The sequence below is a fragment of the Bradyrhizobium sp. Kon56 genome, assembly GCF_055807635.1.
Genome location: NZ_JBVVOU010000024.1, coordinates 1 through 56,709, shown reverse-complemented (window position 1 = coordinate 56,709; position 56,709 = coordinate 1). Strand labels below are relative to the sequence as shown.

Genomic DNA, 56,709 nt, shown 5'->3' with positions numbered 1-56,709 from the left:
TGAACCGGCGCCTCCGGAGGCGACACCAGCAGGCTCCCCATTTGCAGCGAGCTCGCCATCATGCGATGCGTGTTCAGCACGCCCTTTGGCAGGCCGGTCGAACCGGAGGTGAAGAGAATTTTTGCAACGGCGTCGCTGGGGATTGCACCCGACGCACGCGTGAATCCTTCACGGTCCGTTCGATCCGTCAGGACCCGGAAGGGCGTCGTCTCCGGCGCGCCATCGACGCTGATCCAGGTCGAGTCTGCCAATTCGGGAATGGAACGGGCCGCGGAAAAGTCGCGTCCACTCTGAACGAAAACGAAGTTCGGACGCAGCACCTGCGCGATGTCCTTGAGGCGCGCAAGGCCGCCGGGCATCAGCGTGTAGTTCGGCGATATAGGCGCCAGAATGACACCTATCGACATCGCCGCAAAGGAGATCACCGCGTTCTCGATGGAGTTGCCCGAAAGCACGGCCAGCCTGTCAGCCGGCTTTGCGCCCATGTCCATCAGACTCTGGCCGACCGCCTGGACCTGCGACCATGCTTCGCCATAGGTGATCTCGTCCCATCCCCCTTTGGCATTGCGCTGTGCGAGGAATATTCGCTGCGGAGCCGCGGCTGCCCAGCGCGGCAGAAAATCGGTGACGCGCCAGTCACATGGCCCCAATTCGAGCGGCGACCTCAATATGAGCGTGCCGTCGGTCCGGCGCTCGACGGAGAGCTCCCTTGGCGCAAACGTCAATGGCTTCGTCGACATCGAAAACGATCTCCTGAATTGCCGCGGATGGATAGAACGGGCTGCGCCAAGCGTCACTCGGACCTGGCGTCCAGGACGTCTCCGAACGCTTGCCACGTCGTGCCGGTCCAGCGCTGCAGCCGCATCTGCGTCCAGATCATGTTCTCGGTCTCGCTGGTGTTGACCTTGATCCCGGGCAGCACAGTCGGAACGACGACGTCTTTCAGGTTCTTCGCCTGCGCCAGGATATTCTTCCGCGACAGATCATCACCGCATTGCTTGAGGATTTGCTCGAGCAGGACGCCTTGCTGATAGCCGGTCAGATAGCTGCCGTTGGTGATATCGGCGCCCTGCAGATACTTGTCGAAAAATGCCCGGTAAGCCCGCATGCCCGGATCGTCCTTCCATGTCTCGTCCAGGACATCCTTGTTGGTCGTGCCGACCATCACGCCGACCGATTTGTCGAGCCCGGCCGGTGCAAGCGTGCCTCCGACCGATCCGGACGGGAAATTGATGATCACGGTCGCCTTCCAGCCGATCACCGAAGCTTGCCGGATGGCTTGCGCCGCGAACTTCGGCGTCCCGGCGATCACCAAGGCCTCGGCACCCGAGCTCTTCAGATTGGTAATCTGCGAATCAATCGTCGGTTCAGTGACCTCGTAGGAAGCACTGACGACCTTGCGGTCGAAATCCTTGCCGAGAAACGCCTTGAAGGCAGCGAGGTAATCTTTGCCGAGATCGTCGTTCTGATAGAGGATGGCATACTTGGCGTTCGGTAGCGTTCTCGTCAGGTATTTGGCGTAGATTTTTCCTTCGGTGTCGTAGCTGACAAGACCCGTGGTGATCAGCGGGTAATTGGCGACGTCCGTGAACTTGGACGAGCCGCTGACGATGGCGACACTCGGTACCCCTTTGGCCCTAAGGTATTTTGCAGTGGCTGAGATGCCGGGGGTTCCGAGCTGGCCGAACATGAACGACACTTCGTCGCTCTCAACGAGCTTGCGGACGTGCTCCACCGCTTTGGGAGGACTATATCCGTCGTCATAGGCGATGTAGTTGATCTTGCGTCCTTTGACGCCGCCGCGGTCGTTCAACGCCTGAACGTAGGCCATGAGCCCCTTGCCCACGAGACCGATCGATGATGCCGGTCCGCTGAAGGGAAAAACCCCGCCAATCTTGATTTCGGTAGCAGAGATTCCCGGCTCGTCGGCGGCGAATGCGGGACCACTCAGGAATAGAGCCAGAGCCGCGACGATCTTCCATCTCACCAGCATTGCGTCCTCCCAAACTTGCACCCCTTCTCGAGTGTGCGGCTTTGTTTTGTTGCGCCGGTGGCGGCTCGTCGCGCCCTTTGCGAAGAGGCATCGCGCAGAACAGGTCCAGCCGTAAATCCGGCACGTCGCGGCCGTTGCGTTCGGCCATCTCGTGCGCAGCCTACAGTTCTTTTTTTGAACTCGTCAAGCGATTAGATGCTCACGTGCCGTGACTTGGACGACAGGCCCCGTCCTCGTACTTGGAAATAATTTGGTCTAAATCCTGCGTATAAGGCCGCGTTTTCGGCTGTTCTAGGACAGGATCGCTGGCGCATTTCCATGCTGCTGCGCACATTCTTTTTTTGAACTATAAGGCCGCCGCGAGACCACGCAGTGCCTGGCTTATCTAGCCAGGCACCCACGGCGCAGCAGGGATAGATTTCGCCGAGCCCTACTCGGCGGCGATTGCTGTTCGCAATTCTGCATCCTTCGCCGAACGCTCATAGAGCTCGTCCGGGGCTGGCTTGATGCGAACCAGGCCACATAAAGCGCAGGAAGGAACAGCAGGATCAGGACCTTGCCAACTGCCGTGCCGCCAATCAGCGTATAGGCCATCGATCCCCAGAACACGGAATGCGTCAGAGGAATGAAGGCCAGCACGGCGGCAAGTGCGGTCAGGATCACCGGCCTGGTGCGTTGCACGGTGGCTTCGATGACGGCGTGATAGTCATCGAGGCCGGCAGCACGATTCTCCTTGATCTGTTCGGTCAGGATCAGGGTATTGCGCATCAGGATGCCTGCCAGTCCGATCAGGCCAAGAATGGCGTTGAACCCGAACGCAGGATGATGAAGACAGGGTAACGGCCCGTTCGCGAACGGCGATCGCGGAAAGATTAAGGTTCATCTGCTAACTTACAATTGGCTGGGCGGCAGCTTCCTTGAGGCCAGCTGCCGCTTGGGCGTCAAGCCCGCGCGCGGCTTCCTGTGAATCTTGAAATTCCTCGAGGGCATGGACTCTGCCCCACCGCAGGGTGAACACGTGGAGACCGCGGTTGACGTACGAGCCGTCGCCATCGAGCAGCGTTGCGGTGCCGTCCCATTCGACAAACACGGTGGTGTTCCAGGGCCAGCCCTTCACCCAGACGTTGTTGACCCTGATATGGAGCGTGGGCAGGACGCGTCCGAGCCGCTCGAACCAGCGGCGCAGGGCCGCTTTGTCGTGGCGCTCCCCGCCCAACGCGTGATGGCCGGAAACACGGTGATGGATGTGCGGCGCGACCGCCTTCACCGCTTCATCCCAGCGATGGTTGTTGACATGGTCGAAGGTCTTTCGGATTTCCTGCTCGACGATGTAGCTGTACATGTGCTTCTCCAGCGGCTGGGGCGGAACGATTGAGACTCTTCAGTTGCTCCGGCTTTCAGCGGCGGTCCTGACACGAGCGCCCTCCTGCAGGAGGTGAGCGCCGAGCGAAACAATTGGATCACCAGAATTCAAGCCGGAGATCACGGCGGTTTCGTCGGTCACCCGAACAAGCTTGATCGGCCGAAAGCGTACGCTTGAGGTGGCGCTGTCGAGGATCCAAACTCCGGTCTTGCGGCCATCATCGAGCACTGCTCGGAGCGGCACCTGAACTTGCGGCTCGCTCGTTTGGCTCGGTAGCCGAATGGTCACCGTCGCGCCAAGTGGTGCGGCCGCGGCTTCACCGTCCAGGACATACCGGGCTTCATAGGTTCGGGTCTGGGCATCGGCGGCGTCGGACAATTGCCGCAAACGCGCCGTATAGCGCCACCCTTCGGCTACTCCGTACACGCTGGCCTCGGCCACGGAGTCGATTGCCGGCCGGATCGTTTCAGGGAGCGCGACCACCGCCTCGCGAGGACCGGCCTTGGCAATCCGAACAACCGTCTGGCCGGCCGAAACGACCTGCCCGGGCTCGCCAAGCGTTTCGACCACCGTTCCGTCCGCGTCCGCGACCAGGATCGAGTACGTCGCCTCGTTCTCGGCAACCCGTGCATCGGCTTCAGCGCTCGCAAGCTGCGCCTCGGCCGTATCCAGCGCGGCCTTGGCTTGCTCGTAGCGCTGTCGGGAAGCCCAGCCGTTGCTCACCAACTTGGCGTATCGCGGTTCGTCCGCTTCGGTCTGCACGACGGACGCGCGCGCGGCAGCAACGGCGTTGCGCTTCGCCGTGACCGCAAGACGAAGGTCGGTTTCGTCGATCCGCATCAGCGGCTGACCGGCTTTGACCTGCTCACCGGTATTCACAAGCCGCTCCACGATCTTGCCGGGAACGCGAAAACCGAGGCTGCTCTGCACCCGCGCCCCGATCCGGTCACCCGCGCCCGCGGCCGCGATCCTGACGATCGGGGCTTCTTGCCTCGGATCGCTCACGGCCGAGGCCGCCGGCGCGCGAAGCGTAACGAATGCGGCCACCGCGCATCCCGCGATCAGGACGCTCCCCAGCACGATCATCTGTCGCTTTTTCATAACGTGGCCTCATGCCAGATAGATTGCGTTCGAGCTCTATACCGGATAATAGATGTCGAACGCAATCTAAAATGGGGAGACCAATGATGCGAGTGAGTCGCATTCAGGCTGAGGAAAACCGGCAAAACGTCATCAATGTCGCAAGCCGCCTGTTTCGGTCGCGGGGATTTGACGGCATCGGCCTCAAGGACCTGATGGAAGCTGCCGGGCTGACCCAAGGCGCATTCTACAAGCAGTTTGAGTCAAAGGAGGACCTGGCCGCGCAGGCGTCGACGCGCGCGCTGGAGAGCGCCACGCTGCGATGGTCGACCGCCATCGCCGCGGCCCCTGAGGATCCCCTCGGGGCGGTGATGGGGTTCTATCTCAGCACGGATCATCGCGACGAAAAGATGGACGGTTGCCCGATCGTGGCGCTCGGCTCGGATGTGGCCAGACAGAGCAGCGAGGTGAAAGCGTCGTTCGAAGGCGGGATCAAAGCGCATATCGAAATCCTCAGCCGCCTGATTGCCGAAACGAGCGACGAGGAATCCAGGAGCAAAGCCATGGCCATTCTTTCGACGATGGTCGGAGCGTTGACACTCTCACGCGTCGTCAACGATCCCGATCTCGCTCAGGCCTTTCTGGAAACGGCGTCGCGACAGATTCGCGACACTGTCGCCGCTTGAAGATCGGTGCTTGATAACTCACAGGGAGAACGCAAATGCGCAAAGCAGGGATACACAATTTTCCGGCGATCGACCGTGTCGTTTACGGCAAAGCTGCGTCTGAGGCCTTGAACGATGAAGCGGTGCGGCTGGATGCCAAGCGCGTCTTCCTGATCGTCAGCCGCACCTTGAATACCAAGACCGACGAGATCGAGAAGATCCGGCGTGCGCTCGGCGAAAGACATGTCGCGACCTTCGATGGAATTGCAGAGCACACCACGCGCAAGCAAGCTGCCGAGGTTGCCCGTCAAGCCAAAGACGCCGGAGCCGACCTGGTGGTCGCCGTCGGGGGAGGCTCGGCGATCGATCTCGCCAAGATCGTCATCATGGCGATGGAACATGACATCCGTGACGAAGCGGGTTTCGATCCATTTCCCATGGGCCCGGGCGTCACCGTCTCTCCGTTCCGATCGCCAAAGGTTCGACAGATCGCGGTGCCATCCACGCTGAACGGCGGCGAATACAATGCAGCAGCGCTCGTCACCGATGAACGCAGCAGGCTGAAGCAGATCTTCTTCCATTCTCTGATGATGCCGGTGGCGATCATTCTCGACCCTGCCCTTACCGTCCATACGCCCTCGAAGCTCTGGATGGGATCGGGAACGCGCTCGATGGACCACGGCATCGAAGCATTGTGCTCACCCGCCGGCACGCCGCTTAGCGACGAGGTGGTCCTGGCCGGCATCCGCACGCTTCGGGAGGGAATGCAACGGACCTTGCAGCAACCCGATGATCTGGAGGCGCGTCGACTGTCTCAATATGGCGCGTGGCTCGCCGCTTTCGGCCTCCAGGCGCGGGTCCCGATGGGAGCCAGTCACGGCATCGGCCACGTGCTTGGCGGGACCTTCGGCGTACCACACTATTATTGCACACCGGTCATCATGCCGAGCCTACTTCGCTACAACAAGGCGTTCACAGAGGATGCGCAAACGCGCTTAGCAGCGGCTCTTGGCGAGCCGGGCATGGAAGCGGCAGCCGCCTTCGCAGAATTCACCAGGAGACTTGGACTACCCGGTCGCCTTGCCGACGTCGGGATCGGCGAAGACAAGTTCGAGCAGATCAGCAAGATTGCGATCAATCATCGCTTCGTGCAGGCCAATCCGCGGCCTTTTAAAAGCGAAGCCGACATCGTCGATCTGTTGCGAATGGCCGCCTAGCCAAATCCGAATGAACTGATACTTGCCCAAATTGACGTGCGGGAGAATCCAGCCATGACATCAGCTCCGCGCCCACGCCGGCAAGTAGGGCCGGCGACGCGCCGGCAACCGTCTATCAACTGTTCATGCAGGAGAGCGCGGATGCTGCCCGCTGGCATGAACATCCACGGTGGAGAAAGCCGTAAAGACAAGGAGGCGATCCCTTGCTCAACCTGTCACATGACTTCGACGCAAGTAAACGAACCGGCTCCCGCTCCGCCCCGCGCCGGCATCGACTGGCAACTCGCTCCCGTTGACTTCATCCGGTTCGGAAAAAGCGGCGCCGAGATCTGCGCGCAAATGAAGGATCCCAAGCGCAATGGCGGCCGCGATGCCGCCGGGCTGGTCGAACATCTGCGCCATGACGCTTCGTTGAACGGCTTCATTCCGCACGGCTGAGCGCCCGGCACAGGTCGGACGACGCCACCAGGCAGCTTCGAGAATCGTGTCAAGGACGTCGCCTTATGGGGGACGGCCTGACAACCTTGTCCGAATTGATTAGATTCGTTTTGCCGCATGCGAAGGCTGGATACGAACATATGACCGGCATGATCTGTGGACTTGAGACGGCCGTCGCGCCGCGCGCACGGGCGCCATAGCTGAGCAGCAACGCGTTGAGTCCGATCAGATCAGGCTCGACCTGCCGCGGCTGAGAATGTCGCCTGCGCCTTTGTCGCCGACGATCCTGCCGTGTTCGTACACCACCCGGCCACGGGCGATCGTCGTTACCGGCCATCCGGTGACGTCGAACCCTTCCCATGGCGTGTAGTCCGAACCGTGATGCAGATCGGCCTGCCGAATAGGCTTCTTCAATTTGGGATCCCAGAGCACGATATCCGCATCGAAGCCGACGCCGATCGAGCCCTTGCGCGGATAGAGGCCGTAGATGCGCGCATGGTTGGTCGCGGTCAGCTCGACGAATTTTTGCAGGCTGATCCGTCCCTTCGACACGCCTTCGGAGAACAGAATCGGCAGCCGGGTCTCGACACCTGGAATGCCGTTCGGCACCCAGCGGAACGAGGTGCGGCCGTTCGGCGTCAGCTTGCCCCTGGGATCGTCGTAACGGAACGGGCAGTGATCGGACGAGAAAGTCTGGAACACGCCCGTGGTGATGCCTTCCCAGATCGCCTGCTGGCTTTCCGCGTCGCGCGGCGGCGGCGAGCAGACATATTTCGCGCCTGACATGTCCATGTTCAGACCCTTCATGTCGTCAGCCGTCAGCGTAATGTATTGCGGGCAGGTCTCGGCATGAACAGGCAATCCGCGCTGCTGAGCCCAGCGCACCTGCTCCATCGCCTCGCGCCCGGAGACGTGCACGATCATGATGGGAACGCCGATCACCTCGGCATGACTGATGGCGCGATGCGTGGCTTCGCGCTCGACCGCCTGTGGCCGCGACACGCCGTGATAATAGGGCGCGATATGGCCCTCGCGTTCCAGCTTGGAGGTCAGGAAACGGATGGCGTCGTAACCCTCGCAATGGACCATCACCAGCGCCTCCTCGCGGCGCGCGACCTCGAAGACCTCGAGCAGCTGCTTGTCACTGAGCACGAGGTCGTCATAGGTCATGAACACCTTGAACGAGGTGTAGCCGTCCTTGACCAGGGCCGGCAGCTCCTGCCCGAGCACGACCGCGGTCGGATCGGAGATGATGAGATGGAACGCCGTGTCGATATAGCACTCGCCTTCGGCAAGCTTGCGGTAGTTCTCGACGCAGGTCCGCAGCGACGTGCCCTTCTGCTGCAGCGCGAACGGCAGCACCATGGTGTTGCCGCCGGCGGCTGCCGAACGGGTCGCTGAGGCGAAGTCGTCGGCCATCACCACGTCGGGGCCGGAGGCCTGCGAGATGTGGACATGGCTGTCGATCCCGCCCGGCAGGGCCAGCAGCCCGGTCGCGTCGATCTCGCGCGCTGCGCCTTCGAGATGATCAGCAATGCTGACGATGCGGCCGTCGCGAATGCCGATATCGGCGCGGAACTCGTCGCTGGCCGTCACGATGGTGCCGCCGCGAATAGCAAGATCGAGCTGCGTCACAGGAGTCTCCATCACTTGATGACCGTCGATGTCTGGAAGATCCGCCCCCAGTCGGCAAGAGCCCCGGCATCGCCGCCGGCGAGCTCCAGGGTTCGCCACAGCGTGACCGCTACCGAATCGACCACCGCGACATTCAATTCCCGTTCGAGCGAAGCCGCCAGCGCGGCGCCGTCGAGGTTGGTGCAGAGGATGACGACAGCATCGGCGCCGTCAGCCGCCACAGCGCGGATCATGCCAGCAATCGTCGCAGGCGCGACCTCGCCGAAAGAGAAATTGTCGCGCAGTCCGAGGTGCCGCTCCGCGTGCGGGGCGATCCCCTCCTCGGCCCAGACGTGACCGATCCGCCGCTGCACGTCGTCGGTATAGGGCGAGACCAGGCCGACACGTTTGGCGCCGAGCGCGCGAGCGGCATCGATGCAGGCGAGCGTGGAGGTCGTCGCCGGCACGCCGGTGCGCACCGTGATTGCCTCGCAAAGGCTCCGGTCTCTGCCGATGCCGAGCCAGCTTGCGGACGTACCGTTCCAGGCGATGGCATCGACCTTCGCATCGGCCAGCAGGTCCGCCGCAGGCAGCATCACCGAGGCGTCGAACTGGTTCAGCGCGGCGGCGTCGAGTGCGATCTCGGTGACGCGGAAACGCGAGAAATGCGCGGTGACATCGGCCACGCCGGCGAGCATCGCACTGGTGACGGGCTCCAGCACCGAATTGGAGGACGGCGTGATCATGCCGAGGCGTTTGCGCACAATTGACATCGATCGCAGTCGCTCCGTTGCGGCGAAAGCGCTCCTCCGCTTCCTCAAAAGGATCATCCGCGTCCGCATCGGTCCACGCAACCCGCAATCTGCATGCTGCATACAATTTATTCGATATGCACGTGTTTTGAGCCACATACGTCTTCTACTTGGGCACCTCACGTGAAGGAAATTAGCTACGATCGCACGTCAGCAGGAAGGCCGGCGTGCCGCAAAAATCCGAACCCAACCCGGGCCGAAAGTCGCCCAAACTCAAACGGATGGGCCTGCATGAGCGCGCCGCCGCGCGGATGCGGACGATGATCATTCGCGGCGAGCTGCCGCCGGGATCGCAGACCCAGGAAACCAGGCTGTCGAAGGAGCTGGGCGTATCGCGCACTCCGCTGCGCGAGGCGATGAAAGTGCTCGCGGCCGAGGGATTGATTGAGCTCCGCCCCAACCGCAGCCCGCGCATCGCCGACCTCGCCGTCGACGGCATCTCGGAATTGTTCGAGGCGCTGGCCGGCATCGAGCGGCTGGCCGCCGAGCTCGCCGCCGAGCGCGCCACCGAGCGCGATCTCGCCCGCCTGCGCACGCTTCAGACCCGCATGGAAGGTCATCATCGCAACGGCAAGCTCGACGAGTACTTCGCCATCAACGGCGAGATCCACGACACCATCGTCCGCATGGCGCGCAACACGCCGCTGCGCGAGGCGCACGTGACGCTAATCTCCCGCGCCGAGCGCGCGCGTTACCTCGCGCTCGGCGCCGACCGGCGCTGGAGCAATTCGGTCGACGAGCACGCCGGCGTCCTTGCCGCGCTCGAGGCGCGCGATAGCGAAACCGCAGGACGCCTGCTCGGCGCCCATGTTCGGCGCACCGGCACGGCGCTGCTCGAAGTCATCGCGGCCTCTCAAGCCAAGCAGACGGCGGCGCAATCATGAAGCTGCTGCTGCTCAACCCGAACACCAGCACCGCAGTCACCCAGTTGATGACGGATGTCGGGCAGCGCGCGGCTGCGCCCGGGACCGAGCTGATCCCCTGCACCGCGACCCGCGGCGTGCCCTATATCTCGACACGCACCGAGGCACAGATCGGCGGTGCCATTGCGCTGGAGATGCTGGCCGGGCAGCATCGCAAGGTCGACGCCGCGATCATCGCCGCCTTCGGCGACCCCGGCCTGTTCGCCGCGCGCGAAACCTTCGACATTCCCGTGGTCGGCATGGCGGAAGCGGCGATGCTGACCGCCTGCATGGCCGGACGGCGTTTCGCCATCGTCACCTTCGCCCAGGCGCTCGGCCCCTGGTACGAGGAATGCGTCCGCGCCCACGGGCTGTGGGAGCGCTGCGCCGGCATCCGCATGCTCGATACGCCGTTCCAGGCGATCTCCGAGGTCGGCACCGAGAAGGAGGATGTGCTGGTCGATCTCGCCAGGCGCGCGATCGTGGAGGACGACGCGGACGTCTTGATTTTTGCAGGTGCGCCGCTCTCGGGCCTCGCCGAGCGCGTGGCCGACCGGATCCCCGTCCCAGTCGTCGATCAAGTCATCGCGTCGGTGAAGCAGGCCGAGGCCCTGGTCGCGCTTCGCCTGCGCAAGGCAACCGCAGGCACGTACCGCCGGCCCGCCGCCAAACCCACCCTTGGTCTTGCCGATGCGCTCGCCGCCCGGCTCGAGCATCGCGATAACTAGGGGAGCTGCGGCCAGCGATGCGAAAAACCAAGCTTGTTCTCAATCGTACGGCCGAAGGCAAACAGGCGGGATTCGCATCCCGGCGGTGCAATGATCTGGATACCGAACGGCAGCTCGTTCTCCGCTCGGGGGGCCGGCAGGGTCAGCACCGGGAAACCGACCAGCGACACGATGAAGGTGACGGCGAGATAATCGATCGGCGTCTCCAGCGCCGCGCCATCGATCGTGGTGACGTCGCTGATCTCATTCGGCCAGGGCAAAACGGACGCCGCCGGCGCTACCAGGAAATCGGCGCGGCTGAACAGCTCGCGAAAGCTGCGATAGATCGCGGTGCGGCGACGCTCGGCATTGAGATAGTCCTCCGCGGAGAGCTTTGCGCCCGCCTCGATATTCCAGATCACGGTGGGCGTCAGCTCGGCGCGGCGCGACTTCAGCAGCTCGCCATAGCCGTTGGCGATGTGCGCGGCGCGCAGCGTCCGAAATGCCTCGATCGCACCGCCGCAATCGGGCGCGGACGGCACCACATCGGCCACGGCTCCGAGCGCCTCGCAGGCCGCGGCGAAACGTGCACGGACATCGCGCGCGACGGCCGCGATCCCGAAATCGGGCGTCGCTGCGATCCGGGGACGCACTGCAACCGGCCGATCCTCATTGACGACACCGATCGAGAGTGGGTCGTGCACATCGCCTCCCCCACAGATCGACAGCGCAAGCTCGAGATCGTCGACGCCGCGGGCGAGAAAACCGTGGGTGGCGAGCATGTCCCAGCCGAGGGAGCGATGCGGCGCCGGGATGCGACCGGGCGTCGGCCGGATCGAGGCGACGTCGCAAAAACTTGCGGGCGTGCGCACGGAGCCACCGAAATCGGTGCCATGGGCCAACGGCACCATGCCGGCCGCGACCGCAACCGCGGAGCCACCGGAAGATCCACCCGAAGTCAGTACCGGATCGAACGGATTGCGCGTCGGCCCGCACAATTTGTTGGTACAGACCGCGCCGAAGCCGAATTCGGGTGTGTTGGTCTTTCCCAGAATGATCGCGCCAGCGCGCCGCAATCGCGCGACCACGAGATCGTCTTCGGCCGGAATATGATCGCGGAACAGAGCCGATCCGTACGTGGTCGCAACCCCCGCAGTGTCGGTGAGGTCCTTGATCCCTATGGGCACCCCATGCAGCGGGCCGACCCGCGTTGGCGCGGCGTCGCAGATATCAGCGGCACGGCGGGCCCCCTCCGCATCGACAGTCACGAAGGCCGCCAATTGGCTATCAAGACTCGCGATCCGCGCCAGATGCGCCTCGACCGCGTCGCGCGAGGAGAGTTCGCCCTTCGCGAGGGCGCGTGCGAGGGCCGTGGCAGTGAGGTCGCAAACCGATCGATCCGACGTCATCACCCCACCATGCCAAACCTCGCGGCGAAAAGCGACCGGTGCGGGCATGAGACTTGCTTTCTACTCCGGGGCAACGGGAGGCAACACCATGGCTGAAGCGCAAGGCGGCCGATCGCTCGTGGTCGACGCCGTCACCCACCGCTATCCGAGCGGCGCGCTCGCGGTCGAGAACATCAATCTCAACATCAAAGGGGGCGAGATCATCGCCCTGCTCGGCCCCTCCGGCTGCGGCAAGACTACCCTGCTGCGCATCATCGCCGGCTTCATCGCGCAGACGCAGGGGCGGATCATCATCGGCGACGACATCGTCGACGCGCTACCGCCGAACCGCCGCGCGGTCGGCATCGTGTTCCAGAACTACGCACTATTCCCCCATCTCAGCATCAGCGAGAACGTCGCTTATGGGCTTGCCGCGCGCGGGATCGACAAGGCGACCCGCCAGCGCGAAGCACAGCGCTTGCTGGATCTGGTGCAGCTGCCGACCATGTCGGAACGGTTGCCACGGCAGCTCTCCGGCGGCCAGCAGCAGCGCGTCGCGCTGGCCCGCGCGCTCGCGATCAAGCCGTCAATCCTGTTGCTCGACGAGCCCTTTGCCGCGCTCGACAAGAATCTGCGGCTCGACATGCAGATCGAGGTCAAGCGGCTCCAGCGCGTCTCCGGCATCACCACGCTGATCGTGACCCACGACCAGGAAGAAGCGCTGTCGATGGCCGACCGCGTCGCCGTCCTGAGCCACGGCAAGCTCGAGCAGTTCGGGTCGCCGTCGGACGTCTACGACCGGCCGCAGACCCTGTTCGTCAACACGTTCGTCGGCGCCAGCAACCGCATGCCCGGCGTGGTCGTCTCGGCAGACCGCACGGCCGCAAAAGTCCGCCTCGATGCCGGCGCGGAAATCATTGCGCGTCCCGCCGGCGGCGCTCTCACCGAGGGCGGCCGCGTCACCGTGTGCATACGCCCCGAGCATCTGCAATTCGTTGGCGACGAGACCGGCTTTGCCGGCGTGGTCGGCATGTCGCTGCCGTTAGGAGCCACCGTCGTCCACGAGGTCACCACCGCGGACGGCTCCGGCGTCAAGATCTCCCAGGCGCGCATCGGCGAGACGCGCACCCTGGAGAGCGGCGCCGCGGTGCGCCTCGCGCCGCTCGCCCCGTCGCTCGCAAACGCTTTTCCTGCAACGCTTTGAATTCAGTTTTTGTCCAGAGGGAGTTCGACCATGATCATGAACCGCCGAAGCCTGATGACGACCGCACTCACACTCGGCGCCATGAAGGCGTTTCCCGGACTGAGCTACGCCCAGGCCCGCCCGCTGGTGTTTGCGACCTTCACCGGAAGCTGGGAGGAGGCGCACAAGGCCGTGCTGGTGCCGGCCTTTCGCAAGGCGAACGCCGATGCCGCGATGGTGCTCGACCCCATGCTCTCGGTCGACCAGATCGCCAAGGTGAACGCCGCCAAGGCCAATCCGCCGATTGACGTCATGCTGCACGATCCCGGCCCGGCCCTGGTCGCAATCGGCCAGGATCTGGTCGAGCCATACCCCGTCGAGAAGAGCGCCTATTACAAGGACCTGATCGCCGAGGCCCAGGAGCCGATGGGCCCTGCCCCCTTCTTTCAGGTCGTCGGCCTCACCTACAATCCGGAAGCCGTCAAGACGCCGCCGACCTCCTGGGCCGATCTGTGGAAGCCCGAGTTCAAGGGCCGCGTTGGCATCACCAACCTTAACTCGACGCTCGGCACCGGCTGGCTGGTCGAGATCGCCAAGATGCGCGGCGGTTCGGAAGCCAATGTCGATCCCGGCTTCAAGGCGATCGAGGAGCTGAAGCCCAACCTCGCCGCGGTCGCCGCCAATCCCGGCGCGCTCGCCACCCTGTTCCAGCAGGGCCAGATCGATATCTCGCCCGGCAATTTCAACGCCATCCAGATCCTGAAAGCGCGCGGCGTGCCGGTCGAGTTCGTGGCCCCGAAGGAAGGTGCCATCGCCTTCAAGACCACGATCCACATCGTCAAGAACTCGCCCAACCGCGAGCTCGCCTTCAAGCTGATCGAGGCGTCGTTGACCCCGGAAGTGCAGACCACGCTGATGAACCCGCCCTACCTGATCGTGCCGACCAATTCCAAGGTGGCGATGGGCGGCGAGATCGCGCGCGTGCTCGCCAAGGACACGGCCGAGCTGAAGCAGAAATTCGTGTTCCAGGACTGGAAGAAGATCAACGAGCAGCGCTCGGCCTGGATCGAGCGTTTCAACCGCGAGATCAAGATCTAGAGCTTCAAGGACTCATGATGGGCACAGCACCGGCATCACGAGACGTCACGTCCTACGGGATGGGATTGGCAGCGCCGCTGGCGCTGTTCTTCCTAGTGTTCTTAGTGGCGCCGCTGCTGCAATTACTGTGGCTCTCGTTGCACAACGACACGGCCGCGCTCCATTGGGGACTCGGCCAGTATCTGCACTTCCTCACCGATCCCTTCAGCCTCAGCGTGCTCGGCTCGACGCTGCTGCTTGGGGCCGAGGTGACGGCCGTCTGCCTCGTGCTCGGCTTTCCCATCGCCTGGCTTTACCAGCGGGTCGGGCCGCGGCTTCAGACCATCATCATCCTGATCGTGCTGCTGCCGCTTTTGACCAGCGTCGTGGTCCGTACCTTCGCCTGGATCGTCATCCTGGGCCGCCAGGGCATCATCAACGCGACGCTGCAATCGCTCGGCATCATCGAGACGCCCCTGAAACTGCTCTACACCCAGTTCGGCGTCGTCCTCGCGCTGGCGCAGGTGCAGATGCCGCTGATGACGCTGCCGCTGATCACCGCGCTCGGCCGGATCGATTCCAATCTCGACGACGCCTCCTGCTCGCTCGGCGCTGGAAGCTGGCGCACGTTCTTCCGGATCGTGCTGCCGCTGTCGCTGCCCGGCGTGATCGCCGGCTGCACGCTGACCTATGCCGCCGCGATCACGGCCTTCATCACCCAGTCGCTGATCGGCGGCGGACAGATGCTGTTCATGCCGATGTATCTTTACCAGCAGGCTTCGACCCTGCAGAACTGGCCGTTTGCCTCCGCAATCTCGATCATCTTTTTGCTCGCGGTGCTCGCGGTCGTCTCCGTCTTCACCACGCTCGGCCGCCTGTCGCGCGGCTATGGAGGTGCGTGATGAGCGGGCGCAAGCGCACCCTGGAGGCGTTCAGTTTCGAGCTGGTCATGAGCCTGATCGCCGCGATTGCGCTGATCATCATCATCGCGCCGTCGCTGGTGGTGCTGATCGTCTCGTTCACCAGCGGCTTCTCGCTGCGTTTTCCGCCGCCGGGCTATTCGCTGCGCTGGTACGCCGAATTGTGGAACGCCTGGCAGCTGCACTTCGCAGCCAAGAACAGCCTCATCGTGGCACTGTGGGCGACGGGCCTGTCCGTGGTGCTCGGCGTTGCCGCCGCGCTCGCGATCTCGCGCTCACCGACGCTGTCGGCGCGGCTGCTCGATTCCCTCTTCATGTCGCCGCTGGTTCTGCCGGCGCTGGCCTTTGGCCTTGCCGCGTTGATGCTGTTCTCGCTGGTCGGCCTGCCGGTGTCGCCGTTGACGCTGGTAATCGGCCACACCGTGGTCTGCGTGCCCTATGTCGTGCGCAATACGATTGCGGCGCTTGCCCAGCTGGAGCCGACCCTGCTGGAGAGCTCGGCCGTGCTGGGCGCCGGCCGCATCTACACGTTCCGGCGCATCGTGCTGCCGCTGATCCGGCCGGGCATCATCGCGGGCGCCTTCATCGCCTTCATGTCGTCCTTCGACAACGTGCCGGTGTCGCTGTTCCTGCGTGATGCCGCCACCGACATGCTGCCGATCCGGATGTGGCAGGACCTCGAGGGCAAGCTCGACGTCACCATCGCCGCGCTGTCGGGCGTGCTGATCATTGCAACCGTCGCGTTGGTCGCGATTATGGAGCGCGTCACGGGGTTATCGCGGCGGCTGACCAACTGATCAGGCGCCGCGGAACAGCGAATAGCCCCAGCGCGTGAATTTCAGCGGCAGGTGAAAATGCTCGTCAACATTCTTGATGCGAAAGCGGAACGGCGTCACCGTGAGAAACCCGTCGCGCTCGCCAAAGAACTCGCCGAGATGAAACAGGACCTCATACTCGCCCGCCGTCACGCCCGCCCCCTGCGCAACGGGATGATCGAGCACGCCGTTGACACCAAGCCGTCCGTCGGCGACGCGCAGCGAGTCCGGATCGATCCGCCAGATCTCGACGCGCAGACCCTGCGCCGGGCGTCCGCTCGCCACATCGACCGCGTGAATGGAAATGCCACCTGCCACAATGTTCCCCCCGAGAGCGCTGCACCATGGTAGACGCAAACACGGCCGTTCGACCAGCGCCCGCATTGCTGCCCGCGCTTGGCGCCACGACCTCATTGCAGGCGCTGGTGGCTCTGGCTCTGTTCGCGCCGGGCGTGGTGGCACCGCGCGCCCATATCGAGGTCTGGCAGCTCTCGATGTTCTCCTGCGCCGTGTTCGCGGTCGGCATTCCCGCCTCGTTCTGGGGCGGCGGCTTCATCGCCCGCCTGGGCTCGATGCGGATCGCGAGCCTCTGCGCGGCGGCGATCATCGCCAGCATGGCGCTGGCTTCGCTCGGCTCGACGGCGGCCCTGCTCGCAGCCGGCCTCTGTCTTGGCCTCGCCTTCGGACCGGAGACGCCCGCAAGCGCGGTGCTGCTGGCGCGGCTCGTGACGGCCGAGCGGCGCGCGTTCGTGTTCTCGGTTCGCCAGACCGGAAACCAGATCGGCGCCGTCTGCGGCTCGCTGGTTCTGCCCGCGATCGCAATCTCGCTCGGGCCCGCCTGGTGCTATGCCGCCGTGGGCGCCTGTGCGCTGCTGGCGATAGCGTGGTTCGAGCGCCTGCGGCCCGCCTACGCCGTCAAGGTCGTGCCACTGCCGGAGCTTAGCCTTCGCACGCGGCTGGCACTGGTGATCGCGGACCGGCGCATCGCAATGCTGGCGCTGGCCTCGATGCCCTTCAGCGCGATGCAGGTGTCGCTCAATACGGTCTTCGTCACGCTCGGCACCCGCGAGCTCGGCCTCAGCCATGTCGAGGCCGGCATGGCGCTTGCCTGCGCCCAGGCCGGCGGCCTGATCGGCCGGCTCGGCTGGGGCTTCGTCGCAACGCGCCTCAATGCCTCGCGCGGAGTTCTCGTCGTCATCGGCCTCGGTATGACGTTCTGCGCCGCGCTGCTGGGTCTCGATGGCGTATCGCTCGGGCGGACCGGCCAGTTCGCGATTGCAACTCTGTTCGGCCTGACGGCCTCCGGGTGGAACGGTGTCTTCGTCGCCGAGATCGCACGCCTCGCCCCGCAGGACAGGATTGGCGAAACCACCGGCGCGGTGCTGACCGCATCCTACGCCGGCCTCTTGGCAGCACCGGCGCTGGTGTCCTTCCTGGACAGCGCAGCCAGTCTCGGTGCCGCCTTCTTCGCCTTGGCTTGCCTCGCCCTCTGCGGCACATTGGCACTGGTCTGGGGAGGCCATGACAAAGGGAAGAAGTAGCGCGTGCGAGATTGCGGCCGACGTCTCCGCCGGACGAACGAGTGCGGTCGAGACCGCCAAGGCCGCGCTTGCGCGCATCGAGGCCGCCAAGGCGCTGAACGCAGTGGTGACGACCGCTCCTGCGCGTACGCTTGCCGACGCCGCAGCGGTCGATGATCGCCTGCGTGCCGGCGAGACGATGCCGCTCGCCGGTGTCCCCGTCGTCGTCAAGGACAACATCTGGGTCCGTGACTGGCGTGTGACACAGGGCTCGCGCCTGTTCGCCGAATTCGTCGCGCCGCAGGATGCGATTGCGATCGAGCAGCTGCGCAAGGCCGGCGCCGTCGTCGTCGGCATCGGCGCAACGTCGGAATTCGCCTGCAAGGGCGTGACCACCTCGCCGCTGTATGGGCCAACGCGGCATCCGCTGGATCCCACGTTGACGCCCGGCGGCTCGTCGGGCGGCCCTGCCACGGCGGTTGCGGCCGGCCTCGTGCCGCTAGCGATCGGCACCGATGCGGGCGGCTCGAGCCGCAGGCCGCCGGCCCATGTCGGCGTCGCGGGGTTCAAACCGTCCTATGGCGCGATCCCCTATGGGCCAGGCTTCGCCGAACCGTTTTTCGGCCTCTCCGTCATCGCGCCGATCGCCACTGACGTTGCCGATATCGCGCTGGCGTTCGAGGCCATGGCCGGCGTCGATCCGCGCGATCCGGATTCAGCCGGCATCGCTCAAGAGGCCAAAAACATCGCCGGTCTGCGCATCGCGTTCTCGCCGCGCCTTGGGCTCGACGTCGCCGTCGACGATGTTGTCGCTGAAGGGCTCGCTTTCGCCATCGCGCGTCTCTCCGCCGCTGGCCTCAGCATCGCGCAGCGCGATCCCGTCTGGCCGGCGGGCGCGACGGAAGAGGCTATCATGCCGCTTCAGCAGGCCGGCCTCGCCGCACTCTATCGAGATGCCTTCCGCGAGGATCCGACCGTGTTCGATCCTGACATCGCCAGACAGATCGAGCGAGGGCTGTCGTGGTCGGGCGCCGACGTTGCCGGTGCGCTGCTGGCAAGCGCCGCAATCGCCAATGCTTTCGCGGCATTCTTCACCGAGGTTGATCTGCTGCTGGCGCCAACCGTTCCCTGTGTCGCCTGGCCATTCACCCAGCTCGGACCCGACATGATCGGTGGCCGCGCGGCGAGCCCGCGCGCGCACGCGGCGTTAACGCCCTTTGTCAATCATGCTCGTCTGCCGGCGATTTCGCTGCCGTGCGGAACGGATCGGTGCGAACTTCCATTCGGCCTTCAGGTCATCGCCGCGCGCGGACAAGACCGCACGCTGCTTGAAGCAGCGCAAGAGATCGAGGCCATATTGCGAACATAATCCCGAGAGGCGGGCGGTGGGCTAATTGCCCGCTCAGTCTCCCAGCGGCCCTTTGGCGTCCCCGTCGCTCCCCTTCAGCAACTCGTATTTGATCCGCCGCATGCGCGCCTGGGCTTCGAGCGGTTTGCAATAGGCAGTTGACGCCGCAAGCAGATCGATGGTGGCGAGAAATGCATAGCGCGACGCCGTCGGCTTGAGCGCGTCGGGCGCCTCGGGCACGTGTACGCCAAGCGCAATATCGGCGATCGAGGCCAGCCTGCTTTGCGGCTTGGTAATTGCGATGACCAAGGCGCCGTATTGCTTGGCGATACTGGCTGCCTCGATCACCTCGTTGGCTGCACCGGTGGTCGAGATGGCAACGACGACATCATCCCGTCCGAAGGTCGCGGCAATCATGCGCATCAAGCTCGGATCGGAGGCATGCGAGACGGCAATCCCAAGACGAAAGAACCGGTTCTGAACCTCCGCCGCCGCAAGAGTGGAACCGCCCCCCACCCCGAACGCTGCAAGCTTCGAACAGCGGGAGATAGCTTCGGCAGCCCGCTCGATGTCCTCCTTGCGAAGTCCCTCCTCGGCAGCGGCAATTGCACGGCGAATTTCCTGAAACACCGACCGCCAGAGCGCGGGGCGCGCCAGATCGGTCCCGACATGCGGGGGAAGCTCAACGTAAATCCGCCCGACCGCCATTGCTTGAGCCAGCCTCACCTTGAGGTCGCGGACGCCCCGGCAACCGACGGAGCGGCTGAACCGGGTTACCGTCGGCTCGCTGACGCGCGCCCGACGGGCCAACTCGGAATTGCTGGCGTGAACGGCAAACTCCATATCGGCCAGCAGCACCGTGGCAACGCGTTGCTCGGACGGGCTGAGGCTTAGAGCGCTCTGCCTGATGAGGGAGATGATGTCGCCGGCCACGACATTGTCGTCGCCGGGCGGCTTCGAGATTGCTGCACCAACGGCTCTCGCCGGGTGATTTCGCTTTGCACGCGCCATTGCCCGCCCTTTCCCAGGTCAGATCAACCTGCGCCCTTGGCAAGAAGCTGCCGTAAGAAACCTTCAGCATCGACCAAACGTATATCGGCATGCCACATCAATAACAGCATTTTCTGCTTGATAATTGCCAAATTGTGTATGTAACTTTCAAACAAGAAATAGCGTGCCGTCAGCCCAACAGCTGAAAGGCACATCCCTGCACCGGGAAGCAGGCGGCTCAACAAGGCGGGAGGGCGATCATGAGATACGGTCCAAGTGTCTTGATGCGTGGCGTCGTGGGGCTGGCCACCGCGTCATTTTTGATTGCGCAGGCCAATGCCGCCACCCTGCTACGCGAAGCCACCATCGGAGAACCGCCGCCGCTCGATGTCATGCTGACGACCGCCGACGTCGCATCGGTCATCGGCCGCCACATCTTCGAGACCCTGTATGCGCTAGACTCGACCTATACGCCGCGTCCGATGCTGGCCGAGAGCGATCGCACGGAAGACGGCGGTCGGACCATCGTCATCAAGCTCCGCGAAGGAGTCCTCTTCCACAACGGCAAGGAGATGACCGCCAAGGACGTAGTCGCCTCGATGACGCGATGGGGCAGTTTCGGTGCACGCGGCAAGCTCCTGATGGCGGCGGCTACGTCGGTCGAGGCGACCGGAAAGTATGAAGTCACGCTGAAATTGTCCGCGCCGAACGGCGCCTGGAAGGCTCTCATTGCGGACGTCAATGGCGGTCTTGCGATCTATCCGGAAGACATAGCCGCCAAAGCGGGGAACCGGCCGATCGAGCAGAAGGACTATATCGGCACCGGGCCCTACAAGTTCGTGGAGTGGCGGCCGAACCGCTATGTCGAGGTGGAGAGGTTCGAGGGCTACAAGCCGGTGAAGGAAAAGGGTGACGGCTTCGCCGGCGCCCGCGTTGCGAGCTTCGACAAGATCCGGTTCATTCCGGTGCCTGACGTCGGCACGCGCGTGAGCGGCGTGCAGGCGGGTGACTACGACTATGCGGAAATGATCTCCGGCGATCTGTACGAGTCCCTGAGCAAAGATCCATCGGTCCAGGTGCAGCGTACCAACGCGCCGATCTTCGGCCTTTTCTTCATGAACTCGAAGCAGGGAATCCTGAAGGACAATTACAAGCTCCGCCGCGCCATCCAGACCGCGCTGGACAAGTCGCAGGCGCTGCGCGTCGCCTTCGGTCCCAAAGACCTGTGGAATGCCGAAGGATCGATCTTTCCCAATGGCACCCCCTGGTACTCGACGGAAGGCGCCTCAAATTATAGTGCGCACGATCCGAAGAAGGCCAAGGAGCTCGCAAAGGAGGCGGACTACACGGGGACGCCGATCCGCCTGCTGGTCTCGACGAACTATCAGGCACACTATGACGAAGCCTCCGTCTTCACCCGTCAGCTGGCCGACGCCGGAATCAATGTTCAGATGATGGTCGTCGATTGGGCGACCCTTCTGAAGATGCGCGGCCAGCCGGAACAGTGGGACATCTTCGTCACGCACCATTCCTTCGCGCCGGACCCGCTGCTGCTCACGTTCCTGAATGCGAGTTATCCCGGCTGGTGGGACAGCCCCGAGATCGGCTCGCTTCGGGCCGAGTTGATCAACACGACCGATCCAGCCGCGCGCAAGTCGACATGGGACAAGATCCAGTCGCTGATCTATGAGCAGGTACCGGTGATGAAAGTAGGCGATGCCTACACCTACGACATTGCTTCTCCCAAGCTCAAGGGGCTCAACCCAAACGGTCCGGTGTTCTGGAATGTGTCCACGAAATAAGGACGGGCAATGAGGCCGCGAGGACTGTCGAGCGCCGGCGCCGGCGCGCATCGTTGCCGCTGACAGGCGCCCAATCACATGTGGTCTTACGCATTCAAGCGCGCAGGAACGACGGCGGTGACGCTGCTGGCAGCGTCCATCATCATCTTCGCGTTCATCCATATCGTGCCGGGTGACCCGATCTATGTTTTGCTCGGTGATACCGCGACTCCCGACCAGATCGACGCCTTGCGACACCAGCTCGGTCTCGACCAGCCGATCATCCTGCAATATCTCACTTGGGCCGGCCATGTGCTCGAGGGCGACCTCGGGCGGTCGATCTTCTTCCAGGCGCCCGTGCTGTCGATGATTGCCGATGGCGCCGAGACCAGCACCTTGCTCGCCACCATGACGATGATCTGGGTTGCCGTCATCGGCGTGCCGATCGGAATGATTGCGGCGGTCCGGCACGGCACGTGGCTCGATCAGGGATTGTCCGGTGGGGCGATGCTGATGGCCTCGATACCCACGTTCTGGGTCGGGCTCTATCTGATCCTGATCTTCGCCGCGTGGCTCGGCTGGTTTCCGAGCTCCGGCTATCCGTCGATCTTCGAAGGCGGTGTCGTCAATCTCCGCTATCTCGTCCTCCCCAGCCTGGCGCTTGCGGCTCCGAATGCTGCTTTGATCCTGCGGCTGACGCGCGCCAGCATGCTCGACGTCTCCCGGGAGGACTACGTGCGCACGGCGCGGGCAAAGGGAATCCGGCCGTGGCAGGTCGTGCGCCGCCACATCTGGCGCAATGCACTCCTGGCGGTCGTCTCGGCCTTCGGCTTCACCTTCGCCGCGCTGCTGTCCGAGGCGGTGGTGACCGAAACCGTGTTTGCCCTGCCCGGCATCGGCCGCCTCGTCGTTCAGTCGATCCTTCGCCGAGACTACCCTGTGATCCAGGGCGTCATCCTGGTCATCGTGGTGGTTTATCTCCTGATCAATCTGATCGTCGATCTGAGCTATCGTCTGCTCGATCCGCGGGTTGAACTTCAATGAGCAGCAACAGCGTGACATTGTGGCTCAAGCCGTTCATCGCCCGCCCGATCGCGCTGGCCGGGCTCGGCGTCCTTCTGGCGACTGTGCTCGCCGCGGTCTTCGCACCCTGGCTGTCGCCTTACGATCCGTATGCCATCGATCCCCTGATCCGCCTGACGCCCCCGAACATGACCCACTGGTTCGGCACCGACCAATTCGGCCGGGATACCCTGTCGCGCACCATTCATTCAGCACGCATGGCACTTTTGATCGGCTCGGGCGTGGTCGTCTTCGCTCTCGCGACAGGCGTTCCGGCCGGCGTACTTTCCGCACTGTTCCCGCGGCTGGGTCACCTGCTGATGCGCATGGTCGACGTGCTGATGGCCTTCCCGACTCTGCTTCTCGCACTTGGCCTGATTGTCATCTTGAGCCCGAGTGTGGCCACCGTCATTCTGGCCATTGGGATCGGCTACATGACGACGACGACCCGCATCGTCTACGGACTGACGCTGCGCTTGCGCGCGGAAACCTATGTCGAGGCGTCCCGCAGCATGGGCGCCGGAGCGGCATGGCTCATCAGTCGGCACATCTTGCCGAACCTGGTCTCGCCACTTCTCGTGCAGGCCAGCTTCGTCTTCGCGTTCGCGCAGCTCGGCGCGGCTTCACTCGATTTCCTGGGCCTCGGCGCCCCTCCGGACATTCCGAGCTGGGGCAATATGCTGGCGGAGTCACGGACCTTCATCACCCGCGCGCCGTGGCTGCTCTTCTTCCCGGGCATGATGATCGTGGCGACGGCATTTTCTCTGAACCTGGTCGGCGATGCATTGCGCGATCGACTCGATCCGCGGTTCCGTCAAGTCTTTGGTGAGAAGGGTTAGGCCGTGCTGACAGTTTGCGACCTTACGGTGTCAGTGGGGCCGGAAACCGCGCCGGTCGACATCGTCGCGGGCGTGTCCTTCGGCTTGGCCAAGGGCGAAATCCTCGGCCTCGTCGGCGAGTCCGGCTGCGGAAAGAGCATGACCTCGCTTGCGGTCATGGGATTGCTGCCGCAGCCCGGTCCCCGAGTCCGGGCCGGGCGCGTCCTGTTGGAGGGCTGCGACGTAACGCAGCTGCAGCCCTGGCAACGTGTCGAAGCGGGCCACGGCCGCATGGCAATGATCTTTCAGGAGCCGATGACCTCACTGAACCCTGTTCGTCGGATCGGCGATCAGATCGCCGAAGCCGTACGCGTGCATGAGGGAATTTCGGGCGCAGCGGCGCTGGTCCGTGCGCGCGAACTGCTCGAACTGGTACGTATGCCGGACCCCAAAATGCAGCTGTCCGCGTATCCCCATCAGTTGTCCGGAGGCCAACGCCAGCGGGTCATGATCGCGATTGCGCTGGCCTGCAGGCCACAGGTGCTGGTCGCCGACGAACCGACCACTGCGCTGGATGTCACCATACAGGTTCAGATTCTCGGGCTCTTGCGCGAGCTCTGCAATCGGCTCGATATGGCGATATTGTTCATCACTCACGACATGGGAGTCATTGCGCAGCTCGCCGATCGTGTCGCTGTCATGTACGCCGGCCAGATCGTGGAAACCGCTTCAGTCGATGCGCTGTTCGGCGCACCCCGTCATCATTACACCCGCGGACTGATGGATTGCATGCCGTCGCGAAATTCCGGCGCGCGCCGGCTGCCGACCATTTCTGGTCAGCCGCCGCTGCCAGGTTCGGTCGCCGCTGGCTGCGTGTTTGCCTTGCGTTGCGCAGCGGTGCGCGATGAGTGCCGCGTGGCGACCCCGCCCCGCCTGGAGGCTTCCCAAGGGCACGAGGTGCTCTGCGCGTTTCCGCTGGCCGGCGGAGAGCTGCCATGAGCGGCAATGTAATCCTCGAGGTCCGGGACATGATGGTCTCGTTCAGTGCCAGGCGGGCCGGTCGGAAATACCGGGTGCAGGCGGTGGATGGTGTATCGCTGTCGCTGGCCGAAGGCGAGGTCCTCGGGATCGTGGGCGAGTCCGGCTGCGGCAAGACCACGCTGGGCCGAGCCCTCGTCGGGCTGGTCCAGCCCGACAGCGGCAACTTCAATTTGAAGGGAACCGAAATGATCGGAGCCCGCGGCTCCGGCCTCCGCGAGATGCGTCTGAGCGTCCGGATGGTTTTCCAGGACCCCAATGCATCGCTCAACCCGCGGCGCGCAATTGGAGATTCGGTGGCGGAGGCGGCCGACATCAGCGGCTTCTTCAAGAACCGCGCCGAGCGCAGCGCGGCCATAGCTGCGACCTTGACGGCCGTCGGGTTGAACCCGTCTTTCGCCGCTCGCTACCCCTACGAACTGAGTGGCGGGCAACGGCAACGGGTCGGAATCGCACGCGCCATTCTTCCCACGCCGTGCATCATCGTCGCCGACGAGCCGGTCTCGGCCCTCGACGTGTCCGTGCAGGCCCAAGTGCTCAATCTGATGATGGATCTGCGTGACCAATTGAGACTGTCGATGCTCTTCATCTCGCACGACCTTGGCGTGATCGGGCAGATCAGCAGCCGCGTTGCTGTCATGTATATGGGCCGCATCGTGGAGCAGGCCGGGACGCGGACGGTCCTGGATCATCCGCTCCATCCCTATACGCGCGCGTTGGTGGCGGCAATTCCGAAGCCCGATCCATCGAAACGGATCCAGGGCGCGATCGAAATGGGTGAACCGCCAAGCCTCTTCACGCGACCGCACGGCTGTGCATATGCGCCCCGCTGCCCTATGGCCAGCGATCGCTGTCTCGTCGATGTGCCACAACTTCGATTTGTCGGTGCGGACGGTCGGACGATCGCCTGCCACAACGTATAACCAGCGAGTGCCGCGCGCCGCGAAATGACGCAACGCCTACGATTGATTTCTCCTCTATTCGAGCGATCCAATTCAAGCGGCGGCAGTCCGCGGCCGCCATGCGGCTGGCGGGTGCAAATCGGGAAGCCTGACGCCTGTTGCACCGCGATGTTAATCGCGACGCAACATTCAAAATGAGACTGCCCGTTAAGCCGCGCACGGCTCCAGCACGTGCGCTGCATCGGAGTTCGGTTAGCCTCCGTTTCAAGCACCGTTAGCCTTGTCCGAACGCCGCACCGCGCGGCGGGCGCGTCAAGGCGCGGTGAAAAACAGTGACAAGAACGCCCAGGGAGGAGAGCAATGTTGAAAGGCAGTCTAGGACTGATCGCGTTGAGCAGCCTGTTACTTTCGGGCACCGCCTTCGCACAGGAGAAGATCAAGGTCGGCGTCACCGCGACGCTCGAAGGCACCTACACCGTACTCGGCGAGGACGGCATCCGCGGCTTCCAGACGGCCCTCAACGTCCTCGGCAAGAAGGTCGGCGACAAGGAACTCGAATTTGTCATCGCCTCGACCGACGCGACGCCGGACTCCGCCGTACGAGCCGTGCGCAAGCTGATCGAGCAGGACAAGGTACAGATCCTGCTGTCGCCGCTCTCTGGTGACGAAGGCATCGCGGTCAAAAATTTTGCAAAGACCCATCCCGAACTGACCTTCATCAACGCCGCCTCCGGGGCCCAGGAAACGACCTATGTCGATCCGGCTCCGAACTTTTTCCGCTACAACATGGACGGTGCGCAGTGGCAGGTGGGCCTCGGCAAATATGCTTATGACGAAAAGAAGTATCGCAAGATCGCGACCGTCGGCGAAGACTACTCCTTCATCTATACGCAGGTGTTCGGCCTCGTGCTCGAGTTCTGCGGTGCCGGCGGACAGGTCACCAACCGGCAATGGGTGCCGCTCGGCACCAAGGACTTTGCCTCGGTCATCGCCGCACTGCCCGACGACGTCGACGCAATCTATCTCGGCCTCGGCGGCGCCGACGCCGTCAACTTCCTGAATCAGTACCAGCAGGCCGGCGGCAAGGCGCATCTGATGGGCGGCTCGATCATGATCGACCAGACCATCCTGTCGTCCAAGGGAAACGCCAAGAATGCCCTGATCGGCACGCTGGCCGCGAGCGGCCAGGCCGACACTTGGGAGAACCCAAGTTGGCAGAAGTTCGTGAAGGACTATCAGGACGCCTTCCCGCCCAACAAGCGCTTCCCGAGCCCATCGCTGCTCGCCACCAACTATTACGGCTCGACCATGGCGCTGATCCAGGCGCTCCGCCAGGTCAATGGCGATCTCTCCAACAATCAGGCCAAGTACAAGGAGGCCCTTGCCAAGATCGAGATCGACGCACCCAACGGCAAGATCAAGCTGGACTCCAACCGCCAGGCGATCGGCACCAACTTTGTCACCGAGGTCGTCGACGACGGCAAGGGCGCGCTGTTCTCAAAGGTCGTGAAGGTGATCCCGGACGTCAACCAAACGCTGGGCTACGATCCCGCGGTGTTCGCCAAAATCGGTTTGCCGAGCCGCACAGTACCGGAATGTAAGAAATACTGACCTAGTCTCATTCGCGAGCGATGACCGGCCGGGGAGAGATTTGCCAGAAGCGCGACACGTGCGCCCTTGCATTCTCTCCTCGGTTGTTGAACGCTACCAAAAAATACCAAGAGCTTTTGGGAGGAGAGGCATGAGCCGGGCGCTCGCCGTCTTCCACGGCCGCTTTGGTCGGGCGACGGTCTATCAGTTGAACCGCCCTTTCAACATCCACGCACATCGCGAAGGTCATTTGATCTTCCATGTCGGCGGGCGTTCCGCATGCATCGATGTCAGTGACGGACGTTACGAGCTCACCGAAGGTTCCGTCGTCGCGGTCAATCCGTGGGAGCCGCATAATTTCCTGCCGTCCGATCTCGAAGGCGGCGCCGTTTTCTTCGTGCTCTACGTCAATGCGGAGTGGTTTGCGCCCGACGCGCCCGGCGCCGACCGCCTGCGCTTCGGCCGCACCCAGTTCACGCGGTCCGTTGCGCTGGACAAGCACATCAGGCACGCAGCCGCCCTCGTGTGCGGCGCTCCCTCGCTCAACAGCCTCGATGGCGAGCTGAGAAGCCTGATCGACATCTGTTATGACGAAAGCTGGCAACAGGCGGCGACCGCGCGCGATCCGCGCGCAAACGGTTCCGTCACGGATTTTCGTGTGCGCAAGTGCATCAAGATGATGTCGGAGAGTCCTGGCGCCGAGATCGAGCTCGATACCATCGCGCGCGAATCTGGCCTTTCCCGGCCGCATTTCTACCGGCTCTTCCGCACCCAGACCGGCGTCACGCCACACCTCTATCTCAACACGCTGATGATGGAGCAGGCGCTGGAGGCGCTGGTGGCGAGCGAAGCGCCGATCGCCGATATCGGCTTCGATCTCGGCTTCTCGTCGCAGAGCGGATTCACCCGCTTCTTCGCTGCCAATGTCGGCATGGCGCCGACCGATTATCGCCGCGCGGCCAAGGTTTTGCGCGCCTGAGGTCACGCGAAAAGATACTCACGATCAAGCGCCTCCGTTACAGCCGCATTAGGATGCGACAAACGCGATCCCGAAACGAGGATCGCGCGCGATAGGGAGCGCACGTTCATGGCAGGGCTTGCGGCCGGCGACGGTCTGCGTGCCCCTCCGCCCCGCTTGCGGGGTGAGAGATGGGGTGACGCGAAGACGGAGCGGCGATCATGACCCGCTTTGTCGAACGCCATCCCGCCTGGGCACTGATTGTCATCATCGCAATCGCGGTAGCACTCTGGCTAATTTTCGCAGTGTGGCCGCAGAGCGTCGAAGATGCGTTCGGCCGCAAGCGGGTCTTCCTCAACGCGCTCTTCAACGGCATCACGCTCGGCGGTCTCTATTTCCTCGTCGCCAGCGGCTTTACGCTGATCTTCGGCTTAATGCGTAACGTCAACCTCGCGCACGGCTCGCTCTATTTGTTCGGCGGCTATGTCGGCTACGCCATCAGCGTCGCGACCGGTTCATGGGTCCTCAGCTTCATCGTCGCTTTCATCCTGACGGCACTGGTCGGCGTCCTGCTCCAGGTCCTCGTCTTCCGCCGCATGGAAGGCCAGGATCTGCGCCAGACCATGGTGACGATCGGACTCTCGATCGTGTTCGCCGATTTGATGCTGTGGGCATGCGGTGGCGATTTCTATCAGATCCAGACCCCGAACTGGCTGATCGGACCTGTGGAGCTGCCGCTGGTCACTGCGGTCAAGTCCTCAGGTGAGCCGGTCTATCTCCGCTATCCCCTGGTCCGACTCGTGATCTTCGTCGCCTCCGTCGTGATCGGCGTGGCGATGTGGCTGGCGCTCAACCGCACGCGCATCGGCATGATCATCCGCGCCGGGGTCGACGATCGCGACATCCTGGCTGCGACCGGAGTACGGATCCAACTCGTTTTCGTGGTGGTGTTTGCGCTCGGCGCCGGCCTCGCTGGCGTTGCGGGCGTTGTCGGCGGAACGTTCCAGTCGCTCTCACCCGGCGAGGATATCCGCTTCCTGCTCGCCTCCCTCGTCGTTGTGATCGTCGGTGGCATGGGCTCGATCCCAGGGGCTGCGCTGGGCGCGCTCATCATCGGCCTCGCCGAACAGCTCGGCTCGGTCTACATCCCGACCTACGCCATCGTCGTGACCTTCCTGATCATGGTTTTGGTGCTGGCAATTCGGCCGCAGGGCCTGTTGACGAGGCGCTGACATGTCCCTCGCCCACGACGCCCGCGTCCCGGTTCGTCCCGCCACTGCGGTGCAGCGCTCGAAATTGCGCGGATGGCCGGAGATCGACAATCCGGCGGCCTGGGCCGTCGCGGCCATTCTCCTAATCATGCCCCTGATCGCCAACGGCTTCTTCCTGATCGAGATCTTTGCGACCACGCTGATCCTCGGAACCATGGCGCTGAGTCTGATGTTTCTTGCCGGCTATGGCGGCATGGTCAGCCTGATGCAGCTCACCATCGCGGGTTTCTCCGCCTATATGGTCGCGGTGTTTGGCGTCAGCGGCAACGCCAATATCAGCCTGGGCTGGCCGTGGTGGCTTGCGGTCCCAATGGCGCTCGCGCTCGCGACCATATTCGGCACGCTCGGCGGCGCGCTGGCGGTGCGCACCGAGGGCATCTACACCATCATGATCACGCTCGCGATCGGCGCGGCGTTCTATTATTTCACTAACCAGAACTGGGCGATCTTCAACGGTCATACCGGCATCAATACCGTTGCCACACCGCATTTCTGGGGCGTCAACTGGCGCGCCGACATTCCATTCTACTATATCGTCCTCGCAGTAGCCGCGCTGTGCTACTTCGCCGTCGACTACATCTCCCGCGCACCGTTCGGCCTCGCGTTGCAAGGTGTCCGCGACAATCCCCGCCGCATGGCGGCACTCGGCTTCAACGTCAATGCGCATCGCGTCGCGGCCTACGTCTTCGCGTCCTTCGTCGCGGCGCTGGCAGGGGTACTCCAGGTCTGGAATTACCGGCAGATTTCGCCGGGATCCGTGAGCGTTGGGGCCTGCATCGATATCCTCATCATCGCAGTCGTCGGCGGCATCACGCGTCCCATCGGACCCTTTATCGGCGCGCTGATCTTCGTACTGCTGCGGACCTTCGCACTCGACTTCCTGGTCAAGCTGGGGCTCGACGGCAACCGCTTTCGGCTCCTGATCGGCCTCGGCTTCCTCGCTATCGTGTTCTGGTCCTCGGACGGCGTCATCGGACTCTGGCAGAGCTGGCGGCGCCGCCAACGCTCCGGCGCGGCAAGTTCAAGCGGACGACGTGGCCGAGAATCTGACCAAGGATCCAGCCAAGGATCCCACCATGGATAGCGTCGCGCAACGCCTCTCTGTCGTGGGCGCCGGCGCGGCGCTGGAGCTGCGCGGCGTGACACGTCTGTTCGGCGCGCTGGCGGCACTCACCGACATCACCATTACCGTCCGCCCCGGCGAACGGCGCGCCGTGCTTGGCTCTAACGGCGCCGGCAAGACTACGCTGTTCAACTGCATCACCGGCGACTTCCCACCTTCTTCCGGCACCATCCGCTTCTTCGGCGAGGACGTCACGCACTTCCCGCCCTATGAGCGCATCCGCCGTGGCCTGCGCCGGACTTACCAGATCTCCGCGCTGTTTCCGGGCCTTACCGTCCAGGACAATGTCTACCTCGCCTGCCGTGGCGTCTCACGGGGACGCTTCTCGTTTCTCCGCCCCGGTCAGAACGATGCGTTGATGCACGCGGCCGAAAATCTCGTGCAGGCCGTCCATCTCTCGGGCGTGAAGGATCAGCGCGTTGCCGAGCTCGCGCATGGCCAGCAGCGCCAGCTCGAGATCGCACTTGCGCTTGCCGGCGCGCCGCGATTCGTCCTGTTCGATGAACCCGCCGCGGGGCTGTCGCCGACCGAGCGTGCCGAGCTGATCGAGATATTGACCTCCCTGCCCGCGCATATCGGCTACATCATCATCGAGCACGACATGGACGTCGCCCTGCGCGTCGTCGAGAGCGTCACGATGATGCACAACGGGCGGATCTTCAAGGAAGGCCGTCCGCAAGAGATCGAGTCCGATCCCGAAGTGCAGGAGCTTTACCTCGGAGGCGGCCATGAATGAGGTCCGCCGTACCGCCGCCGCGCTCGAAGTCCGCGGCCTGGACGTCTATTACGGCCATTCGCATGCGCTGCAGGGCGTGGATCTGACGCTCGAGGCCGGCGTGTTCTCGGTCGTTGGCCGCAACGGCATGGGCAAGACCACGCTATGCAAGGCCATCATGGGGCTGGTGCCGGTCAGCGGCGGCTCGATCCGCATCCGCGGGGATGAGATCACCCGACAGCCGCCTGCCCACATAGCCCGACTCGGCGTCGGCTACGTTCCGCAGGGACGGCGGCTGTGGCGTTCACTCAGCGTCGATGAGCATCTGCGGCTTGCCGCCGGCTTGCGCCGCGGCGCCTGGACGGTCGAGCGCATCTACAAGACGTTTCCGCGGTTGGCCGAGCGCAAGGATCACGGCGGCGGCCAGCTCTCCGGCGGCGAGCAACAGATGCTTGCGATCTCGCGCGCGTTGCTCACCAACCCGCGGCTCCTGATCATGGACGAGCCCACTGAGGGGCTCGCGCCCGTCATCGTGGCCCAGGTCGAGGAGATGCTGCTACGACTTGGCGAGGACGGCGACATGTCCGTGCTCGTGATCGAGCAGAATATCGGCGTGGCGACCGCCGTGTCGCGCAATGTCGCGATCATGGTCAACGGCCGCGTCAACCGCATCATCGATTCGGTGCGGCTTGCCGCCGATCGCGAACTGCAGCAGCGCCTGCTCGGTGTCGGAATGCACGCCGGACTCGAGCTCGACCTCGACGTGCCACCGGCGGATACGGAAGCGAAGCCTCCTCCGCAGCAGACGCGTCCAGGCGGCGCGATCCGCATCTACATGTCAAACCCGACGCCGCCGACACGGTGGTCGCAACCTGTGCCGATCGCCCGCATCGAGGCTGCGGCCCGCATGTTCTCGACACAGGTGATGCGACTCGACGAGACGGCACGGCGACGGCGCGAACCGGTCGCCGCACAAACGCAGGGCCCTCCGGTCGTCCTCGTCGTCGGTACGCTCGACACCAAGGGCACGGAGCTCCGCTTCATCCGCGACATCATCGCCGGGACCGGCCTGCGAACCCGATTGGTCGATGTCTCCACCAGCGGCAGGCACGCGGCCAGCGACGTCTCCGCCCAGGAGATTGCCTTGAACCATGGTCGCGGCGGATCGGCGGTATTCGGACCCGACCGCGGCGCCGCCGTCGCCGCGATGGCCGAGGCCTTCGCCAGCTGGTTGCGACGCCAGAACAATGTTGCCGGCGTGATTTCTGCCGGTGGCTCGGGCGCAGCGTCGCTGGTCGCGCCCGGTATGCGGATGCTTCCTGTCGGGGTGCCGAAGCTCATCGTCTCGTCCGTCGCCTCTGGCGACGTCGGGCCCTATGTCGGCCCCGCGGACATCACCATGATGCATTCGGTTACCGACGTTCAGGGCCTCAACTCGATCTCGCGCGCCGTGCTGGCCAACGGCGCCAACGCGCTGGCCGGCATGGTCAAGGCGCGCCTTGATCAGCATTCGCGGAAGGATCGCGGCGACAGCGGATTGCCGTCGGTCGGCATCACCATGTTTGGTGTCACCACGCTGGCGGGGCAGAAGATCGCGGCCGACTTGCGCGAGGATTTCGAGTGCCTGGTCTTCCACGCCACCGGCGTCGGAGGACGCTCAATGGAGAAGCTCGTCGATTCCGGACAGCTCGCAGGCGTCATCGACCTCACGACCACGGAGGTCGGCGATCTCCTGATGGGCGGCGTGTTCCCGGCCATCGACGACCGCTTTGGCGCCATCATCCGCAGCCGGGTGCCTTATGTCGGCTCGGTAGGCGCTCTGGACATGGTGAATTTCGGCGCCCCCGAGACCATCCCGGAGCGCTACCGCGGCAGGAAATTCCACGTCCACAACCCGCAGGTCACGCTGATGCGCACCACTGCAGAGGAGAACGAGCGCATGGGGCACTGGATCGCCGACCGGCTCAACCGGATGGACGGCCCGGTGCGCTTCTTCCTGCCTGAGGGCGGTGTCTCCGCGCTCGACGCGCGAGGACAGTCATTCTGGGATCCGGACGCCGATGCGGCGCTGTTCCGCACGCTGGAGCGCAACGTGCGGCAGACCGCCAACCGTCAGCTCATCCGCATTCCCAAGAATATCAATGACCCCGAGTTCGCCTCCACCATCGTCAGCGCGTTCCGAACATTGTTCGGCCGCATTGGGGCGCGCCGGAGACTAGCGAGGTGACCGATGGCCCGGTTTGAACGCGCTGCACTGTTGAATCGCTTCCGCGAGATGGCAAGGCGCGGCGAGCCCATCGTCGGCGGCGGCGCCGGCACCGGCCTGTCGGCCAAGTGCGAGGAGGCCGGCGGTGTCGACCTCATCGTCGTCTACAATTCCGGCCGCTACCGCATGGCCGGCCGAGGCTCGCTCGCGGGATTGATGGCTTACGGCGACGCCAACGCCATCGTGCTGGAGATGGCCGGCGAAGTGCTGCCCGTGGTGACCAGGACGCCAGTGCTCGCCGGCGTCAATGGCACGGATCCGTTCCGCGACATGGATCTTTTCCTGGACCAATTGAAAGCGCTCGGATTCGCTGGCGTACAAAACTTTCCGACCGTCGGCCTTATCGACGGCGTGTTCCGCGCCAATCTCGAAGAGACCGGTATGTCCTATGCCCTCGAGATCGACATGATCGCAAAGGCGCGCGAGAAGGACCTGCTGACGACGCCCTACGTCTTTAGCGAGAAGGAAGCTGCCGCGATGGCGATCGCAGGCGCGGATATCATCGTCTGTCATCTGGGCCTGACGACCGGGGGCAGCATCGGCGCGCAGACCGCACTCAAGCTGACCGATTGCCCAGCGCACATCGACACCTGGGCCTCCGCCGCGCTCGGCGTCAATCCCGACATTCTGGTGCTCGCTCATGGCGGACCAATCTCCGATCCGGACGATGCCGATTTCATCATGAGGAACACACGCAACTGCCACGGCTTCTACGGCGCCTCCTCAATGGAACGGCTGCCGGTCGAGCGGGCGCTGACGGATCAGGTTCGCAAATTCAAGGCGATCGGCGCGCGATAACGCCGAAAGGTCGAGGGAGAGAAACATGTCAGGGACTCTGGTCGGTGAATTGATCCTCTGGCTGATCGTCGCCGTCGTGGTGATCGTGGTCGGCGTCTACATCGTGAACTGGCTTTATCACCGCTCGTCCAAGGAGACCTCATTCGTCCGGACCGGCCTGCTCGGCGAGCGCGTTGTGATCAACGGCGGCGCCTTCGTGCTGCCGTTCATCCACGACTACACGCCCGTCAACATGAACGTGCAGCCGATGGGCATCGTGCGCTCCCGCCAGGACGCCGTGATCACCCGTGACCGCATGCGCGTCGACATCGAGGCCGATTTCTATGTCCGCGTGCAGGCGACCCGCGAAGCCGTGTCTATCGCGGCCGCCACACTCGGCCGCCGCACCATGGAGCCCGAACAGCTCCACGCCCTCCTCGCCGGCAAATTCATCTCGGCCATTCGTTCCGTTGCCTCGGAGATGACCCTCGAGCAGATGCACGAGCAGCGCGGTGAGTACGTCGCCCGCCTCAAGGCGAACGCCGCAGAGGCCCTCGCCCAGAACGGGCTCGAGCTGGAATCAGTCGCGATCACCGATCTCGACCAGACCGATCTCGAATTCTTCAACCCCTCGAACCGCTTCGACGCCGAAGGTCTGACCCGCCTGATGGAGGACATCGAGGCCAAGCGCAAACTGCGCAACGACATCGAGCAGGATTCGATGATCAAGATCCGCTCCCGCAACCTGGAGGCCGAGCGGCAGGCTCTCGAGATCGAACGCGAAAGCGAGACGGCGCGCCTCGAACAGGAGCGTGACATCGAGATGCGCCGCGCCCTGCAACGCACCGAGGTCGCACGCGAACGGGCCCTGCGCGAGACCGAAGCTGAGCAGGCGCAGATTTCCGCCCGTGAAACCATCGAGAAGGCGCGAATCGCCAACGACCAGGCGATCGCCGAAGCCCGTATCGCCTCGGAGCGTGAGACCCGCCAGCGGGAGATCGAGCGCACCCGCACCATCGAGGAGAAGGAACTGCTCGCACGGGAGGAAATCGAAAAAGCCCGGATCGCCAACCAGCGCTCGATCGATACCAGCCGCATCGCTTCCGAGCGCGAGGTGCGCCAGCGCGAAATCGAGCGGATGCGGACCGTCGAGGAAGCCGAGATCACCGCCCGCGAAGCGATCGAGAAAGCGCGTATCCAGCAGGACCGCGTCGTGACCGACGCCCGCATCGCTAACGAAGAGGAGACCCGGCGCCGCGAGATCGACCGGACCCGCGCCGTGGACGAAGCCGAGATTGCTGCCCGCGAGACGACCGAAAAGGCCCGCATCGCCCAGACCATGATTGTCAATGTCGAGCGCATCGCATCCGATGAGCGCACCCGTGCGCTGGAGATCCAGCAGGTGCGTAACATCCAGGAAGCCGAGATTGAGGCGCAGCGCGCGGTCGAGGCGGCGCGAATCGACCGGGAGCACAGGCTCGCCGTCGAGCGCATCGCGGTCGAGCAGAATACCCGGCAGTTGGAAATCGAGCGAAATCAGACGCTGGAAGTCGCAGAGGTCGCGGCGCGCGAAGCCACCGAAGCTGCCCGCATCACCCAGCAAGAGCGCGTGCGGTCGCTGGAAATCGCCCGCAACCGCGCCGTCGAGGAAGCCGACATTGCCTCGCGGGAAGCCATCGAAGCCGCCCGGATCGCGCAGGAGAAGTCCGTTGCAGCCGAGCGTATCCAGGCCGAGCGTGACACACGCGCGCTCGAGATCGAGCGCTCAGCCGTGCTCGAGGCGGCCGAGTTGAAGCGCCGCGACGCCATCGAGCGCCAGCGCATCGGCGTCGATCTCGCGCTCGAGGCCGAGCGGATCACGTCCTCCAAGAAGCGCGAAGTCCTCAATATCGAGCACAAGAAGGCGATCGAGATCGCGGATGAGGACCGCGTCATCGCGCTCTCGACCAAGAAGTCCGAGCGCATCGACGCCGACCGCCAGGTCAGGCAGGCCGAGATTGTCGCGCGCAAGGAGGTCGAGACCACCGACGTCTCGCGCGAGCATGCGCTGGAGGCGGCGCGAATCGAGCGCCGCCGTTCGATCGAACAGCTCGAAGTCGCTCGCGTCCAGTCGCTCCAGGAAGCCGAGATTGCCGCGCGGGAAGAGGTTGAGCGCTCCCGCATCGCCTCCGATCGCGGCCTCGACGAGGCCCGCATCGGCCGCGAGCGCGAGTTGCGCAAGCTCGAAATCAATCGCGAGAAGGAGGTCGAGACCGTCTTGATGGAAAAGGCGATTGCTATCCACCTCAAGTCGCTGGAGGAATCCGCGGCCAAGGCCTCGGCTGAGGAAGCGCGGGTGCATGCCACTGAAGCCACCGAGCGCGTCATAACCGCGCGCGAGAGCGAGATCGCGAAGCGTCGCAAGACCGTGGAGATCCTGATCGCCGAGAAGCAGGCCGAGGAGACGCGAATTGCCGCGGAAGCCGAACGGATCCGCGCTGCAGTCGAGGCCGAGGCGCAGCGTATGCTCAACGAGGCCGAGAACGTGCTGACCGACCAGGCGCGCTACTCGCTATTCCGTAGAAAGCTGCTCGACCGCATCGAGGGCATCGTCCGTGAGAGCGTCAAGCCGATGGAGAAGATCGAGGGCATCCGCATCCTGCAAGTCGATGGTCTCAACGGCAACGGCCATGGCGGGAATGGCGGCCGTAGCGCCACCGACGAGGTGATCGACTCGGCGCTGCGCTACCGCGTCCAGGCGCCGCTGATCGATTCGCTTCTGGCGGACATCGGCGTCGAAGGTGGCAGCCTCGCCAAGATGCCAGGCCTGATCCGGGAAGCTCGCGACATGCAGGGCATCAAGGACTCCGCGCGCAAGAGCGGCGGCGGTGGCGAGAAGCCAGCCGCTGCACCCTCGCCTGCAGCCGACGGCGAGCCGCCCGCCGAGCGCAGCCCCCGAAAGAAGAGCTGAGGTCGCACCATGGCCCGCGTCTACGTCTCGACCGTCGTCAAGGCGCGCAACGATCGCGTCTGGGCGCGAGTGCGCGACTTCAACGGTCTGCCGAACTGGCATCCCGCGATTGCGGAAAGCCGCATCGAGGGTGGCGAGCCCTCCGACAAGATCGGCTGCGTCAGGGATTTTCGCCTCCGCAACGGCGATCGCATCCGGGAAAAGCTGCTTGGCCTGTCCGATTACGACATGTTCTGCACCTACTCGATCCTCGAATCCCCGATGGGGGTCGAGGACTACGTCGCGACGCTTCGGCTGACGCCGGTCACGGATGGCGACCAGACCTTCATGGAATGGACCGCTGAGTTCGAATGCGCACCCGAGCGGGAGGCGGAGCTTGTCGCGAATATCGGCGGCGGCGTGTTCCAGGGCGGCTTCGACGCCCTCAAACGCCAGTTCGGAGGCTGAGCGCAGTGCCGCATATCGTCAAGAGCACGATCCTGGATGCGCCGACCGGGTCCGTGTGGGCGGTGCTGCGCGATTTCAACGGGCACGATCGCTGGCATCCGGCGGTCGCGGCCTCCACCATCGAGCGGGCGCAGGCCTCGGACAAGATCGGCTGCGTCAGGCGGTTCAAGCTGCAGGACGGCTCGGAGCTGCGCGAGCAATTGCTGACGCTGTCGGATCTGGAGCAGACCTTCAGCTACTGCCTGCTCGATACGCCGGTCCCGATGTTCAACTACGTAGCCCACGTCCGCCTGCTGCCCGTGACGGACGGCGACCGTACCTTCTGGCACTGGGAATCGCGCTTCTCGACGCGGCCGGAGGACAAGGATCGTATCACCCACATGGTCGCGGAAGATATCTACCAAGCGGGATTCGTAGCGATCCGCCGACACCTCAAGGAGGCTGTGTCAACATGACTGTGACGGTGAAGACCTTCACAAGCTCGAGCGAGGCCGCCGCCGCGCTGTCGTCCGATCGCACCGCTCGCTATCTCGGTGGCGGCACGCTCGTGATGCGCGCTCTGAACGAAGGCGATATCTCGCTCTCGACCATCGTGCGCGCCAATGACCAAGCCTTGACGCGCATCGACCCATCTGGTCCGCGGATCACCTTGGGTGCTGGCGTAACTTTCGCCCGGATTCTGGGCGAGCGTGACCTCGCTTTCCTGCACGCCCCTGCCCGCTCGATTGGCGGCCCGGCGGTGCGCAACATGGGTACGGTGGGCGGCAATCTGTTTGCGCCTAATCCCTATGGCGATTTCACCGTCGCCCTGCTTGCGCTCGATGCCACGGTGGCCCTGCAAGGCGGCTTTGGATCGCGCGACATTCCAATTGAGGAGTTTTTGCAGTCACGTGAAAGGCAGGCGGGCGCGCTCGTGCTGTCGGTGTCATGCACGCGACCGACTAGCGCGGAGGCTTTTCGCTACCGCAAGATCGCACGGATCAAGCCCAAGGGCGGCTCGGTCATCACGCTCGCCGCACATCTGCCCATCAGTGGCGGGCGGGTCGCCGGGGCACGAATCGCATTGGGATCGATGGCGCCGACGCAAATACGTGCGCGGGCGGCCGAACGCGCTCTGGAAGGTCGCTCGCTCGATGCCGCGACCGTTGCGGCCGCAGCCTCCGCAGCGGCGGAAGGAACATCGCCCTCCGACAACGCGCTCGGCAGCGCCTGGTACCGCCGCGAGATCGTCGGCGTCCATCTGCGTCGTCTTCTCTTGGGTCAGGAATAGATCGTATGGCCAAGACTGCCCTGCAATTTCGTCACAATGGCAGCGATGTCGCCATTTTCGTCGATGGCGGCACCAACCTGCTCGTCGCGCTTCGCGAATTGATCGGCGACATGACGCCGAAATTCGGCTGCGGCCAGGGGGGCTGCGGCACGTGTAGCGTCCTGATCGACGGCGAGCTCCATCTCTCCTGTCTGACGCTGGCCGAGACCGTCGCCGGCCGCTCTGTCGAGACGCTGGATAGCCTGAAGCAGGGACCGAACCTCCATCCGCTGCAGCGCGCCTTCGCCGAGAATTTTGCTGCCCAGTGCGGCTATTGCACGCCGGGCATGCTGATGGCTGGCAAGGCGCTGCTCGACCGCAATCCCTCCCCGAGCCGCGCCGAGATCGTGGAGGCGATCTCCGGCAACATCTGCCGCTGCACCGGCTACGAGCCGATCATCAACGCCATCCTCGCCGCCTCCGGCGGCAGGGTGAGCGCCTGAAGGACCAGATCATGCTGGAACTACGCAAGGACATCTTCGCCGACGAGCGCGACGATAATCTCAACGAGATCGGCAAGGGCACACAGCGCCAGGACATGCTTGGCCATGTCACGGGCACCTCGAGCTATTTCAACGACCACAAGCTCCAGGGCATGCTGCACCTGAAAGTCGTTCGCTCGACCCATTCGCATGCAAGGATCCGGCGGATCGATACCGCGGACGCCGAGCGCTCAGCCGGCGTGCGCCGGATCATCCGCGGCTCCGACGTGCCCCGCAACCTCAACACACTTTTGAGCCTGATCAATTTCGGCAAGGACGACGAACCATCGCTGGCCGTCGACAAGGTCCGCTACAAGGGTGAGCCGATCCTGGCCATCGTCGCCGACAGCGAGCGCGAGGCGTTCGAGGCGATCGCAAAGGTGCGGATCGACTATGAGCCGTTGCCAACCGTGTTCGACGTGGAAGATGCGCTGAAGGCCGGCGCGCCCGTCGTCAACGATACCTATCCGAAGAATGCCTTCATTTATCACGACACATACGACCACCAAAAGCTCCGCTTCGGCGATGCCGATGCCGCACTCGCGACCGCCGATCACGTGCTTGAACAACGCTACCAGATGTCACCAATCGAGCACGCGCCGACCGAAACCAATGGGTCGATCGCGGCGCCCGACACCAACGGGCGCTATGTCGTCTATACGTCGACGCAGGCGCTGTTCTTCTCGGTCGACACCTGCGCCAAGATCCTCGACGTCCCTTCCAACACCTTCCATTTCATTGGCGGCACCGTCGGCGGCGGCTTTGGCGGCAAGGTCGACACGCTGACCGAACCGTTATGCATCCTGGGTGCGATGCTGACGGGACGTCCCGTGCGCTACGTGTTCGGACGCGAAGAAGAGATGCAATACGGCCCGCCGCGCGGCGCCGAGCGCATCTACATCAAGGACGGCGTGATGCGCGATGGCCGCGTCGTCGCGAGAAAGATCCGCGCATATTTCGACAGCGGCGCATATACGCGGCTCTCCAGTTATGCAGCGGTGAAATGCGCAGCCCATCTGCCAGGACCCTACACCATCCCGAACGTCTATGGCGACGTCTACTGCGTCTTCACCAACCGTACGCCTGCAACCGCGATGCGCGGCTTCGGCGTCACCGCCATGGACTTTGCGATCGAATGCCAGATGGACAAGCTCGCGAACCTCGTCGGCATGGACCCGATGGAGTTCCGCATCCTCAATGCCTATCGCGACGGCGACATGAAGGCGCATCGGCGCGAGGCCAAGAACACGGCGCTGATCGAGTGCGTCCAGGTCGCGGCCGAGAAAGCCAAATGGCCGATCCGCGACGAGTTCAAGCGCGCCTCCTCCCGCAAAGACGGAGGCGGCAGCCGCGCTGCCATCCCGCGGACGCCTGCCGACATCCACGTACGGACGACCGCGCCGGCGCAGCAGCGCACGAGCTATGATCGCCTGCCAACGGCCGCGTCGCGCGAACCCCCGCGCGAGCCCCCACCGCCCGCGCCGCCACCGCCATCGCCACCGCGACCAACATCGCCCTCGCATGGGGCGGGCCGATTCTCATCCGTGTTCGGCACCAGGAGGCGTTGAGATGACGCGACATCGCGGACGCGGCATCGCGTCGGTCAACTATCCCATCGGCATGAACCTCGGCGGCGATCCCAGCCAAGCCCTGGTTCATTCCAATCCAAGCGGCAAGTTCACCGTAGCGCTGTCCTCGATCGACCTCGGCCAAGGCATGAAGTCGGTCACGCGGCAGATTTGCGCAGAGACGCTCGGCGTACCCGTCGAGGACGTCTATGTCGATACCGCCGATTCCGATACTGGCCCGCATTGCATGGGCTCGTTCGCCTCGCGCGGCACCCATCGCGTCGGCAATGCAGTGATGGCGGCGGCGCGCGAGGCGCGCGGCGTGATGATGGAGGCGGCCGCAGAAGAACTCGAGGTCAACGCCGCCGATCTCGAAACCGACGGACGTGGCAACATCCACGTCAAGGGCGCGCCGCACCGCTCGATCTCCACCAAGGACGTCGCCATCGCCGCGCAGTTCAAGCAGGGCAAGACCATCGCCGGCCGCGGCATCTTCCTGGTTCCTCTGTCCAATGTCGATCCGGAAACCGGCGAGATGTCGCCGGCGACCTGTTACGCCCATGCCTGTCTCGTCGCCGAGGTCGAGGTTGACGACGAGACCGGCGAGGTCACGATGATCCGCATGGATTCTGCCTATGAGCTCGGCCGTGCGCTCAACCCGCGCCTGGTCGAGCAACAGCTCGTCGGCGGCGCCTGGATGGGCGTCAGTCACGCGCTCTACGAGACGCCAGAACCCTATTATCCCGACCCGGTCCACGGCCCTCGCGACTTCGTCGAATATGTCATGCCCGGTCCTGGCGATATCTGCCCGCACGACATCGCCGTATTGGAACGCCCCGCTCCCGATGGCCCCTTCGGCGCCAAGGGGCCCGGCGAAATGTGCGCGAATCCCGTATTGCCGGCCGTTGCGAACGCCATCTTCAACGCCGTCGGCGTGCGCATCGACGATCTGCCGATTACGCCGGAGAAGGTGCTGCGCGCGATCAAGGCCGAGGGCGGCGCGCGCCCTCAGGCGCGGCGCTGAGGTCTCGATGGCCGTCCGCAGCAACATCGTCGGCATCGACAGCCCAGAGGCACTGGAGAAAGCGCTTCGGGCAGCCTATTACCTTGCCGACGAGGGGCTGGCGACCGCAGCCTATCTCGGGCTGGCACTCGGCAAGCCATTGCTGCTCGAGGGAGCGCCGGGCGTCGGCAAGACCGAGGCCGCCAAAGCCATTGCCGCGGTCCTCGGCCGCCGCCTGATCCGCCTGCAATGCTACGAAGGCATCGACGCATCTGCCGCACTCTACGAATGGAACTATCCGCGCCAGATGCTCGCAATCCGCCAGGCCGGCGATGAGAGCGTCGACATCTACGGCGAAACGTTTTTAATCGAGCGACCGATGCTGGCGACGCTGCGCGCACCTGACTCAACTGTGCTGCTGATCGACGAAATCGACCGCGCCGACCAAGAATTCGAAGCCTTCCTGCTCGAGTTCCTGTCCGACTTCCAGATCTCGATTCCGGAGCGCGGTACGGTTCGCGCCTCTGAGCGCCCGGTTGTCGTCCTGACCTCGAACCGCACGCGGGATCTTCATGAAGCGTTGCGGAGGCGATGCGTCTATCACTGGATCGACTATCCCTCCGCCGAGCGCGAAGCGCGCATCGTGATGATGCGGGCCTCCAGCGTCGCCGAGGGGACCGCGCGGGCCGTCGTCGCCGCCGTCGAGAAGCTGCGACGCGAACCACTCAGCAAGGCGCCCGGGATCGCCGAGGCCGTCGACTGGGCCGAGGCCGCCACGCTGCTGCACAAGGGCGGCGCACGGTGGCCTGATGCCTTCAGGCGCTCGATCGGCGTTGCCTTGAAAGACGAGGAGGATCTGCACTTCATTTCGCCGCGCCTCGATGCCCTGCTGGCGGAGGCCTCTGCATGAGCGCCGAACCCGAACTGCCGCGCGCTGCGCGTGTATTCATCTCGTTCGTCGGCTTGTTGCGAACGAACGGATTTGCCGTCGCACCGGAACAGACGACGTCGTTCCTGGCCGCAATCCAGTTGCTCGGTCCCCGCAGCCTGGAGGACATTCGGCAGGCAGCCCTCGCAACACTGGCTCCTCCACCGGAGCGTCGCGCAACGTTCGACCGGCTGTTCGATCTGCACTTTCGCGGAAACGAGGCAATCGAGCGCGTCGATGACGGTGAGGACGACGAGACTGTTCGGCTGCAAGAGGAGGCCCGTGGAAACGACGAGCCGCTGTTGTCGGACGAGGCCAACGAGTCCGGTCTCGCAGCTGCGCGCGCCGAAGCCCTGGTCGAGCGCCGCTTTGCGCAGCTCTCGACCACCGATGCGCTGCGCCGGCTGTCCCGCGAGGCGCCGAGGCGCCTGCCGAAGCGGCGCGGCCATCGCCGCATGCGGGCTCGCAGCGGATCCTACGCGGATTTGCGCCGCACCCTGCGCGACTCCGTTCGCAGCGATGGCGAAATTCTCCGGCTGGGGCGTTTGAAGCGGCGGCAGCGCCCACGCAAGATGTTGCTTCTGATTGACGTCTCCGGCTCGATGAAGACCCGCACCGAAGAGAATATGAAGTTCGCGCACACGTTGGTGCAGGCGGCGCCCAGCGTCGAGGTCTTCACCTTCGGCACGCGGCTGACCCGCATCACCCGCCCGTTGCGACTCAAACGCCGAGAGCAGGCGCTCAGGGCGGCGGCCCATGCGGTCAGCGACTGGGACGGCGGCACCCGAATCGGCGATGCGCTTCAGGCGTTTCTCGCCGTGCCCCGCTTCGGTGGATACGCGCGGGGCGCTGCCGTGATCATCGTTTCCGACGGCCTGGAACGGGGCGAACCCGATGCGCTGCGCGATGCGGTCGCGAAACTATCGCGCCGTGCGTGGCGCGTGAGCTGGCTGACACCGCTCGCGGCTGGTCCCGACTTTCGCCCGCAGACCGAAGCGCTGGTCGCGATCGAACGCTTCGTCGACGACCTCGTCGATGGTGGCTCGAGCGCGTCGATCGTCGCGCATGTGCTGGCGCTGGGACAAAGGAGAGTTGCGTGACCGACGTCGTCGATGGGCACCATCATATCTGGCGCCAGACCGACCTGCCCTGGCTGGTGGGTCCGATGCAGCCGCGCATCTTCGGTCCGTACGAGCCGATCCGGCGCGATTACCCGATCGAGGAATATCTCGGCGACATCGAGGGCAGCGGCGTTACCCGCTCGGTCTATGTCCAGACCAACTGGGCCAATGACCGCTTCGAGGACGAGGCCGCTTGGGTGCAGCAGACCGCCGAGGAGCACGGCTGGCCGCATGCCATCGTAGCTTACGCCGACTTTTCGGTGGACGACGTGCGTCCACAGCTCGACCGCCTGAAGCGTTATGCCCTCGTACGCGGCGTTCGCATGCAACTGCATTGGCACGAGAACCCGCTTTATCGCTTTGCCGCGCGGCCGGACCTTTGCACCGATCCCGTGATCCAGCGCAATATCGCCCGCCTTGCGGATTATGGCTGGAGCTTTGACCTTCAGGTGTTCACGCCACAGATGCCTGACGCTGCGCGCCTTGCGGAATCCTGCCCTAAGGTGACCTTTATCCTCCAGCACGCCGGCATGCTGGAGGACCTTTCACCGGCAGGCCGCGCCGCGTGGCGCGCCGGGATGGCCCGCCTCGCCGCATGCCCGAACGTCGTGTCGAAACTATCGGGGCTCGGAACCTTCATCCACCGCAACGACCCCGCGCATATCGCATCCGTCCTGACCGATACGATTGCGATCTTCGGCGCCGAACGCTGCCTGTTCGGCTCGAATTTTCCGATCGAGAAATTGTGGACCAGCTATCGCGCGTTGATCGATGCATTCCGTGCCGCCGCGGCGCCGCTACGCGATGATCAGCGCGAAGCCATTTTCAAGACCACCGCTATGCGCGTCTATCGGCTCTGAGCGCCGAGGAAACAACGAGAACGGACACAGGGAGGGACGGAATGCCGCTGGAGATCAAGATTTTGGACTATGGCGATATTGAGCTGGAATCGAGCTTTTTGGTTCTCGGCCGCGATTGCGGCCGCACCCGCCGCGTCCTCACCCTCGGTTTCCTGATCCTCGGCGGCAAGTATCCGGTCGTGGTAGACACCGGTTACCGTTCCAACCAGATCATGGAAACGCTGGGGATGCGCGGCCTGCAGTATCACGAGCACATGATCGAGAACCAGCTTGCGCGGCACGGCGTGCGGATGGGCGATGTGCGTTTCGTCTGCCACACCCATCTGCACATCGACCACGCCGGCAAGGACGATCTGTTTCCGATGAACACGACCGTCGTCCTCAACCGTCGGGAGCTTGAATATTCTGTGTCCGGCCTGATGCATCCGCAATATCCGGCACCGGATATCAAGCATCTGATCGACCGTCTGCACACCAAGAGTGCGCTGCGCTTTCTCGACCTCGAGATCACAGGTCCCATCGAGTTGATGCCGGGTGTCTACTGCGACGCCGCGAATGCGCATACCGAGGGATCGATGAATATCATCGTCGAAACTGCCGACGGCATCGCCACCATCTGCGGCGACGTCATCTATGATTTCAACGACCAGATCGTGACGCCCTTCAACGAGATCCACGACTGGGAGCCGCGCACCACTGGCAACCACGGCACCACCAAGCGGGCCGAGAAGGCCGCCATCAAAAAGCTGCTCAGCAATTCGCGCTATCTGCTGCCGGTCCACGACCGCCCCGCCAAGATCGAAGGCGGCAACGTCGTCGGCCGGCTGCACGACCAGGTGCCTGGGCCGGTCGTGCAGTCTCTGCCCCAGCGCAACTGGTTTCCGGCCTAGACGCCAGAGGATCGACCGATGACCCACGTCACCTTGCGCTCCGAATTCGAGACCCTGATCGATCCCTACGCACCAGTCGCGCAAATCGGCACCGGTTTTGACTTTACGGAAGGACCGATCTGGCATCCGGTGGATCATTATCTGCTGTTCTCAGACATGCCGGGCGACGTGCGCCGGCGCTGGGATGCGCGGCGCGGCGTCGCCGAGGTCAAGCGTCCCTCGAACAAATGCAACGGCATGACCTATGACGCCGAGCTCAATTTGATCGTTTGCGAGCACGCGACATCGTCGTTGATCCGCGAGCGGCCGGACGGACGGCGCGAGGTGCTGGCCTCGCACTTTGGGGGACAGGAGCTCAACAGCCCCAACGACGTCTGCGTGCACTCCTCCGGCGCGATCTATTTCTCGGACCCCTGGTATGGCCGCATGCCGGTCTATGGCGTCGAGCGGCCGAGGCAGCTCGGTTTCCAAGGCGTCTATCGCGTCGTGGCCGGCGCCGACCCGAAGCTCGTCGTGGACCGCAATCTGTTCGACCAGCCGAACGGGCTGTGCTTCTCGCCCGACGAGAAACTGCTCTATGTCAACGACACCGTGCAGGCACTCATCCGTGTATTCGACGTCAACGGCGACGGCTCGCTGTCGAGTGCGCGTGTGTTCGCGAGCGGTATCCGCTCCGAGCTCGAGCCCGGCTTGCCCGACGGCATGAAGTGCGACCAGCACGGCAACGTCTGGGTTACGGCCCCCGGCGGGGTCTGGGTCTATTCGCCGCGGAGCGAGCTGCTCGGCAAGCTCCGCTTGCCCGAACTCGTCGCCAACCTTACCTGGGGCGGGCCGGATTTCCGCACGCTGTATCTGACTTCGACGCACTCGGTCTATGCCATTCCCACCAGGGTCGGACCGCGCCACGAGCCCTATATGAGCGGCAAGCGAGGCAGCGGCACGGCGGCCGCGGGCTCTGCTTCCGCTGCCCCCATCCTTGCCGACGGCGAAATGCAGCTCGACCCGCGACGCTGCGCCATGATCATCCAGGATCTCCAGAACGACGTCATCATGGACGGCGGCGCCTTTGCCGATTCCGGCGCGCCAGGTCACGCGAAGCAGCAGCGCGTCGTCGAGAATGTCCGCCGCCTGGCCGAAACGGCACGGGTGCGCGGCGTCGCCATCATTCATGTCTGGTTCGTCGTCGAGCCCGGCGCGCCCGGCGTGACGCTGAATGCGCCGCTGTTCGAGGGTCTCGTCGACAGCAAGGCGATGGTGCGCGGAAGCTGGGGGGCGGCACCGGTGTCAGGTCTCGAACCACGGCCCGGCGATTTCGTGGTCGAGAAGGTACGAATGAGCGCCTGGGAAGGCACGAGGCTCGAAACGATCCTGAAAGCCACCGGCCGCGACATGATCATCAACACCGGCGCCTGGACCAACATGTCGGTCGAGCACACGGCGCGGACCGGTGCCGACAAGGGCTACTTCATGATCGTTCCCGAGGATTGCTGCTCGACCATGAACGCCGATTGGCACGCCGCGTCGATCGATTTCGCCATGCAGAACGTCGCCGTCGTGACCAAGGCCGATGCGGTCATCAAAGCGCTGGGATGAGCGGTGGCGAAGCTCCTGCACCTGTCTTGCTCGCCCCGCGGCGACTCCTGGTCAGGCGCCGGCGCACGCGTTTTCCTCGACGGCTTTCGCCGAGCTCGGCCCGACTGGGACGTGGACGTTATGGATCTCTGGCGCGAGCGCTTGCCGGAATTTTCAGGCCCCATTGTCGAAGCCAAATATGCACGGATGAAGGCGCAGGCCTTCAACGACTCGCAGCGGGACAGCTTCGCGGAAGCCGAGCGGATGGCGGTGCGCTTAGCGCTCGCCGAGCGGGTGCTGATTTCGACGCCGATGTGGAACTTCGGCATTCCCTATAAGCTCAAGCAATGGTTCGACATCATCGTCCAGCCCGGGCTCACCTTTCGGTTCGATCCGTCGCTGGGGTATATCCCGTTGCTGAAGGACCGGCCGACCATCGTCATCATTGCCAGTGGCAGCGATTTCGCCACCGGAATGAATCGCGGGCGCATCGACATGGCAGCGCCTTACCTGCGCGAAATTTTGCGTTTTGTCGGTATCAACAATGTCCGTTTCATTCCGATCGGACCAACCACCGGACCGCAACAGCCCATTGAGGTGGCTCGCGAACGAGCCCATCGACGCCTGGCCGCAATGGCCGAGAGCTTCTGATGCGCCCCGCAGGTCAGTCGAGGCTACGGCAGATTGTCCCGCAGAAAAATGTCGATGCGGATGCGCTCCTGGTCGGGGCTGATCGGCTCACCCGAACAATGCGCGAGCAGGACTCGCGCCGCAGACCGTGCCTCGTGGCCGGGATCCTGGTTGATGATGGCATCGAGCGTGCCGCGGACCAGGAAACGCCGCGTGTATTGGGTCAGCTCATGGGCAATCCAGACCACCTCGCGCGCCCGTCCCGAGGCCTCGAGCGCGTCGGCGATGCCACGGTTCCCGGCGCCGCAGCAGTATATGCCGCGCAGATCGGGCTGGCGCGCGAGCAGTGCCGCAGTGAGCTCCCGGGTGCGCTCGCTGTCGTCGCGGCCCTCGATCACGGGCAGCGCGTGCAGGTTCGGATACTCGCTGGACAGGATCTGGTGGAAGCCGAACTGCCGCTCGGTGTGATCGCGCAGCGACAACGATCCCGCGATGACGGCCACCGTCCCCTTGCGACCAGTGAGGAACCGTCCCATCAGCGTTGCAGCGGTGCGGCCTGCCGCCGGGTTGTCGATGCCGACATAGTGCAGCCGGCGCGAGCTCGGCGCGTCCGACACGAGGGTCACCACAGCGACCCCGCGCGCAGTGAGTTCGTCGATCGCGGCGCGCACCCTGGGATGGTCGAGCGCGATCACGGCGACGCCCTGATAGGCAGGCGAGAGATTTTCCAGCGCGGCGGCGAGTACGTCCGGATCGAACACGTCGACACGCAGGATATCAATGAAGCCGCGCTGGCCGGCGAGCCAGTCTGCGGTGCGCTGGACCTGCTCGGTCAGGTTGGTCATGAAGCTGTTGCTGCCCGTCGGCAGCACAAAGGCAAAGCGGAACGTCTGCCCGCGGGCAAGCCGCGCGGCCGCGACGTCGGCTCGATAGCCGAGTTTTGCCACCGCGGCCTCGACCCGCGCGACGGTCTTGGCGCGCACGCCCTCGCGCCGGTTGACGACGCGGTCGACCGTGGCGAGCGAAACACCCGCCGTGCGCGCAACGTCCTCAAGCGTGGCACGAATCACCGGCTGGCTCGCACCAGCATTCATTCGCGCGCCGCCCACAGCATGCCGCGGGTCATCAACGTTCGGATTTCCGGTACGTCGAGTTCGTAAGCGCGGTGGCCGAGCGAGGAATAGAACACCCTGCCCGCGCCGTATCGCTTCTTCCAGACCACGGGCATTACCACGCCCTCGATCCAGGGCGCGTGCTCGCCGGTGAAGGTCGTCGTCGCCAACACCTCGTTGGCGGGGTCGACATGCATGTAGTACTGCTCGGAACGATGCTCGAAACTCTTCAGGCCCTTCATGATGGGATCATCCGGCTTCGTCAAGTCGACCTTGTAGTCGATGATGTTGCCGGGATGCGCAACCCACTGCCCGCCGCACAGGAACTGGTAGTCGACGGAATCGCGGAATGCGTCGCCCATGCCGCCATGATGGCCGGCGAGCCCGACGCCGCTCCGGACCGCAGCGCAGAGATTGAGCGCTTCCGCCTTCTCGATTGTCGACATGGTGTAGATCGGGATGATCAGCGACAGGTCGTGAATCGCGGGATCGGCGAACGCGGCGGTGGTGGTTTCGATCCGCACCTCGAAGCCTTCAGCCTTCAGCCAACCACGGATCATCGAAGCACAGAGATCGGGATCGTGCCCGGGCCAACCGCCCCATACAATCATTGCCTTGCGCATGTTTCTGTCCTCAGTCGATCTGTCCGGTTTCACGCCCGGCCGGCAGCATCGCCGGCCGCTCGACGCGGCTCTCGATCTTGACGCGCCGGCCTTCCTCGGCAGAGATCTGGAACGCCTCCATCACCTCCAGCACGTGGAAAGCGAGCGCGCCGCTCGCACGATGCGGCCGGTTGTTCAGTATCGCGGAGGCCATATCGGCGGCGCCAATGGAACGGAACTCGCCATCGACATGACCGTGGGTCAGCGACACCGGTTCCCAGTCGCCGCCGGTCTTGGCGACCTGCACCTCGCCACCGAAGCGGTTCGGATCGGGCACGAGCATGCTGCCCTTGTCGCCATAGATCTCGATCGGCGCGTGCCGGTGCTTCGGCACATCAAAGCTCATCGCGATCGAGACGACCGCCCCGCCCTCGAATTCGAGCGTGCCGGCGACATGGGTCGAAACTTCGACCGGGATCAGCGTTCCGTTCATCGGCTGGCTGGTGACCAGCCGCTCGGATTTCGGACGCGCGGTCGAGCCCATCACGCTCGCCACCGGGCCGAGCAGCTGCACGAGATCGGTGATGTAGTACGGGCCCATGTCAAGCATAGGGCCGCCGCCGCGCAAATAATAGAAACCCGGCGCCGGATGCCAGCGCTCATGGCCGGGGCAGCCGAAGAACGCGCTGCCGGCCACGGGCGTGCCGATCGCGTCATCGTCGATCAGCTTGCGCGCGGTCTGGTGCCCACCGCCCAGGAACGTATCGGGCGCGCAACCGACGCGAAGATTCTTCTGCGCGGCGAGCTCCATCACCTTGCGCGCTTCCGTGACGTTAATGCCGAGCGGCTTCTCGGAATGAACGTGCTTGCCGGCGTTCAGCACCGCCAGGCTGACGTCGGTGTGGGCGAGTGGCACAGTGAGATTGATGACGATCTCAACGTCGTCTCGCTTGAGCAGCTGATCAACCCGCATCGCCGGCAACCCGAAGGCGGCGCCCTGCCGCTCTGCCGCATCGCTGCGCATATCGGCGAGCGCCTTGATTTCCATGACCGCGAAGCGCTGGGCCGCCTTCAGATAAGCGGTGCTGATATTGCCGCAGCCGATGATGCCGATGCCGACTTTTCTCATTGTGATCTCCGTGAGGTACCGTTCATCCCTTGACCGCGCCGGCGGTGAGGCCTGCGACGATGTGCTTCTGCGCCAGGAGGAAGAGAATGATCGTCGGCAGGATGGTCAACGTGATGAAGGCCAGGATCAGATGCCACTCGGACGAATACTCGCCCTGATAAATCATGATACCGAGCGGCCAGGGATAGAGCGCGTCGGTGTTGAGCATCACCAGCGGCAGCAGATAGGCGTTCCAGCTGTTGACGAAGGTGATGGTACCGACGGTCGCCAGGATCGGCCGCGATAACGGCAACGTCACATAGCGGAAGAATTTGATATAGCTGCACCCGTCGACCAGCGCGGCCTCCAGCAATTCGTACGGGATGTCCTTGAAGAAGCGCCGCAGCAGCAACACGCTCATCGCAAGACTGAAGGCCGTCTGCGGCAGGGCAACGCCAAAATATGTATCGAGCAGCCCGAGATCGCGGACCTTGATGAAGAGCGGCAGCACCGCCGTCGCGGCCGGAAACAGCAGGCCCAGCGTCAGGTAGCTCAGCAGCATCGAGCTGCCATAGAACCTGATATGGGCGAAGGTGAACGCCGCCATCGAGGCGACGATCAGGGTCAGGGCCACCGTGAGGGTCGAGATGATCAGCGAGTTGCGCAAGAGCTGCCAGTAGCGTGCCGAGAACAGGATGTCGGCATAGTTCTGCCACTCCCAGTGGCGTGGCAGGCCGAACGGATTGACGCGCAGTTCGCCGAGCGATTTGAAGCCACCGAACAAGGTCGCGAGCAGCGGCACCACTACGATGATGGCAACGACGGCGAGGAACACCAGCTTGAACAATACTGAGGGATCGAACGGCGCGCGGATGGTCCTGGCGTTACTCATCGCGCATGAACCATCGCTTGTACGTGAAGGCAAAGGTCACGCAGATCGCAAACAGGATGACGCCGATGGCACTGCCGTAGCCGACCCGCATGCGTGAGATGCCATTGTTGTAAAGAAAGCTCACCATCGTGTTCGAGGAGTCCGCTGGCCCCCCGCGCGTCAGCGGCATGACGAGGTCGAACAGCTGCAGCGAGCCGACGATGGCGAAGAACACGGAGAGCCTTATCGTCGGATAGAGCAAGGGGATGACCACATGTCGCAAGGCTTGCGATCGGGTCGCGCCGTCGATACGCGCCGCCTCGACCAGGCTCTTGTCGAGGCCCTGGAGCGCTGCGATGAATAGCATCATGTGGAAGCCAAAGTACTTCCAGACGACCACGATCAGCACCGCCAGCATGGCCGTATCCGTCGATGCAAGCAGATGCGGCGGCTCGGCGCCGAAGCTGCGCCAGATCGAGGCCACAAGGCCGTAGTCGCCATCATAGACGAAGCTGAAGATCAGCCCGGTCGCGATCTCCGCCAGGATATAGGGCATGAAGAACAGCATGCGCAGCGCCACCGCCCCTCGAAAGCGTTCGGCGAGCATCAAGGCAAGGGTGAGCGCAAGCGGCAGCTGGATGGCGAGCGAAACAGCGATGATCAGGCCGTTGTTGCGCAGAGCGAGCCAGAAGGCGCGGGTCTCCAGCACAAAGCGGTAATTGTCCAGGCCAATCCAGTTGGTCGGCCTGCCGAACCCGTTCCAATTGAAGCCCGAATACCAGGCTGCTTCGCCGATCGGCAGCACAACGAACAACGTGAACAACAGCAGCGCCGGCGGCAGGAACAGGATGAGCACCGTCAGCCTGCCGTCCCAACTCGGGCCACGGACCGTGACCTGCGGGATCATCTCGCCAGCAGCGCCGATCGCCGACACGCTCGCGGTCCGCCGCGTCACCGTCAGTTGCCCTGTTTCCACGCCGCCTCGATCGCCTTGGCAGCCTCTTGCGGGCTCATGCTGCCGCCGGCGATCTCGGCAGTAACGTCGTTGACGACGCGGCCGACCGACGGACCCAGGCTCTGGTCATAGAAGTTCTGGTGGTAGTTCGACTTCGCTAGATTGGCGGCGATCAGCTTCATGAAGGCGTTGTTGAGGCCGACATCCGCACCCTGCACCACCGGGATGATGAAGTTGCCCGCGGCAAGCCGCGTCTGCACCTCTTTGGAGACGAAGTACTTCAGGAAATCGACAGCCTCCTTCGGCGAGCCTTTTGTGATCAACCAACCGGTGATGCCCCCGAGCGTATCGGTCGGAGCGCCCTTGCCGCCGGTCACGACCGGGAAGTCGAACCAGCAGATCTTGTCTTCGATCAATCCGACCTTGTCGGCGGCGAGAGCGCGCTGCAGATGATAGACCGTGCTGATCGCGAGCGTCATCGCCGCCTTGCCGTCGCCGAAATAGCCGACCGCCTGCGGGTTCTTGAAACCCAGGAAGCCATTCTGGAACGGTTGGAGATCCACGAGTTGCTTGAACAGCTCGCCGGATTTCTGGAAGGTTTCCCCGGCAAAGCCGCCGTTCTCGCCACGCAACGCCGCATCGAACGCCGCCTTGCCGCCGATGCGCACAGCAAGATGCGTCCAGTAGAAGTGCAGTGGCCACTTATCGGCGCCGCCGACCACGATCGGGGTCACGCCGGCGGATTTCAACGTCTTCACGGCAGCAAGCAGATCGTCCCAGCTCTTGATCCCGGCAGGGTCGACCTTCGCCTTGGCCATCAGCTCCTTGTTGCAGAGGAAGCCGACCTGCGAGAGCGCCGTGGGCAGACCATAAACACGGCCGTTGCTGGTGAAGGCGGCGAGCGCCGCCGGTGTGAGACTGTCGCTGTAGCCCTTCACAGAATCGGTGATGTCGTCGAGCACACCGGCCTCGATCTGCGTCTTCAGGACACCGCCGGCCCAGCTGTAGATGATGTTGGGCCGGTCTTTGGATTGCAGGATGGTCGGCAGCTTGGCCTTGTAGGCCTCGTTCTCGAGGAACTGCATCTCGACCTTGACGCCGGGATGCGACCCCTCATAGGCGCGCGCAACCTCCTCCCAGATTTTGACCTGGGCCGGGTTGGCCTCGATGTGCAGCCACTTGACCGTCGTTTCGGCCGCAGCGAGTTTCGCTCCGAACAGGCATGCGACAACGGCTAGCAGTTTCCCGAGCAGTCTCATCACATTCCTCCCAAGGGCTCTTATTCTTTGATGCAATCCTGCCTTCGATTTTTGAGGTACGCAACTGAAATTCTGACCTATGCACCTCACGAGGGAGGTCGCTAAGGTGAGCGGGAGAGTCGGGCCGCGTCGCGCTGCCCCCAACGCAAATCGAGGGATATCCATGGCTGCCGTTTATTCCGACCTCGCCGGCAAGGTCGTTCTCGTCACCGGAGGCGCATCGGGAATTGGCGCTGCGATCGTGCGGCGCTTCGCACAGCAGAAATCCAATGTCGTGTTCTTCGACATCAATGTCGACGCGGGCCAATCGCTGGCACGCGAGCTGTCGGATCAAGGTCTTAGCGCGCGTTTCATGCGTGTCGACTTGACCGATATTGCCGCGTTACGTGCCGGTGTCGCGGAGGCGCGCAATGTGCGCGGCGCGATCAACATCCTCGTCAACAATGCCGCGCATGACGAGCGGCACAGCACCGAGGAAATGACACCGGAATATTGGGACGACCGCATCGGGGTCAACTTGAAGCACCAGTTCTTTGCTGCGCAGGCCGTGTTGCCGGACATGAAGGCGGCGAACGCCGGCGCTATCATCAATTTCGGCTCGGTATCGTGGATCGCCGGACAAGGCGGCATGGCCGCCTACACCGCCAGCAAATCGGGTGTGATCGGTCTCACACGCTCTCTGGCGCGCGATTACGGCGCCTACAATATCCGCGTGAACGCGATAGCGCCGGGATGGATCATGACTGAGCGCCAGCTCGATAAATGGATGACACCCCAGGGCGAGGTCGAGCTCATGCAACGACAATGCCTGAAGCGCAAGCTCATGCCCGACGAGGTCGCGAAGTTCACCATCTTCCTCGCTTCCGACGAGGCTTCTGCCTGCACAGCCCAGCACTACATCGTCGATGGCGGCTGGGTCTGAGGCGGACCAGACCAGATCGTGCATCGGCGCGCCGCTACTTTGCCAGGCGGAACTTCCCGCCTTCGACCTTGATGAGAAAGGCCGAGCGCTCATCATAGCCGTTGTGATCGGCCTTGCTCATGTTCGACAGCCCATTGTTGAGATAGATGTTCTGCCCACGCTCGAGTGCGTCCCGCAGCGCCGCGCGAAATTCGATTGTGCCAGGCTTTGCCGTCTTCAGCGCATCCGGTGCAGCTTTTCCGATCAGTGCCACGACATCCCAGAGGTGAGCAGCGAACATGTTGGGCTTTTGTCCGTTCGCCGCTTCATACGCGGTCACGAACTCCTCCGTCGAACGACGGAACGGATCTCCTGCGGGAAGATCGGCGGCAATGGTAAAAGCTTCGCCCGCGAATACCGCACCTTCGACGTTCGCGCCGCCGAGCTTGATGAACTCCTCACTGGCCACGCCGTGTGTCTGAAATATCTTCCCGGCGTATCCGCGCTCGCGGAGCGCCTGCTGCGGCAGGACGGCCGGAGTTCCTGCGGACGCGATGAAGACGGCATCGGGATTGGTCGACATCACCTTCAGTGCCTGACCGGTGACGCTGGTGTCGGCGCGCGCGTAGACCTCATGTGTGGTTACGGTCAGCCCCAACGCAGGCGCGAGGCGGCTCACCTCCTTGTAGTAGCCCTCGCCGTAGCCATCCGAAACGCCGATATAGCCGAGCGTCTTCACGCCTGATGTCGCGATATGCTTGAGGATGGCGGCCGCCATGAGGTCGTCATTGGGAACGACCTTGAAAGCCCAGGCACGCTTCTCATCCATCGGTTGAACGATGGCCGTAGCGGCAGCGAGCGACAGCAGCGGCGTCTTCGATTCGAGCGCGACATCCAGCATCGGCATGGTCACCGGGGTCAGAGAGGAGCCGACCAGCACGTCGACCTTATCCTGGATCACCAGCCGGCGTGCGTTCTGGACCCCTTTGGTCGAATCCGACTCGTCGTCCAGGACGATATAGGTCACCTTCTCTCCACCGATCTCTTTCGGAAGAGCTGCAACCGTCTTGAGCTGCGGCTGTCCCAGAGCGGATCCCGGGCCGCTTGCCGAAATCACAATTCCAATTTTGATGTCCGCGTGAGCAGCATTTCCAAAAAGGACGCATGCCACAAGAAGCGAGGCTCGCGCGAAACCGATCTTCATGTCCCGTTCCTCCCTGTCCGCTTTGATGACTCCGCCGGCTGCATCGGGCGCCCCGGCTCGAGCTTGCACTGCTCTCCGGGACGCACCGACGCTGCCCAGAAGGCACGTCGTCCGACATACGCGTTCCCTCCTGCGGTCCCGAGCAAGCGGGCGGATCATGCTAAGCGGATCGCGGCAACGTGTCTGTCCCTAGCGTTAGGGACAAGACATCGGTGCTCGAACCGGAATCTCGAGGTAGACGGACACGCCTTCGCGTTCTCGCGGCGCATTTCGCCCGAGCTTTGCTTGGTCGCTTCACCCTCTTGTCCAAGAGGGCGCAGGGAAGGCCGGGTGCCGGCTGGCACCCGCGGTCCGCTGCGCGAAAATGTAGCGCAAGGGAAACCGCACAGCAGCATACAGGTGTAGCCAATCACTCGGCCTTCCCTGCGCGATGGTTGGACGGCTTATGCCGTGCTCTCCCGGGAGCCGAGTTCTCTTTGGCCTCCCTCGTCCCAACGAAAGTCACCGGCACCGCGCCGGTTGACGCGGATGCCGCATTCGCCAGGGCTTGACCGTAGCAACGACGGCCAGGACCACACGGTTTTGCCGTACGCACGGCTCGCCA

The 56,709-nt window shown here is 64.0% G+C and carries 54 protein-coding genes and 1 pseudogene (1 of these 55 only partly in view); 37 read left to right on the top strand and 18 right to left on the bottom strand.

All coding sequences use genetic code 11. The annotated features are described in order from the left end of the window. The 5 genes and pseudogenes from AC0L3B_RS29390 to AC0L3B_RS29370 all read right to left on the bottom strand — a co-directional run. Positions 1 to 740: the start of an AMP-binding protein gene (locus AC0L3B_RS29390; protein ID WP_085362429.1), read on the bottom strand. The gene continues 1,063 nt to the left of window position 1, outside the view; 740 of the gene's 1,803 nt are visible here — the first part of the coding sequence; its start codon is at positions 738 to 740; the stop codon falls past the left edge of the window. A 53-nt stretch (positions 741 to 793) separates the two neighbouring features. Beyond that, positions 794 to 1,993, bottom strand: a complete 1,200-nt coding sequence (locus AC0L3B_RS29385; RefSeq protein ID WP_085362428.1) for an ABC transporter substrate-binding protein — start codon at positions 1,991 to 1,993, stop codon at positions 794 to 796. Between the two features lie 430 nt (positions 1,994 to 2,423). After that, positions 2,424 to 2,818 (bottom strand): annotated as a pseudogene (locus tag AC0L3B_RS29380) (efflux RND transporter permease subunit); the annotation flags it as partial. Positions 2,819 to 2,879: 61 nt separating this feature from the next. Beyond that, positions 2,880 to 3,335 (bottom strand): nuclear transport factor 2 family protein, encoded by a 456-nt coding sequence (locus AC0L3B_RS29375; RefSeq protein WP_231188679.1) that lies wholly within the window; start codon positions 3,333 to 3,335, stop codon positions 2,880 to 2,882. Positions 3,336 to 3,374: 39 nt separating this feature from the next. Next, positions 3,375 to 4,457 carry an efflux RND transporter periplasmic adaptor subunit gene (locus AC0L3B_RS29370; protein WP_473381493.1) on the bottom strand — a complete coding sequence of 361 codons (1,083 nt, stop codon included), beginning with the start codon at positions 4,455 to 4,457 and terminating at the stop codon, positions 3,375 to 3,377. A gap of 86 nt (positions 4,458 to 4,543) precedes the next feature. On the opposite strand from AC0L3B_RS29370, the gene AC0L3B_RS29365 reads away from it, so the two are divergent. The 3 genes from AC0L3B_RS29365 to AC0L3B_RS29355 all read left to right on the top strand — a co-directional run bounded on the left by AC0L3B_RS29365 (position 4,544) and on the right by AC0L3B_RS29355 (position 6,756). Then, the gene (locus AC0L3B_RS29365) at positions 4,544 to 5,122 is read left to right on the top strand and encodes a TetR/AcrR family transcriptional regulator (protein ID WP_026233656.1); all 579 of its coding nucleotides are present in this window, start codon (positions 4,544 to 4,546) and stop codon (positions 5,120 to 5,122) included. Between the two features lie 35 nt (positions 5,123 to 5,157). Continuing rightward, on the top strand, positions 5,158 to 6,318 hold the full coding sequence (locus tag AC0L3B_RS29360; protein ID WP_204510818.1) for an iron-containing alcohol dehydrogenase: 1,161 nt from the start codon (positions 5,158 to 5,160) through the stop codon (positions 6,316 to 6,318). Between the two features lie 141 nt (positions 6,319 to 6,459). After that, complete coding sequence (locus AC0L3B_RS29355; protein ID WP_231188681.1) at positions 6,460 to 6,756, top strand: hypothetical protein; 297 nt, start codon at positions 6,460 to 6,462, stop codon at positions 6,754 to 6,756. Between the two features lie 225 nt (positions 6,757 to 6,981). On the opposite strand, the gene hydA is transcribed toward AC0L3B_RS29355, so the two are convergent. Continuing rightward, positions 6,982 to 8,403 (bottom strand): dihydropyrimidinase, encoded by a 1,422-nt coding sequence (hydA, locus tag AC0L3B_RS29350; protein ID WP_018458759.1) that lies wholly within the window; start codon positions 8,401 to 8,403, stop codon positions 6,982 to 6,984. Next, positions 8,403 to 9,143 (bottom strand): maleate cis-trans isomerase family protein, encoded by a 741-nt coding sequence (locus AC0L3B_RS29345; RefSeq protein ID WP_018458758.1) that lies wholly within the window; start codon positions 9,141 to 9,143, stop codon positions 8,403 to 8,405. The genes hydA and AC0L3B_RS29345 overlap by 1 nt, the downstream gene beginning before the upstream one ends. Positions 9,144 to 9,349: 206 nt before the next feature. On the opposite strand from AC0L3B_RS29345, the gene AC0L3B_RS29340 reads away from it, so the two are divergent. Further along, positions 9,350 to 10,066, top strand: a complete 717-nt coding sequence (locus AC0L3B_RS29340) for a GntR family transcriptional regulator (RefSeq protein WP_018458757.1) — start codon at positions 9,350 to 9,352, stop codon at positions 10,064 to 10,066. Beyond that, positions 10,063 to 10,812 carry an aspartate/glutamate racemase family protein gene (locus AC0L3B_RS29335; protein WP_018458756.1) on the top strand — a complete coding sequence of 250 codons (750 nt, stop codon included), beginning with the start codon at positions 10,063 to 10,065 and terminating at the stop codon, positions 10,810 to 10,812. Before AC0L3B_RS29340 ends, AC0L3B_RS29335 begins: the two co-directional genes overlap by 4 nt. Here the strand turns inward: AC0L3B_RS29335 and AC0L3B_RS29330 are convergent. Further along, positions 10,809 to 12,200 carry an amidase gene (locus AC0L3B_RS29330; RefSeq protein ID WP_473381492.1) on the bottom strand — a complete coding sequence of 464 codons (1,392 nt, stop codon included), beginning with the start codon at positions 12,198 to 12,200 and terminating at the stop codon, positions 10,809 to 10,811. The genes AC0L3B_RS29335 and AC0L3B_RS29330 overlap by 4 nt on opposite strands. 88 nt (positions 12,201 to 12,288) lie before the next feature. Between AC0L3B_RS29330 and AC0L3B_RS29325 the strand changes: the two genes are divergently transcribed. From AC0L3B_RS29325 to AC0L3B_RS29310, 4 genes are read left to right on the top strand one after another with little or no spacing between them, the layout of a single operon-like run. Further along, positions 12,289 to 13,383, top strand: coding sequence for an ABC transporter ATP-binding protein (locus tag AC0L3B_RS29325; protein ID WP_018458754.1), 1,095 nt, complete (start codon positions 12,289 to 12,291; stop codon positions 13,381 to 13,383). A gap of 30 nt (positions 13,384 to 13,413) precedes the next feature. Further along, positions 13,414 to 14,460, top strand: a complete 1,047-nt coding sequence (locus AC0L3B_RS29320; RefSeq protein ID WP_007608710.1) for an ABC transporter substrate-binding protein — start codon at positions 13,414 to 13,416, stop codon at positions 14,458 to 14,460. A gap of 17 nt (positions 14,461 to 14,477) precedes the next feature. Next, positions 14,478 to 15,341, top strand: a complete 864-nt coding sequence (locus tag AC0L3B_RS29315) for an ABC transporter permease (protein WP_026233654.1) — start codon at positions 14,478 to 14,480, stop codon at positions 15,339 to 15,341. Continuing rightward, entirely contained in the window at positions 15,341 to 16,156 is an 816-nt protein-coding gene (locus AC0L3B_RS29310) for an ABC transporter permease (protein ID WP_018458752.1), read from the top strand. The genes AC0L3B_RS29315 and AC0L3B_RS29310 overlap by 1 nt, the downstream gene beginning before the upstream one ends. Here the strand turns inward: AC0L3B_RS29310 and AC0L3B_RS29305 are convergent, their stop codons facing one another. Further along, positions 16,157 to 16,492 (bottom strand): hydroxyisourate hydrolase, encoded by a 336-nt coding sequence (locus AC0L3B_RS29305; RefSeq protein ID WP_026233653.1) that lies wholly within the window; start codon positions 16,490 to 16,492, stop codon positions 16,157 to 16,159. It lies immediately after the preceding gene. Positions 16,493 to 16,518: 26 nt separating this feature from the next. On the opposite strand from AC0L3B_RS29305, the gene AC0L3B_RS29300 reads away from it, so the two are divergent. Then, the gene (locus tag AC0L3B_RS29300) at positions 16,519 to 17,715 is read left to right on the top strand and encodes an MFS transporter (protein ID WP_026233652.1); all 1,197 of its coding nucleotides are present in this window, start codon (positions 16,519 to 16,521) and stop codon (positions 17,713 to 17,715) included. Then, positions 17,696 to 19,063, top strand: coding sequence for an amidase (locus tag AC0L3B_RS29295; RefSeq protein WP_018458749.1), 1,368 nt, complete (start codon positions 17,696 to 17,698; stop codon positions 19,061 to 19,063). The genes AC0L3B_RS29300 and AC0L3B_RS29295 overlap by 20 nt, the downstream gene beginning before the upstream one ends. Before the next feature lie 33 nt (positions 19,064 to 19,096). On the opposite strand, the gene AC0L3B_RS29290 is transcribed toward AC0L3B_RS29295, so the two are convergent. Together AC0L3B_RS29290 and AC0L3B_RS29285 are read right to left on the bottom strand one after the other, a co-directional pair. Further along, on the bottom strand, positions 19,097 to 20,053 hold the full coding sequence (locus AC0L3B_RS29290; protein WP_018458748.1) for a MurR/RpiR family transcriptional regulator: 957 nt from the start codon (positions 20,051 to 20,053) through the stop codon (positions 19,097 to 19,099). A gap of 23 nt (positions 20,054 to 20,076) precedes the next feature. After that, a complete protein-coding gene (locus AC0L3B_RS29285) occupies positions 20,077 to 20,277 on the bottom strand; it encodes a hypothetical protein (protein ID WP_473381491.1) in 201 nt (66 codons plus the stop codon). A 15-nt stretch (positions 20,278 to 20,292) separates the two neighbouring features. Between AC0L3B_RS29285 and AC0L3B_RS29280 the strand changes: the two genes are divergently transcribed. The 25 genes from AC0L3B_RS29280 to AC0L3B_RS29160 all read left to right on the top strand — a co-directional run bounded on the left by AC0L3B_RS29280 (position 20,293) and on the right by AC0L3B_RS29160 (position 48,114). Then, positions 20,293 to 21,834 (top strand): ABC transporter substrate-binding protein, encoded by a 1,542-nt coding sequence (locus AC0L3B_RS29280; RefSeq protein WP_026233651.1) that lies wholly within the window; start codon positions 20,293 to 20,295, stop codon positions 21,832 to 21,834. A gap of 78 nt (positions 21,835 to 21,912) precedes the next feature. Continuing rightward, positions 21,913 to 22,857 (top strand): ABC transporter permease, encoded by a 945-nt coding sequence (locus tag AC0L3B_RS29275; RefSeq protein WP_018458746.1) that lies wholly within the window; start codon positions 21,913 to 21,915, stop codon positions 22,855 to 22,857. Continuing rightward, positions 22,854 to 23,714, top strand: coding sequence for an ABC transporter permease (locus AC0L3B_RS29270; protein WP_018458745.1), 861 nt, complete (start codon positions 22,854 to 22,856; stop codon positions 23,712 to 23,714). Before AC0L3B_RS29275 ends, AC0L3B_RS29270 begins: the two co-directional genes overlap by 4 nt. Before the next feature lie 3 nt (positions 23,715 to 23,717). Continuing rightward, positions 23,718 to 24,692, top strand: a complete 975-nt coding sequence (locus tag AC0L3B_RS29265) for an ABC transporter ATP-binding protein (RefSeq protein WP_026233650.1) — start codon at positions 23,718 to 23,720, stop codon at positions 24,690 to 24,692. A 29-nt stretch (positions 24,693 to 24,721) separates the two neighbouring features. Then, complete coding sequence (locus tag AC0L3B_RS29260) at positions 24,722 to 25,654, top strand: ABC transporter ATP-binding protein (protein ID WP_247363395.1); 933 nt, start codon at positions 24,722 to 24,724, stop codon at positions 25,652 to 25,654. Positions 25,655 to 25,993: 339 nt separating this feature from the next. After that, entirely contained in the window at positions 25,994 to 27,244 is a 1,251-nt protein-coding gene (locus AC0L3B_RS29255) for an ABC transporter substrate-binding protein (protein ID WP_026233649.1), read from the top strand. Between the two features lie 130 nt (positions 27,245 to 27,374). Continuing rightward, positions 27,375 to 28,202 carry an AraC family transcriptional regulator gene (locus AC0L3B_RS29250; protein ID WP_027569321.1) on the top strand — a complete coding sequence of 276 codons (828 nt, stop codon included), beginning with the start codon at positions 27,375 to 27,377 and terminating at the stop codon, positions 28,200 to 28,202. Positions 28,203 to 28,402: 200 nt separating this feature from the next. After that, positions 28,403 to 29,413 carry a branched-chain amino acid ABC transporter permease gene (locus AC0L3B_RS29245; protein WP_018458740.1) on the top strand — a complete coding sequence of 337 codons (1,011 nt, stop codon included), beginning with the start codon at positions 28,403 to 28,405 and terminating at the stop codon, positions 29,411 to 29,413. A gap of 1 nt (position 29,414) precedes the next feature. Continuing rightward, entirely contained in the window at positions 29,415 to 30,536 is a 1,122-nt protein-coding gene (locus AC0L3B_RS29240; RefSeq protein ID WP_018458739.1) for a branched-chain amino acid ABC transporter permease, read from the top strand. Further along, positions 30,529 to 31,311 (top strand): ABC transporter ATP-binding protein, encoded by a 783-nt coding sequence (locus AC0L3B_RS29235; protein WP_007593014.1) that lies wholly within the window; start codon positions 30,529 to 30,531, stop codon positions 31,309 to 31,311. The genes AC0L3B_RS29240 and AC0L3B_RS29235 overlap by 8 nt, the downstream gene beginning before the upstream one ends. Continuing rightward, the gene (locus AC0L3B_RS29230) at positions 31,304 to 33,517 is read left to right on the top strand and encodes a Tm-1-like ATP-binding domain-containing protein (protein ID WP_473381490.1); all 2,214 of its coding nucleotides are present in this window, start codon (positions 31,304 to 31,306) and stop codon (positions 33,515 to 33,517) included. The genes AC0L3B_RS29235 and AC0L3B_RS29230 overlap by 8 nt, the downstream gene beginning before the upstream one ends. Before the next feature lie 3 nt (positions 33,518 to 33,520). Further along, complete coding sequence (locus tag AC0L3B_RS29225) at positions 33,521 to 34,354, top strand: phosphoenolpyruvate hydrolase family protein (protein ID WP_018458736.1); 834 nt, start codon at positions 33,521 to 33,523, stop codon at positions 34,352 to 34,354. 25 nt (positions 34,355 to 34,379) lie between these two features. After that, positions 34,380 to 37,283: a flotillin family protein gene (locus AC0L3B_RS29220; protein WP_026233647.1), complete on the top strand. Its 2,904-nt coding sequence runs from the start codon at positions 34,380 to 34,382 to the stop codon at positions 37,281 to 37,283. Positions 37,284 to 37,292: 9 nt separating this feature from the next. Continuing rightward, positions 37,293 to 37,730 carry an SRPBCC family protein gene (locus tag AC0L3B_RS29215; protein ID WP_018458734.1) on the top strand — a complete coding sequence of 146 codons (438 nt, stop codon included), beginning with the start codon at positions 37,293 to 37,295 and terminating at the stop codon, positions 37,728 to 37,730. Positions 37,731 to 37,735: 5 nt separating this feature from the next. Further along, a complete protein-coding gene (locus AC0L3B_RS29210) occupies positions 37,736 to 38,185 on the top strand; it encodes an SRPBCC family protein (protein ID WP_018458733.1) in 450 nt (149 codons plus the stop codon). Further along, positions 38,182 to 39,000, top strand: coding sequence for an FAD binding domain-containing protein (locus tag AC0L3B_RS29205; RefSeq protein WP_018458732.1), 819 nt, complete (start codon positions 38,182 to 38,184; stop codon positions 38,998 to 39,000). The genes AC0L3B_RS29210 and AC0L3B_RS29205 overlap by 4 nt, the downstream gene beginning before the upstream one ends. Positions 39,001 to 39,005: 5 nt before the next feature. After that, complete coding sequence (locus AC0L3B_RS29200; RefSeq protein ID WP_473381489.1) at positions 39,006 to 39,482, top strand: (2Fe-2S)-binding protein; 477 nt, start codon at positions 39,006 to 39,008, stop codon at positions 39,480 to 39,482. An 11-nt stretch (positions 39,483 to 39,493) separates the two neighbouring features. Next, positions 39,494 to 41,089, top strand: coding sequence for a xanthine dehydrogenase family protein molybdopterin-binding subunit (locus AC0L3B_RS29195; RefSeq protein ID WP_247299701.1), 1,596 nt, complete (start codon positions 39,494 to 39,496; stop codon positions 41,087 to 41,089). A 1-nt stretch (position 41,090) separates the two neighbouring features. Then, entirely contained in the window at positions 41,091 to 42,113 is a 1,023-nt protein-coding gene (locus tag AC0L3B_RS29190) for a xanthine dehydrogenase family protein molybdopterin-binding subunit (protein WP_085352430.1), read from the top strand. Between the two features lie 7 nt (positions 42,114 to 42,120). Continuing rightward, entirely contained in the window at positions 42,121 to 43,002 is an 882-nt protein-coding gene (locus tag AC0L3B_RS29185; protein WP_018458729.1) for an AAA family ATPase, read from the top strand. Next, on the top strand, positions 42,999 to 44,120 hold the full coding sequence (locus AC0L3B_RS29180) for a vWA domain-containing protein (protein ID WP_473381488.1): 1,122 nt from the start codon (positions 42,999 to 43,001) through the stop codon (positions 44,118 to 44,120). The genes AC0L3B_RS29185 and AC0L3B_RS29180 overlap by 4 nt, the downstream gene beginning before the upstream one ends. Further along, entirely contained in the window at positions 44,117 to 45,001 is an 885-nt protein-coding gene (locus tag AC0L3B_RS29175; RefSeq protein WP_085394194.1) for an amidohydrolase family protein, read from the top strand. Before AC0L3B_RS29180 ends, AC0L3B_RS29175 begins: the two co-directional genes overlap by 4 nt. Before the next feature lie 41 nt (positions 45,002 to 45,042). Then, positions 45,043 to 45,891: an MBL fold metallo-hydrolase gene (locus tag AC0L3B_RS29170; protein ID WP_007593031.1), complete on the top strand. Its 849-nt coding sequence runs from the start codon at positions 45,043 to 45,045 to the stop codon at positions 45,889 to 45,891. An 18-nt stretch (positions 45,892 to 45,909) separates the two neighbouring features. Continuing rightward, positions 45,910 to 47,484 carry an isochorismatase family protein gene (locus AC0L3B_RS29165; RefSeq protein ID WP_473381487.1) on the top strand — a complete coding sequence of 525 codons (1,575 nt, stop codon included), beginning with the start codon at positions 45,910 to 45,912 and terminating at the stop codon, positions 47,482 to 47,484. A gap of 3 nt (positions 47,485 to 47,487) precedes the next feature. Continuing rightward, positions 47,488 to 48,114, top strand: coding sequence for an FMN-dependent NADH-azoreductase (locus tag AC0L3B_RS29160; RefSeq protein WP_085352426.1), 627 nt, complete (start codon positions 47,488 to 47,490; stop codon positions 48,112 to 48,114). A gap of 23 nt (positions 48,115 to 48,137) precedes the next feature. Here AC0L3B_RS29160 and AC0L3B_RS29155 read toward each other — a convergent pair whose 3' ends face one another. Genes AC0L3B_RS29155 through AC0L3B_RS29130 form a run of 6 tightly spaced genes read right to left on the bottom strand, consistent with a single transcriptional unit; the run spans position 48,138 to position 54,000 of the window. Next, the gene (locus tag AC0L3B_RS29155; protein ID WP_085352453.1) at positions 48,138 to 49,187 is read right to left on the bottom strand and encodes a LacI family DNA-binding transcriptional regulator; all 1,050 of its coding nucleotides are present in this window, start codon (positions 49,185 to 49,187) and stop codon (positions 48,138 to 48,140) included. Then, positions 49,184 to 49,828 carry a ThuA domain-containing protein gene (locus AC0L3B_RS29150; protein WP_085352425.1) on the bottom strand — a complete coding sequence of 215 codons (645 nt, stop codon included), beginning with the start codon at positions 49,826 to 49,828 and terminating at the stop codon, positions 49,184 to 49,186. Before AC0L3B_RS29150 ends, AC0L3B_RS29155 begins: the two co-directional genes overlap by 4 nt. Before the next feature lie 10 nt (positions 49,829 to 49,838). Then, a complete protein-coding gene (locus AC0L3B_RS29145) occupies positions 49,839 to 50,936 on the bottom strand; it encodes a Gfo/Idh/MocA family protein (protein WP_247370706.1) in 1,098 nt (365 codons plus the stop codon). Positions 50,937 to 50,958: 22 nt separating this feature from the next. Then, on the bottom strand, positions 50,959 to 51,807 hold the full coding sequence (locus AC0L3B_RS29140) for a carbohydrate ABC transporter permease (protein ID WP_085352423.1): 849 nt from the start codon (positions 51,805 to 51,807) through the stop codon (positions 50,959 to 50,961). Then, complete coding sequence (locus AC0L3B_RS29135; protein WP_085385835.1) at positions 51,800 to 52,741, bottom strand: carbohydrate ABC transporter permease; 942 nt, start codon at positions 52,739 to 52,741, stop codon at positions 51,800 to 51,802. Before AC0L3B_RS29135 ends, AC0L3B_RS29140 begins: the two co-directional genes overlap by 8 nt. A 2-nt stretch (positions 52,742 to 52,743) precedes the next feature. Next, the gene (locus AC0L3B_RS29130; RefSeq protein WP_473381486.1) at positions 52,744 to 54,000 is read right to left on the bottom strand and encodes an extracellular solute-binding protein; all 1,257 of its coding nucleotides are present in this window, start codon (positions 53,998 to 54,000) and stop codon (positions 52,744 to 52,746) included. Between the two features lie 163 nt (positions 54,001 to 54,163). Here AC0L3B_RS29130 and AC0L3B_RS29125 point away from each other — a divergent pair, with 163 nt between their 5' ends. Beyond that, positions 54,164 to 54,922, top strand: a complete 759-nt coding sequence (locus AC0L3B_RS29125) for an SDR family NAD(P)-dependent oxidoreductase (RefSeq protein ID WP_018458719.1) — start codon at positions 54,164 to 54,166, stop codon at positions 54,920 to 54,922. A 34-nt stretch (positions 54,923 to 54,956) separates the two neighbouring features. Here the strand turns inward: AC0L3B_RS29125 and AC0L3B_RS29120 are convergent, their stop codons facing one another. Next, positions 54,957 to 56,105 carry an ABC transporter substrate-binding protein gene (locus AC0L3B_RS29120; protein WP_085352421.1) on the bottom strand — a complete coding sequence of 383 codons (1,149 nt, stop codon included), beginning with the start codon at positions 56,103 to 56,105 and terminating at the stop codon, positions 54,957 to 54,959. Positions 56,106 to 56,709 lie beyond the last annotated feature (604 nt).

Coding starts and splice junctions, on each gene's coding strand:
- AC0L3B_RS29385 (WP_085362428.1), bottom strand. CDS start 1,993: ATGCTGGTGAGATGGAAGATCGTCGCGGCTCTGGCTCTATTCCTGAGT.
- AC0L3B_RS29375 (WP_231188679.1), bottom strand. CDS start 3,335: ATGTACAGCTACATCGTCGAGCAGGAAATCCGAAAGACCTTCGACCAT.
- AC0L3B_RS29370 (WP_473381493.1), bottom strand. CDS start 4,457: ATGAAAAAGCGACAGATGATCGTGCTGGGGAGCGTCCTGATCGCGGGA.
- AC0L3B_RS29365 (WP_026233656.1), top strand. CDS start 4,544: ATGCGAGTGAGTCGCATTCAGGCTGAGGAAAACCGGCAAAACGTCATC.
- AC0L3B_RS29360 (WP_204510818.1), top strand. CDS start 5,158: ATGCGCAAAGCAGGGATACACAATTTTCCGGCGATCGACCGTGTCGTT.
- AC0L3B_RS29355 (WP_231188681.1), top strand. CDS start 6,460: ATGCTGCCCGCTGGCATGAACATCCACGGTGGAGAAAGCCGTAAAGAC.
- hydA (WP_018458759.1), bottom strand. CDS start 8,403: ATGGAGACTCCTGTGACGCAGCTCGATCTTGCTATTCGCGGCGGCACC.
- AC0L3B_RS29345 (WP_018458758.1), bottom strand. CDS start 9,143: ATGTCAATTGTGCGCAAACGCCTCGGCATGATCACGCCGTCCTCCAAT.
- AC0L3B_RS29335 (WP_018458756.1), top strand. CDS start 10,063: ATGAAGCTGCTGCTGCTCAACCCGAACACCAGCACCGCAGTCACCCAG.
- AC0L3B_RS29330 (WP_473381492.1), bottom strand. CDS start 12,200: ATGACGTCGGATCGATCGGTTTGCGACCTCACTGCCACGGCCCTCGCA.
- AC0L3B_RS29325 (WP_018458754.1), top strand. CDS start 12,289: ATGGCTGAAGCGCAAGGCGGCCGATCGCTCGTGGTCGACGCCGTCACC.
- AC0L3B_RS29320 (WP_007608710.1), top strand. CDS start 13,414: ATGATCATGAACCGCCGAAGCCTGATGACGACCGCACTCACACTCGGC.
- AC0L3B_RS29315 (WP_026233654.1), top strand. CDS start 14,478: ATGGGCACAGCACCGGCATCACGAGACGTCACGTCCTACGGGATGGGA.
- AC0L3B_RS29310 (WP_018458752.1), top strand. CDS start 15,341: ATGAGCGGGCGCAAGCGCACCCTGGAGGCGTTCAGTTTCGAGCTGGTC.
- AC0L3B_RS29300 (WP_026233652.1), top strand. CDS start 16,519: ATGGTAGACGCAAACACGGCCGTTCGACCAGCGCCCGCATTGCTGCCC.
- AC0L3B_RS29295 (WP_018458749.1), top strand. CDS start 17,696: ATGACAAAGGGAAGAAGTAGCGCGTGCGAGATTGCGGCCGACGTCTCC.
- AC0L3B_RS29290 (WP_018458748.1), bottom strand. CDS start 20,053: ATGGCGCGTGCAAAGCGAAATCACCCGGCGAGAGCCGTTGGTGCAGCA.
- AC0L3B_RS29280 (WP_026233651.1), top strand. CDS start 20,293: ATGAGATACGGTCCAAGTGTCTTGATGCGTGGCGTCGTGGGGCTGGCC.
- AC0L3B_RS29275 (WP_018458746.1), top strand. CDS start 21,913: ATGTGGTCTTACGCATTCAAGCGCGCAGGAACGACGGCGGTGACGCTG.
- AC0L3B_RS29270 (WP_018458745.1), top strand. CDS start 22,854: ATGAGCAGCAACAGCGTGACATTGTGGCTCAAGCCGTTCATCGCCCGC.
- AC0L3B_RS29260 (WP_247363395.1), top strand. CDS start 24,722: ATGATGGTCTCGTTCAGTGCCAGGCGGGCCGGTCGGAAATACCGGGTG.
- AC0L3B_RS29255 (WP_026233649.1), top strand. CDS start 25,994: ATGTTGAAAGGCAGTCTAGGACTGATCGCGTTGAGCAGCCTGTTACTT.
- AC0L3B_RS29250 (WP_027569321.1), top strand. CDS start 27,375: ATGAGCCGGGCGCTCGCCGTCTTCCACGGCCGCTTTGGTCGGGCGACG.
- AC0L3B_RS29245 (WP_018458740.1), top strand. CDS start 28,403: ATGACCCGCTTTGTCGAACGCCATCCCGCCTGGGCACTGATTGTCATC.
- AC0L3B_RS29240 (WP_018458739.1), top strand. CDS start 29,415: ATGTCCCTCGCCCACGACGCCCGCGTCCCGGTTCGTCCCGCCACTGCG.
- AC0L3B_RS29235 (WP_007593014.1), top strand. CDS start 30,529: ATGGATAGCGTCGCGCAACGCCTCTCTGTCGTGGGCGCCGGCGCGGCG.
- AC0L3B_RS29230 (WP_473381490.1), top strand. CDS start 31,304: ATGAATGAGGTCCGCCGTACCGCCGCCGCGCTCGAAGTCCGCGGCCTG.
- AC0L3B_RS29225 (WP_018458736.1), top strand. CDS start 33,521: ATGGCCCGGTTTGAACGCGCTGCACTGTTGAATCGCTTCCGCGAGATG.
- AC0L3B_RS29220 (WP_026233647.1), top strand. CDS start 34,380: ATGTCAGGGACTCTGGTCGGTGAATTGATCCTCTGGCTGATCGTCGCC.
- AC0L3B_RS29215 (WP_018458734.1), top strand. CDS start 37,293: ATGGCCCGCGTCTACGTCTCGACCGTCGTCAAGGCGCGCAACGATCGC.
- AC0L3B_RS29205 (WP_018458732.1), top strand. CDS start 38,182: ATGACTGTGACGGTGAAGACCTTCACAAGCTCGAGCGAGGCCGCCGCC.
- AC0L3B_RS29200 (WP_473381489.1), top strand. CDS start 39,006: ATGGCCAAGACTGCCCTGCAATTTCGTCACAATGGCAGCGATGTCGCC.
- AC0L3B_RS29195 (WP_247299701.1), top strand. CDS start 39,494: ATGCTGGAACTACGCAAGGACATCTTCGCCGACGAGCGCGACGATAAT.
- AC0L3B_RS29190 (WP_085352430.1), top strand. CDS start 41,091: ATGACGCGACATCGCGGACGCGGCATCGCGTCGGTCAACTATCCCATC.
- AC0L3B_RS29185 (WP_018458729.1), top strand. CDS start 42,121: ATGGCCGTCCGCAGCAACATCGTCGGCATCGACAGCCCAGAGGCACTG.
- AC0L3B_RS29180 (WP_473381488.1), top strand. CDS start 42,999: ATGAGCGCCGAACCCGAACTGCCGCGCGCTGCGCGTGTATTCATCTCG.
- AC0L3B_RS29170 (WP_007593031.1), top strand. CDS start 45,043: ATGCCGCTGGAGATCAAGATTTTGGACTATGGCGATATTGAGCTGGAA.
- AC0L3B_RS29165 (WP_473381487.1), top strand. CDS start 45,910: ATGACCCACGTCACCTTGCGCTCCGAATTCGAGACCCTGATCGATCCC.
- AC0L3B_RS29155 (WP_085352453.1), bottom strand. CDS start 49,187: ATGAATGCTGGTGCGAGCCAGCCGGTGATTCGTGCCACGCTTGAGGAC.
- AC0L3B_RS29150 (WP_085352425.1), bottom strand. CDS start 49,828: ATGCGCAAGGCAATGATTGTATGGGGCGGTTGGCCCGGGCACGATCCC.
- AC0L3B_RS29145 (WP_247370706.1), bottom strand. CDS start 50,936: ATGAGAAAAGTCGGCATCGGCATCATCGGCTGCGGCAATATCAGCACC.
- AC0L3B_RS29140 (WP_085352423.1), bottom strand. CDS start 51,807: ATGAGTAACGCCAGGACCATCCGCGCGCCGTTCGATCCCTCAGTATTG.
- AC0L3B_RS29130 (WP_473381486.1), bottom strand. CDS start 54,000: ATGAGACTGCTCGGGAAACTGCTAGCCGTTGTCGCATGCCTGTTCGGA.
- AC0L3B_RS29125 (WP_018458719.1), top strand. CDS start 54,164: ATGGCTGCCGTTTATTCCGACCTCGCCGGCAAGGTCGTTCTCGTCACC.
- AC0L3B_RS29120 (WP_085352421.1), bottom strand. CDS start 56,105: ATGAAGATCGGTTTCGCGCGAGCCTCGCTTCTTGTGGCATGCGTCCTT.